Source organism: Leptothoe kymatousa TAU-MAC 1615, assembly GCF_018739865.1.
Lineage (GTDB): Bacteria > Cyanobacteriota > Cyanobacteriia > Phormidesmidales > Phormidesmidaceae > Leptothoe > Leptothoe kymatousa.
Genome location: NZ_JADOER010000006.1, coordinates 1 through 49711 on the forward strand (window position 1 = coordinate 1; position 49711 = coordinate 49711).

General features: G+C 49.2%; 44 protein-coding genes and 1 pseudogene. 21 read left to right on the top strand and 24 right to left on the bottom strand.

Translation table 11 applies throughout. From position 1 onward, the window contains the following. The first annotated feature begins 134 nt into the window (after positions 1-134). Together IXB28_RS08315 and IXB28_RS08320 are read left to right on the top strand one after the other, a co-directional pair. On the top strand, positions 135-1544 hold the full coding sequence (locus IXB28_RS08315; protein ID WP_246559699.1) for a multicopper oxidase family protein: 1410 nt from the start codon (positions 135-137) through the stop codon (positions 1542-1544). 416 nt (positions 1545-1960) lie between these two features. Continuing rightward, the gene (locus IXB28_RS08320) at positions 1961-2554 is read left to right on the top strand and encodes a TetR/AcrR family transcriptional regulator (protein ID WP_215618113.1); all 594 of its coding nucleotides are present in this window, start codon (positions 1961-1963) and stop codon (positions 2552-2554) included. 234 nt (positions 2555-2788) lie between these two features. Here IXB28_RS08320 and IXB28_RS08325 read toward each other — a convergent pair whose 3' ends face one another. Further along, on the bottom strand, positions 2789-3259 hold the full coding sequence (locus IXB28_RS08325; protein WP_215618114.1) for a nuclear transport factor 2 family protein: 471 nt from the start codon (positions 3257-3259) through the stop codon (positions 2789-2791). Positions 3260-3536: 277 nt separating this feature from the next. Between IXB28_RS08325 and IXB28_RS08330 the strand changes: the two genes are divergently transcribed. From IXB28_RS08330 to IXB28_RS08340, 3 genes are all read left to right on the top strand, one after another. Then, the gene (locus IXB28_RS08330; protein ID WP_215618115.1) at positions 3537-4079 is read left to right on the top strand and encodes an OsmC family protein; all 543 of its coding nucleotides are present in this window, start codon (positions 3537-3539) and stop codon (positions 4077-4079) included. 186 nt (positions 4080-4265) lie between these two features. After that, entirely contained in the window at positions 4266-5432 is a 1167-nt protein-coding gene (locus IXB28_RS08335) for an acyl-CoA dehydrogenase family protein (protein ID WP_215618116.1), read from the top strand. Positions 5433-5738: 306 nt separating this feature from the next. After that, on the top strand, positions 5739-7361 hold the full coding sequence (locus IXB28_RS08340; protein ID WP_215618117.1) for a CmpA/NrtA family ABC transporter substrate-binding protein: 1623 nt from the start codon (positions 5739-5741) through the stop codon (positions 7359-7361). A 452-nt stretch (positions 7362-7813) separates the two neighbouring features. On the opposite strand, the gene IXB28_RS08345 is transcribed toward IXB28_RS08340, so the two are convergent. Further along, positions 7814-9028 carry a PAS domain-containing sensor histidine kinase gene (locus IXB28_RS08345; protein ID WP_215618118.1) on the bottom strand — a complete coding sequence of 405 codons (1215 nt, stop codon included), beginning with the start codon at positions 9026-9028 and terminating at the stop codon, positions 7814-7816. A gap of 263 nt (positions 9029-9291) precedes the next feature. Between IXB28_RS08345 and IXB28_RS08350 the strand changes: the two genes are divergently transcribed. The 5 genes from IXB28_RS08350 (at position 9292) to cynS (ending at position 14249) form a co-directional block, all read left to right on the top strand. After that, on the top strand, positions 9292-10062 hold the full coding sequence (locus tag IXB28_RS08350) for a response regulator transcription factor (protein WP_215618119.1): 771 nt from the start codon (positions 9292-9294) through the stop codon (positions 10060-10062). A 182-nt stretch (positions 10063-10244) separates the two neighbouring features. Beyond that, complete coding sequence (locus IXB28_RS08355) at positions 10245-11882, top strand: CmpA/NrtA family ABC transporter substrate-binding protein (protein WP_215618120.1); 1638 nt, start codon at positions 10245-10247, stop codon at positions 11880-11882. Positions 11883-11922: 40 nt separating this feature from the next. After that, a complete protein-coding gene (gene ntrB / locus IXB28_RS08360) occupies positions 11923-12762 on the top strand; it encodes a nitrate ABC transporter permease (protein WP_215618121.1) in 840 nt (279 codons plus the stop codon). 2 nt (positions 12763-12764) lie between these two features. Continuing rightward, complete coding sequence (locus IXB28_RS08365) at positions 12765-13652, top strand: ABC transporter ATP-binding protein (RefSeq protein ID WP_407659183.1); 888 nt, start codon at positions 12765-12767, stop codon at positions 13650-13652. A 153-nt stretch (positions 13653-13805) separates the two neighbouring features. Further along, entirely contained in the window at positions 13806-14249 is a 444-nt protein-coding gene (gene cynS, locus IXB28_RS08370; RefSeq protein WP_215618122.1) for a cyanase, read from the top strand. Positions 14250-14361: 112 nt separating this feature from the next. Here the strand turns inward: cynS and IXB28_RS08375 are convergent, their stop codons facing one another. Both IXB28_RS08375 and IXB28_RS08380 read right to left on the bottom strand, forming a co-directional pair. Then, entirely contained in the window at positions 14362-15480 is a 1119-nt protein-coding gene (locus tag IXB28_RS08375) for a precorrin-8X methylmutase (RefSeq protein ID WP_215618123.1), read from the bottom strand. Positions 15481-15577: 97 nt separating this feature from the next. After that, on the bottom strand, positions 15578-16570 hold the full coding sequence (locus IXB28_RS08380) for a metal ABC transporter solute-binding protein, Zn/Mn family (RefSeq protein ID WP_215618124.1): 993 nt from the start codon (positions 16568-16570) through the stop codon (positions 15578-15580). A gap of 481 nt (positions 16571-17051) precedes the next feature. Between IXB28_RS08380 and IXB28_RS08385 the strand changes: the two genes are divergently transcribed. Continuing rightward, on the top strand, positions 17052-17771 hold the full coding sequence (locus IXB28_RS08385) for a metal ABC transporter ATP-binding protein (RefSeq protein WP_215618125.1): 720 nt from the start codon (positions 17052-17054) through the stop codon (positions 17769-17771). 34 nt (positions 17772-17805) lie between these two features. Further along, the gene (locus IXB28_RS08390) at positions 17806-18678 is read left to right on the top strand and encodes a metal ABC transporter permease (RefSeq protein WP_215618126.1); all 873 of its coding nucleotides are present in this window, start codon (positions 17806-17808) and stop codon (positions 18676-18678) included. 17 nt (positions 18679-18695) lie between these two features. On the opposite strand, the gene IXB28_RS08395 is transcribed toward IXB28_RS08390, so the two are convergent. The 8 genes from IXB28_RS08395 to IXB28_RS08430 form a co-directional block, all read right to left on the bottom strand. After that, complete coding sequence (locus tag IXB28_RS08395; RefSeq protein ID WP_215618127.1) at positions 18696-19622, bottom strand: LysR family transcriptional regulator; 927 nt, start codon at positions 19620-19622, stop codon at positions 18696-18698. A gap of 469 nt (positions 19623-20091) precedes the next feature. Further along, positions 20092-20382 (bottom strand): FmdB family zinc ribbon protein, encoded by a 291-nt coding sequence (locus IXB28_RS17035; RefSeq protein WP_215618128.1) that lies wholly within the window; start codon positions 20380-20382, stop codon positions 20092-20094. Positions 20383-20392: 10 nt separating this feature from the next. Continuing rightward, positions 20393-21598: a formamidase gene (fmdA, locus tag IXB28_RS08405; protein ID WP_215618129.1), complete on the bottom strand. Its 1206-nt coding sequence runs from the start codon at positions 21596-21598 to the stop codon at positions 20393-20395. 594 nt (positions 21599-22192) lie between these two features. Further along, the gene (urtE, locus tag IXB28_RS08410) at positions 22193-22903 is read right to left on the bottom strand and encodes an urea ABC transporter ATP-binding subunit UrtE (RefSeq protein ID WP_215618154.1); all 711 of its coding nucleotides are present in this window, start codon (positions 22901-22903) and stop codon (positions 22193-22195) included. Positions 22904-22916: 13 nt separating this feature from the next. Then, positions 22917-23672: an urea ABC transporter ATP-binding protein UrtD gene (gene urtD / locus IXB28_RS08415; protein WP_215618155.1), complete on the bottom strand. Its 756-nt coding sequence runs from the start codon at positions 23670-23672 to the stop codon at positions 22917-22919. Positions 23673-23737: 65 nt separating this feature from the next. Then, on the bottom strand, positions 23738-24844 hold the full coding sequence (gene urtC / locus IXB28_RS08420) for an urea ABC transporter permease subunit UrtC (RefSeq protein WP_215618130.1): 1107 nt from the start codon (positions 24842-24844) through the stop codon (positions 23738-23740). A 53-nt stretch (positions 24845-24897) separates the two neighbouring features. Continuing rightward, positions 24898-25875, bottom strand: a complete 978-nt coding sequence (urtB, locus tag IXB28_RS08425; protein ID WP_215618131.1) for an urea ABC transporter permease subunit UrtB — start codon at positions 25873-25875, stop codon at positions 24898-24900. 187 nt (positions 25876-26062) lie between these two features. Next, positions 26063-27421, bottom strand: a complete 1359-nt coding sequence (locus IXB28_RS08430) for an ABC transporter substrate-binding protein (RefSeq protein WP_215618132.1) — start codon at positions 27419-27421, stop codon at positions 26063-26065. Positions 27422-28186: 765 nt separating this feature from the next. Here IXB28_RS08430 and IXB28_RS08435 point away from each other — a divergent pair. The 7 genes and pseudogenes from IXB28_RS08435 to IXB28_RS08470 all read left to right on the top strand — a co-directional run bounded on the left by IXB28_RS08435 (position 28187) and on the right by IXB28_RS08470 (position 35229). Next, entirely contained in the window at positions 28187-29278 is a 1092-nt protein-coding gene (locus IXB28_RS08435) for an aliphatic amidase (RefSeq protein WP_215618133.1), read from the top strand. A gap of 546 nt (positions 29279-29824) precedes the next feature. Continuing rightward, positions 29825-30551 (top strand): annotated as a pseudogene (locus IXB28_RS17040) (urease subunit beta). A 5-nt stretch (positions 30552-30556) separates the two neighbouring features. Next, on the top strand, positions 30557-32263 hold the full coding sequence (ureC, locus tag IXB28_RS08450; protein ID WP_215618136.1) for an urease subunit alpha: 1707 nt from the start codon (positions 30557-30559) through the stop codon (positions 32261-32263). A gap of 93 nt (positions 32264-32356) precedes the next feature. Continuing rightward, on the top strand, positions 32357-33001 hold the full coding sequence (ureG, locus tag IXB28_RS08455) for an urease accessory protein UreG (protein WP_215618137.1): 645 nt from the start codon (positions 32357-32359) through the stop codon (positions 32999-33001). 2 nt (positions 33002-33003) lie between these two features. Continuing rightward, complete coding sequence (locus IXB28_RS08460) at positions 33004-33963, top strand: urease accessory protein UreD (RefSeq protein ID WP_215618138.1); 960 nt, start codon at positions 33004-33006, stop codon at positions 33961-33963. A gap of 4 nt (positions 33964-33967) precedes the next feature. Then, complete coding sequence (locus IXB28_RS08465; protein WP_215618139.1) at positions 33968-34483, top strand: urease accessory protein UreE; 516 nt, start codon at positions 33968-33970, stop codon at positions 34481-34483. Between the two features lie 44 nt (positions 34484-34527). After that, positions 34528-35229, top strand: coding sequence for an urease accessory protein UreF (locus tag IXB28_RS08470; protein WP_246559702.1), 702 nt, complete (start codon positions 34528-34530; stop codon positions 35227-35229). A gap of 665 nt (positions 35230-35894) precedes the next feature. On the opposite strand, the gene IXB28_RS08475 is transcribed toward IXB28_RS08470, so the two are convergent. The 7 genes from IXB28_RS08475 to IXB28_RS08505 all read right to left on the bottom strand — a co-directional run bounded on the left by IXB28_RS08475 (position 35895) and on the right by IXB28_RS08505 (position 41694). Further along, the gene (locus IXB28_RS08475; protein WP_215618140.1) at positions 35895-36251 is read right to left on the bottom strand and encodes a nitrile hydratase accessory protein; all 357 of its coding nucleotides are present in this window, start codon (positions 36249-36251) and stop codon (positions 35895-35897) included. A gap of 124 nt (positions 36252-36375) precedes the next feature. After that, positions 36376-36999, bottom strand: a complete 624-nt coding sequence (nthA, locus tag IXB28_RS08480) for a nitrile hydratase subunit alpha (protein ID WP_215618141.1) — start codon at positions 36997-36999, stop codon at positions 36376-36378. Between the two features lie 96 nt (positions 37000-37095). Next, a complete protein-coding gene (nthB, locus tag IXB28_RS08485) occupies positions 37096-37842 on the bottom strand; it encodes a nitrile hydratase subunit beta (RefSeq protein WP_215618142.1) in 747 nt (248 codons plus the stop codon). Between the two features lie 130 nt (positions 37843-37972). Further along, positions 37973-38956 (bottom strand): CobW family GTP-binding protein, encoded by a 984-nt coding sequence (locus tag IXB28_RS08490; protein WP_215618143.1) that lies wholly within the window; start codon positions 38954-38956, stop codon positions 37973-37975. 11 nt (positions 38957-38967) lie between these two features. Continuing rightward, the gene (locus IXB28_RS08495; RefSeq protein ID WP_215618144.1) at positions 38968-39927 is read right to left on the bottom strand and encodes a formylglycine-generating enzyme family protein; all 960 of its coding nucleotides are present in this window, start codon (positions 39925-39927) and stop codon (positions 38968-38970) included. A 288-nt stretch (positions 39928-40215) separates the two neighbouring features. Continuing rightward, the gene (locus IXB28_RS08500; protein WP_215618157.1) at positions 40216-40899 is read right to left on the bottom strand and encodes a nitrile hydratase subunit alpha; all 684 of its coding nucleotides are present in this window, start codon (positions 40897-40899) and stop codon (positions 40216-40218) included. Positions 40900-40983: 84 nt separating this feature from the next. Then, a complete protein-coding gene (locus tag IXB28_RS08505) occupies positions 40984-41694 on the bottom strand; it encodes an SH3-like domain-containing protein (RefSeq protein WP_215618145.1) in 711 nt (236 codons plus the stop codon). A 325-nt stretch (positions 41695-42019) separates the two neighbouring features. On the opposite strand from IXB28_RS08505, the gene IXB28_RS08510 reads away from it, so the two are divergent. Beyond that, the gene (locus tag IXB28_RS08510) at positions 42020-42364 is read left to right on the top strand and encodes an Lrp/AsnC family transcriptional regulator (RefSeq protein ID WP_326520988.1); all 345 of its coding nucleotides are present in this window, start codon (positions 42020-42022) and stop codon (positions 42362-42364) included. Positions 42365-42374: 10 nt separating this feature from the next. Here IXB28_RS08510 and IXB28_RS08515 read toward each other — a convergent pair whose 3' ends face one another. The 5 genes from IXB28_RS08515 to IXB28_RS08535 all read right to left on the bottom strand — a co-directional run bounded on the left by IXB28_RS08515 (position 42375) and on the right by IXB28_RS08535 (position 47691). Continuing rightward, on the bottom strand, positions 42375-43055 hold the full coding sequence (locus IXB28_RS08515) for a cysteine hydrolase family protein (RefSeq protein ID WP_215618146.1): 681 nt from the start codon (positions 43053-43055) through the stop codon (positions 42375-42377). Positions 43056-43290: 235 nt separating this feature from the next. Continuing rightward, the gene (locus tag IXB28_RS08520; RefSeq protein WP_215618147.1) at positions 43291-44595 is read right to left on the bottom strand and encodes a M20 family metallopeptidase; all 1305 of its coding nucleotides are present in this window, start codon (positions 44593-44595) and stop codon (positions 43291-43293) included. A 197-nt stretch (positions 44596-44792) separates the two neighbouring features. Further along, complete coding sequence (locus tag IXB28_RS08525) at positions 44793-45620, bottom strand: ABC transporter permease (protein ID WP_246559704.1); 828 nt, start codon at positions 45618-45620, stop codon at positions 44793-44795. Between the two features lie 131 nt (positions 45621-45751). After that, entirely contained in the window at positions 45752-46570 is an 819-nt protein-coding gene (locus IXB28_RS08530) for an ABC transporter ATP-binding protein (RefSeq protein ID WP_215618149.1), read from the bottom strand. 17 nt (positions 46571-46587) lie between these two features. Beyond that, positions 46588-47691, bottom strand: a complete 1104-nt coding sequence (locus tag IXB28_RS08535) for a taurine ABC transporter substrate-binding protein (protein ID WP_215618150.1) — start codon at positions 47689-47691, stop codon at positions 46588-46590. A 357-nt stretch (positions 47692-48048) separates the two neighbouring features. Between IXB28_RS08535 and atzF the strand changes: the two genes are divergently transcribed. Continuing rightward, a complete protein-coding gene (gene atzF / locus IXB28_RS08540; RefSeq protein WP_215618151.1) occupies positions 48049-49470 on the top strand; it encodes an allophanate hydrolase in 1422 nt (473 codons plus the stop codon). Positions 49471-49711 lie beyond the last annotated feature (241 nt).

Consider the following 49711-nt stretch of genomic DNA (forward strand, 5'->3'; position numbering starts at 1 on the left):
AAATCACACCCCAACTATTCAAGCCTTTGTGATTATGGGGTTCTAGTATCCTAATTCTGTCCGGAGTATTGTTCATAACGGATGCTTACATAAAAAGCGTGAACTATGGAAAATCTTACTCGCCATGTAACCGTATGTACCGTCGTCAATTTTTAGGCTGTTTGGCTGTCGCCGCAAGTGCGCCATTGGTTTCTCAATGTGCGCGCCGTCCCATCGTTAATCGTGTTTCTAGCCAGGATGGCCTACTAGAACTATCCTTAACAGCTCAAGCTGAGCGTCAAACGCTTGCCGGTCAACGATCTCGGGTGCTAGCGTACAACGGCCAGGTCCCAGGGCCGCTTCTAGAAGCCCGTGCTGGCGATACCGTTCGTTTAACCCTAATCAATCAGCTAGAGACGCCCACCAATCTTCACTACCACGGGTTACATCTTTCTCCCGAGACTGACAATGTATTTCGAGAGGTAGCCCCTGGTGAACGCTACACCTACGAATTTCAAATTCCATCTAATCATCCAGCCGTAACCGCCTGGTATCATCCCCACTATCACCTGGACGTCGCTCGACAAGTCTTTGGTGGGTTAGCAGGCCCAATCATTATTCGAGGTGATCTAGACGAGATTCCTGAACTGCAGCAAGCAGATGAAACCCTTTTGCTATTGCAGGACTTTGAACCTACACGTCAGCCAGCAGAACCCAGTTCTCTGGGCAAAAAATGGGGCCGAGAAGGGTCATCCCTACTAGCGAGTGGTCAGCATAATCCAGTCATCACGATGCCGCAGAATGGCTTGCTAAGATTGCGGTTAATCAATGCGTCAGCCTCTCGGATTTATCAACTACAGTTACAGAATCATCCCTGGTTTTTGATAGCAACGGATAGAGGTGCCATTTCAGCACCTACCCCACTGGAGACTCTGCGGTTATCGCCTGGTGAACGGGCAGACTTGTTAATTGCAGGACAACAAGCCCCTGGAGACTATCGGCTGATTAGCCTGCCCTATGACCGTGGCATGAGCGATATGGTGTCATCGTTAGGGACGGCTGTTGAACAAATGTCGGGGGTGGTTCAGCCAGTGGAAACTACATTGGCCACTCTCCGCTACCAATCAGGCACGTATGCTGAGCCCTTACCGTTACCCCAAAAGTTAATTTCTGTTGAACCACTGCCAGCACCGGATCATACTCGAGAATTTGTATTGAACCATGGCATTGGCGGAGGCATGAATGGGTTTATTATCAACGGTAAATCCTTTGACATGAACCGTGTAGATACAAAGGTGAAGCTTAATCAGGTGGAGGATTGGCAAATTGTTAATCAAGCCAGTATTGATCATCCATTTCATTTGCATACCAATCGCTTTCAGGTGATTGAACGCAATGGCCAGCCAGAAACTCTTCTATCTTGGAAAGATACGGTCAGTATCAAGGGGTACGAGACCGTCACTATTCGAGTGCGTTTTGAAGACTTTGTTGGGCGCACCGTTTATCATTGCCATATTCTTGACCATGAAGATCAAGGAATGATGGGCATTTTAGAGATTTCTTAGAGGTTGTTTTTGGAGTTGATAAAATTAGAGAATAACTAAAGGCAATTGAAATCAGTAGACGTAAAGTAAGTGGGTGAACTCAATCTTTTATAAGATACAAATAAGCAGTTTTACTTCGCAGATTTTGCCCCCAAACCCCCAATTCTGGGGGCTTTGAGTCTAGCTTCCCCCAGAATATAGCCCAAGGGGCATTCAAGAAAGGGAAGAGGGGGCCTCGATATCTGAAAACTAATTAGGATCACCACCTAGTTGATCAAACGTGTGATCTAAAACATCTACGAAGCAAGATTTACTATCCGGCTAGTTTATGTTTAAAGCATCGTCCTGATGCATAAAACCGTTCGACTTTGCTTAGGGCTACCAAAAATCCCAAGGCAGAAAGATATACTGGGTAAGCCTGTTACCCTGAAGCTGTCATGGCCAACCTCAAACGCACCCGTGAGGATATCTTAAAATCCGTGGTTACCACGGTCCATCGCCAGGGTCTGACAGCGACAGGATTAAGCAAACTATTTAAAGTTAGCGGGGCCTCGTCGGGGAGTTTTTACAACTATTTTCAATCAAAACATGAGCTGGGCCATGCCTTAATCGACTACGAATGGTCGCAGCTCCAGGCAAACGTGCTAGAGCCCGCCCTCTCCCAAAGTGATGACCCCATCGAGCAGATTTTTTGGATCTTAGATCGACTCGAAGCAAAGCAGCTCAAAGAACCGAAGTGCGGGGGCTGCTTACTCGGTAACTTAATTGTGGATCTCGTTGAACAGGACGACTCCTTTCGCGACCACCTAATGCAAATATTTAGCAAATGGGAGGGGGCTATTGCACAAACCCTACGGCAAGCAAAACCCCAACTACAAGATCACATAAACCCAGAGCACCTGGCCGAACAAATCATCACTGCCATCGAAGGGGCCATGCTCATGGGCAAACTACACCGCAGCGAGGCCCGAATGAAGCGTGGGTTTGACCTAGCGCGGCAGACATTAAAAAATGCGATGGTGCCCTCTTAGCCAAAGAAATGTAGGGCAATAAATGTAGAACTTAAGCCAGTTATAGATAACCAAATCCCCTCCTGGGAGGGGCTCCGGGGGGGGGGCGTTAGCGCTGGCGATCGATACCCACCCCGCCCTTTGGGCACCCCTCCCAAGAGGGGATGAAAGTCGGAATGCCTCCCATTAGGAGATTACTTGCTGGCTTTAATTCGCTGGATGGTGGGCCATACCCCTACACGGGATCTCACATCACTATTCAGGAGAATCAATCAGCCCTGGATCATCCTCAGGACGAGGCCCTGGCGCAGGCCAGAAAAACCGACGTTCCTCTTCCGTAATCGGCTTATCATTAATGCTCGCCTCCCGACGGCGCATCAAACCATCATCATCAAATTCCCAATTCTCATTGCCATAGGCCCGAAACCACTGGCCCGCATCATCGTGCCACTCATACTGAAACCGCACCGCAATGCGTCGCTCACTAAAGGCCCACATCTCCTTCGTTAACCGATAGTCCAGTTCCTTATCCCACTTACGGGTCAAAAACTCTCGAATCGCCGCCCGCCCCTGGAAAATCTCAGCCCGGTTCCGCCAGTGGCTATTTTCTGAATAGGCCATGGACACCCGCTGGGCATCGCGACTGTTCCAGGCATCTTCCGCCATCCGAACTTTCTTCATCGCGATCTCACGGGTAAATGGAGGAACCAGTTTTTGAGCTGCCATAGACTAAAACCCTAATAATCTGTCATGGGGTGGAATGCTTTACTTATACCTGGCAATGTTATGGGTTGCATGGGACGAACTTTTGGAAAACTAGGACTTTTTTGAGATACCCCATGCCTAATGCGAGATTTTGTAGATGCCCTTCGATATCTGGGACAGACGACCCGAATATTACAGGTCGGAAATGGGATTTCTTACCGTTCGGTAACATTAACCTTTCACCTCCTAGAAGTTTCTTGTATCTTAAATAGAGTGATCATTCTATTTGGATAGACCCATGGCCGAAGCAACTACCGTCAGCGCTGAGGTTACCGTACCCCTGACGCCCATTCCCCAAGATGGCCTGACCGAGTTGGCCGCTAAGAATAAAGCCAACCCCGCCGATAAAACGCTGAAAGTTAAGACCGTTTGTACTGGCAAGTTTCGCAGTGTGAACTATGCCCGTGACCTAGACCCATTTGTTATTGATGAACCCCCCGTTCTCCTGGGGGACAACACCGCCCCGAACCCATCGGAAATTGTGCTGGGTGCGCTGGGATCATGTTTAGTCGTAGGCATCCAGGCCAATGCAGCCGCTAAGGGTGTCAGCCTGACTAAGCTGGAAATTTTCTTGGAAGGGGACATTAATATTGTCAGCACCTGGGGCACTGGAGAATTGGAAAAGCCCCAAATTGGCTTTACCGATGTGCGGGTAAAGGTGGACATCGACGGTGACGCTGACAAGGCCGTCCTGGAAGAAATGGTGACCCACGCCAATACCTGGTCGCCTGTGTCCGCCACCTTGAGCAACCCCATGCCGGTATCCGTTTCGACGGTTTAGGTTGGGTTGTTACTTTAAGCTAGTTAAATAAACGGCTCCGCTTAATATCCGGGTTTCGACTCCGTTCAACCCTCAAGGCAGTTGAGCGGAGTCGAAATATAGCTGGTTAAGCGGAGCCGAAACCAGCGCCCCAGAGATCATCACGCCCAGCATTATCAAACCTCTTTTATAGTCATCAGCATCGCCATGCAAACCGTTTCAAAATCGTCAGATCGCCGGGCATCTTTAGGCACCTTGGAGCTAGATCCAGCCATTGCTAACCTGCGCACGGTTATCAACCAGGTGCTCACCCCCAAGGTGCAAGACATTGATCTCAAGGGAGAATTTCCAGAACAGATTATGCATCAGCTGGGGGAAGCTGGCGCATTTTCCCATGCGGTATCGACAGATTTTCAAGGCTCTGGCAAAGGTCTGAAGGCGGCGGTTCAAAGCATTGAAGAAATCTCTAAGGATTGTCTTTCCACTGGGTTTATTGCCTGGTGTCAGGTGGCCTGTACCTGGTACTTGGAAAATACTAACAATACGGCCCTAAAGGCTGACATGTTGCCGAAGGTGGCGACGGGGCAGGCCCTTGCGGGCACGGGCCTGTCTAACCCGATGAAACACTTTGCGGATATTGAGAAAATTGCCCTGAAGGCGCAGCGGGTGGATGGCGGCTATGTGGTCAATGGCATGTTGCCCTGGGTCTCGAATCTGGGTCCGGGCCACTACTTTGGTATTGCGGCTAAAATGGCGGACTCGGAAGAGTACATGATGGCCATTGTGTCCGATGATCTAGAAGGCATGTCGCTACGGCTGAATGCCCACTTTATTGCCCTGGAAGGCACTGGCACCTATAGCTGTGTGTTTCGCAATGCGTTTGTGCCCGATGAATGGGTGTTGGCGGCCCCCTGTGAAGACTATGTGGCCTGCATTCGCCCTGGATTTATGTTGACCCAGGTGGGCATGGGACTGGGTCTAACCGATAGCTGCATTGAGCTGATGCGGCGCTCCAACAAACGTCTGGGCCATGTGAACTGTTATTTGGATGACCAGGCAGAGGATATTAGCGCTGATTTAGAAATGGCACGCCAACGCACCTATCGTTTGGCGGATCAGCTAAATGCTTGCACTGGGGTGGCCGATCCTCAGCTAACCCGTGAGATTATTCAAGCGCGGGCAACCGCCTCAGAACTCTCGTTGCGGTCTTCCCAGGCGGCCATGCTCCATGCCGGAGCTAGGGCCTATGTCCATGGCAGTGCCCCGGAGCGCAAACTGCGGGAAGCATATTTTGTGGCCATTGTTACACCGGCGTTAAAACATCTTAAGAAAATGTTGGCGGATATGAAGGAAACCGCGTTGCCGGTGGCGTAAATACAGACGCCATTAATGTCGGTTGGGTTGCCCAAAATCGAGATATTTACGACCGAATTAATATCTCTGCAACCCAACCTATACGGTAGGCATGGGCGTTTGGCCAGGTTGGGCTGATTGAATATTGGCAAGGTGTGAGCAATGTTGAAATGGGATAACCCAACTTACATTAATAGCTTCCTGTAGTTTCTAAAAGATTGCTTACAACAGGAATTAAGCTCTGTTAAACGGTATTAGATTGCACAAAAATCTTTTGGAATAACCGTTCTAATAGTGGGCAGAAAAGCCCCTATCAAAAACGGCCCTATGGTATCGATTCCCAGTCAGTCTCGCCAGTGGAACAATCTTTCCTGTGAACAGGGAGATGCGAGGACTATCGCCACACGCTGCGTTATTTGCGGCAGCTTCCACTCTACCCAGGATCACTGGCGATTAATGGCTGACGCGGGCATGCCCCAAAGTCCGGCTGACCTGATCGACGATCTAGTCAAGATGCGGATGTATAAGCCTGAGGCCATTGAGACCGCCGATGCCATTAGCCAGGCCGAGCTGCGTACGGCGCTGTTTGTCTCCATGGTGGGTAAGGGGGAGCCCAGGCGAGAAAAGCTGGTGCGAGATTTAATTGGCCTGGCGGGTGGCCTTGACCAGGCCTTTAGTGCCGCCTTTGGGCCCAAGGCGGGAGAGTTTTTCACGGACGCTAAGCGGCTGAGCCAGGTAACACGGCGTAAGTTTTTGCAAAATATTGCGGTGGGTGCCGCATTGGTCACCCTCGCTAATTGTGGCTCCTCTCCTGATGTGGCAGAGACGCCCACTGAAGATGCACCAACAGATACCCCATCGACTGGAGACTTAGAAAAAACTAGTCTAAAGGTGGCGTTTCTCCCCATCACCTGTGCCACGCCCATTATTATGTCGAAGCCGTTGGGCATTTATGAGAAGTACGGCCTCGATGTAGAGCTGATGAAGTATGCGAGCTGGTCCGTGGTGAGGGATGCAGCCATTGCCGGGGAGCTGGACGCGTACCATATGCTCGCCCCCATGCCCATCGCCATGTCCCTGGGGCTGGGCTCCACCCCATTTTCTGTGAAGCTGGCCAGCATTGAGAACAACAACGGTCAGGGGATTGCCGTTGCGAAGAAGCACCTGGGCGCGGTGAATGGACCGGCTGACTTTAAGGGCATGACCATTGGTATCCCCTACGATTATTCTAACCACAACCTGTTGTTGCGCTACTACCTGGCCACGGGTGGTTTGGACCCTGACAATGATGTGAAGCTATTGATCTTGCCGCCGCCGGATGCGATCGCAAAAATGTCCACCGGCCAAATCGATGCCTTTATCCTGCCCGACAACTTTACCCAGCGCGTCGTTCAGGACGACATCGGCTTTATCCATCTGCTCACCAAGGACCTCTGGGCCGGCCACCCTTGCTGCGCCTTTGTCGCCGCCCAAAACTGGATCGATGAGAACCCCAACACCTTCCGCGCCCTGAACAAGGCCATCATCGATGGGGCCACCTACGCCAACAACCCCGCCAACCGCAAAGAAATTGCCGCCGCCATTGCCCCCCGGGAATACCTCAACCAGCCGTTACCCGTCTTAGAAGCGGTGATGACCGGCAAATTCGAAGATGGCCAAGGCAATACCCTAGATATTCCCGACCGCATTTACTTTGACCCCTATCCCTGGAAGAGTTTTGCCAGCTGGATTACCACCCAGCTAGTGCGCTGGGACTACACCTCCGCCGATCAGATAACCGGGGGTGGTCAGGATTTCTTCCTAACCGACCTGGCCCGAGAACTAGCCAATGAACTGGGCGTAGATGCCCCCGATGAAATCTCACGCATTGAGAAAATGCAATTCGGCGATTTCGATCCCAACAATGCAGACGAGTATTTAAAGGAGCAAATAGATAAATTTGGGGTGTAAAACCCAATCGTCCTTTTGGGAGAGGTTTCCCTCCCAAAAGGTAGGGCTGTTTTGTTGTTTGGACAGAAGCAAATCTGAAGGCATTGAAAGATTGTTTGAAGCATACTCTACTTGAAGGTAGGCTATGCCTAGTTTTCGGAATATCCTTATCAAATGTCGTGCCAAACAACAATGCGAAAACCTGATTAATCGACCCCGCCGTAACCCCTTTGTAGCCATTGGGCATAACCAAGTAGGCTGGATCCTAGGGCGGCCTTCCGGCCCTAGCCATGGGGAAACCCAGTGTGCCTAAGGAGATAACTTGACTACTTCCGGAAAAGGAACACGGAAGGACCCCAAGCAACCGGTTTTGGCTTCCTCCGATCAGCTCTCGATTCAGTTTATAAGCCTTCCCGATTTTATCTGGTGAACATGCAACGCTCCTGCCTGCCAAGATAGCCACCATCAAATCTTCAGGCGAGATGGGTCTCCCTCAACGCCAACGGCAACCTCACCTTAAACGTGGTTCCTTCCCCCAACTGACTTTTCACCTGAATATCTCCCTGCTGAAAGTCAACAAATTGCTTAACAATACTCAAGCCCAAACCAGTCCCTGGAATATTACTCACATTTTTTCCCCGATGAAAGGGTTCAAATAAATGGGGATAATCTTCCGGCGAAATCCCCAGACCATTATCTTTGACCACAAACACCGCCTGATCTCGATGGCGGAATAAAGATAAACAAACAGGCTGGCGATCCGGCGTATAACGAACCGCATTGGACAAAATGTTGGTCAAAATTGAACGCAAAAGTGTCTGATCGAGTTTGGCAATCAGGGGCTTATGCCGCCCCGTAAACTGTAGCTGTCCAGTTTCCGATGGCAGCTCTGACAGCAAATTGCGGCAAAAGTCCACCAGGTTCAAGGGTTCAGGATTCAAGGACAGACGTTTGGCCTCTAGCTTCCCCAGGACCAAAATGTCATCGATCATCTGGGTCATGCGCTCAACATTCTCTTTAATATCTAAAAGATATTGACTTTTCTGATCCTTTGATAGTTGCTCGTCATAGCGATTCAAAGACGATACCGACAGGGCAATATTGTTCATCGGGTTGCGAAACTCATGGCAAACCATGGATACAAACCTGGACTTTAGATTGCTCAGCTCTTGTAGTCGTTGGTTTGCGGTATAAAGCTCAGCGGTGCGTTCTTGCACCTTGAGTTCCAAGTCTTCATTGGTTTGTTGCAAGATGGCCTCAGCCCATTTGCGTTCGCTAACATCACGAAATGTAACAACTGCGCCAATCATGCGTCCAGCGTCATCCCACATGGGGGTGCTGATGTACTCGACCGGAAAACAGGTGCCATCTTTGCGCCAAAAAACTTCGTCGGTGACCCGTTGAGTATGGCCTTTTTGGAACACGTCATAAATCGGGCAATTTTCCCTAGGGTAAGGACTGCCATCGTCGTGGGAATGGTGCAGTACCCGATGCATCGACTGACCAATCAAGTCTTCCATCTCCCAGTCGATCATGGCGGCAGCGGCTGGATTTACAAATGTGACATTGCCGTATAAATCCAACCCATAAACCCCTTCTCCGACCGCATTCAGAATGAGCTGATGCTGTCGGCGTAAGGCCTCAAGGGCCTGATGATCGGAAAGGTTAGTGGAATCCTGTGATTTCATAAAGTTGTTCAAGACTGTAGTGCATTACACCACGGTGAATTCTTAAAACCCGTAAACCTCTAATAGGTGTCTATAAAATATGTTTCCTGGGAACGCTACTGCTTTTAGCTTTTTTTAAGGCTAAGGGCCTGTTAAAAAATAAAATTATGGTTTTATGCCTTGAAATCATGGATTAACAAGCCTTTTCGGATTAAACCGTGAAGTAGTTTTTTGCAAGCTCCTAAGGATTATTATCTTACTCTCCATCCTAGATGGTCAGGGCCATGGTTAAAACGATTCTTGTCATTGAAGACGAGGTCCAAACAAGGGAAATTTTTCTCCGATGTTTGAAATTTGAAAAGTTTGAGGGGATTGGCGCGGCTAATGGTTCAACAGGTATCAGACTGGCACGGCAACATCTGCCTGATTTAATAGTTTGTGACATTATGATGCCGGATGTGGATGGCTACGAGGTCTTGGCTCGCCTGAGACAAGATCCGACGACAGCCTCGATCCCGTTTATTTTCTTAACGGCTAAAGTGGCTATGAGCGATCTGCGTCAGGGCATGACCTTGGGCGCCGATGATTATTTGACTAAACCCTGCACGGTGGAAAATTTTCTGGATGCCATTGCCTCTCGCCTACAGCGCCATGAAACGCTGAAGCGTGGGCTACAGCATCTTTTGAACCAGGAACAAGACGGCATTATTCTGTCGGAAACGATTTTTCCTGACTGTCCTCGGCTGACGGCGGTGTTTGAATTTATTGAGGCCAATTACCAGCGCCCAATTAATCTCACGGATGTTGCCCAGGCGGTGGGTTATTCCCCTGCATATCTGACAAATTTAGCCCAGAGTCAGACGGGACGAACGGTGAAAGCGTGGATTATTGAACGGCGCATGGCCCAGGCCCGTCAATTGTTGCAGAATACGGCGGAATCGATTAAAAAAATTGCTGGCAGTATTGGCTATGCCGATGCCGGTTACTTTACTCGACAGTTCCGTAAACTCCATGGTGTCACTCCCCAGGTGTGGCGGAGTCAGCCCAATTCGTAACAACCGCGACAAAATAGCCCTCTAAACAACAAACGAACTTAAAAAGTCCTAGTTTTTCAAAAGATAATCCGATGTAATCTCGGATAGGGATTGGTATAAATTACATTATCGAATCCCGTGAATATCATTAGGCACTCAGCAATCGATAGTCTCGGCCAACGTTAGTTAAGGTGAGGATTTCTATGGTTTTACCCTCTACACAAACCGATCAGAAATGGGATAATCTGAATTGCGATCGCGGCAATCTCACCGATTTTCAGATGGCTTGCATCATCTGTGGTGGGGCTCACCTAACAATGTCCCACTGGGAATTTCTCCAGACAATGCCCCAGGATCCGGTGGATATGGTGGGCGACGTCGTCAAGATGGGGCTCTACAAAGATGAGCAGCTGCGGGCCGCAGATACCGTCAACGCCTATGAGCTTCGCAAAACATTGTTGCTCAGAGCAGCGGGGCGGGGCGATCCAAAACGAGAAAAATTGGTACTTGCCTTAGCTGAGCAAGCCGGTGGCATTGAAAACGCATTTTCCGCTGCCTTTGGTCCCCAGGCCGGCATGTTCTTTACCGATGCCATTCGCAACAGTGAGTTTACTCGACGAGAGTTTTTGAAGAATTTGGCCATTGGTGCGGCCCTAGTGACCCTCAGCAACTGTGGCGGCAAGCCAGAAGAAGCTGCCGTTGAAGATGCGGCGGCCCCGGTGGATACCTCTGGTTTAGAGAAAACAAATCTCAGAATCGGCTTTATTCCCATTACCTGCGCCACTCCGATTATTATGTCGGAGCCCTTGGGTTTCTACTCCAAGTATGGCTTTAACGCGGAAGTGGTGAAGATGCCTAGCTGGGGTGCGGTGCGTGACTCAGCCATTGCAGGAGAGCTGGATGCCTATCACATGCTGGCCCCCATGCCCATTGCCATGACCCTAGGTCTGGGCTCTGCTTCCTTTGGGGTGAAGCTAGCCAGCATTGAAAATATTAACGGACAGGCGATTACCGTCGCCGAGAAATATAAGGGCAAGATCAATGGCCCCGCCGACTTTAAGGGCTTTACCATCGGTGTGCCGTTCCCCTACTCCATGCACAATCTGTTGCTGCGCTACTACCTAGCCACCGGCGGCATCGATCCAGATGTGGATGTGAAGATTCGCCCGGTTCCCCCACCGGATAGTATTGCCCAGCTCGTGGCTGGAGATATCGATGCCTATCTCATGCCCGATCCCTTTAATCAGCGGGCCGTATATGAAGGGGCAGGCTTTATCTTCAAGCTCACGAAAGATCTGTGGCCCGGTCACCCCTGCTGTGCCTTTGCCGCCAGCGATCAGTGGATTGATGCCAATCCCAACACCTTTAGGGCCCTAAACAAGTCCATCATCGAGGCCGCTGGCTACGCCAGAGACCCGGCTAACCGTCCTGAAATTGCTAAGGCAATCTCTGAGAGAGCGTTCCTTAACCAGCCCGTTGAGGTTGTTGAAGCGGTGCTCACGGGTAACTTTGATGATGGCCAGGGCAATACCCTAAATGTGCCCGATCGAATCGACTTTGATCCCTATCCCTGGCAGAGTTTTGCCAACTGGATTTCTTCCCAGTTAGTGCGTTGGGATCTCCAAGGGGATGGTAAGGCCGCCCAGGTGATTACCTCCGACACCTATGACCAGGTGGGTAAGGATATCTTCCTGACCGACTTGGCAAGGGAACTTTCCGAGGAAGTTGGTTTGAATCCTCCTGGTGATATTTACCGGACGGAAACCCTCGAATTTGATAGCTTTGACCCTGCTGATCCAGCAGCCTATGTTAAAGAACAAATCGATAAAAATGGTGTTTAACCGTGGCTAAATAGTTGCAAAGCTTGGAGGCATAAACTGCATGGCCGTGAGTCAGCCAACATTGACTAAAACAAAGGGTGCTAATGGTAGCGCCCCATGGCTTAACGAAAATGTTAAGGCGTTGGGTCTATTCATTATTTCGCTGGTGCTGTTTCTCTTGTTTTGGGAGATTGGTGCCAACCTAAAGTTGTTTGCTAAGGGGATGCCCACAGCGTCTAAGACATTGCAAGAGCTTTGGTGGTGGAGCACCCATCCATTTTTTGATAATGGACCCAATGATCTTGGGATTGGATGGAATCTGTTGATTAGTCTCCGGCGGGTGGCCATTGGTTACTTCTTGGCATCTGCGATCGCAGTACCCCTGGGTATTCTCATCGGGATTTCACCCATCGCCTACAAGGCGTTCAATCCCTACGTGCAGTTGCTAAAGCCCGTATCGCCGTTGGCTTGGCTGCCTCTGGGTTTGTACATCTTTCGGGATTCAGAAAAAACTGGCATCTTTATTATTTTGATTTCTAGCATCTGGCCCACATTGATCAACACCGCCTTTGGTGTGGCCAATGTGAATCCCGAATATCTCGATGTCTCTAAGACCCTGGGTGCCTCTAGGATACGCACTATTTTCAAGGTGATTATTCCCGCTGCTTTACCCAATATTGTGTCCGGTTTAAGGATCAGTATGGGGATCTCATGGCTAGTGATTGTGGCCGCTGAGATGTTGTTGGGAACGGGTCTGGGCTACTTTATCTGGAATGAGTGGAACAACCTCTATATTCCCAATATCCTGGTAGCTATTTTTATCATCGGTCTGGTGGGGCTAATTTTGGATAACATTTTTGGTGCCCTGGAAAAATTTGTTGCATTTGGTCGTAAAGCGTGAGCATTGCTTCCGTCAATTATTCCTCTAATGGTGCCGTGTCTCCTGAACCTGAGTTTCCGTCAGCCCAGCTTTCCATTCGCAACGTCACCAAGGTGTTTGCGGGTAAGCGAGATATCTTTAGTAAGCTATCGGGCAAAACAAGTCGAGACTTTGTGGCCATTGAGGACATTAGTTTAGACATTGAGCCCAATACGTTTGTTTCGATTATTGGGCCGTCGGGCTGTGGTAAATCCACATTGCTCAATATGGTGGCTGGGTTGTCTCCCGTTTCCCAAGGGGAGATCCTTCTAAACGGTTCTCCGATTACGGGACCAGGGCCAGATCGAGGCATGGTATTCCAAAACTATGCCCTGATGCCGTGGATGACGGTGGAAGAAAATATCCGCTTTGCGGTGGAGACCGTATTTTCTAAGCTGTCTCCTAAGCAAATCAATCGGGCCATTAAGGAACAGATTCAGCTAGTCGGTTTGGAAGGTGCAGAGAAAAAGCATCCCCACGAACTGTCGGGCGGTATGCGTCAGCGGGTGGGCATTGCCCGAGCGTTGGCGATTAATCCCCAGATTTTGCTGATGGATGAACCTTTCGGTGCCCTAGATGCCTTGACCCGTGGCTTTTTGCAAAGCGAAGTCGAGCGCATTTGGGAGCAGCAGCGCAAAACGGTAATTATGATTACCCACAGCATTGAAGAAGCGCTGTTGTTGTCTGACCGCATTGTGATGATGACCCGAGGTCCCGCTGCCCGCGTCGACGAAATCCTGGAAGTTCCATTTCCCCGTCCGCGCGATCGCAACACCATCGATCAGCATCCGGCATATCACGATCTGAAGGCTGAAATGGAAAGTCATCTGTTCCGTGAGACCCGGGCCGTAGAAGAGTCGCGTATACGATAGCGATTGTCCAGTAAGCGTTTGGGCTTGTTAAAAATTAAAATCATGGTCTTGTTCCTTGAATTCATGGCTTAACAAGCCTTCTAGGATTAACTCGTGAAGTAGTTTCTTAACAGCTCGTTTTCCTTTTTAATTGTTGAAGTCAAGAGGTAATTTATGACTATTCCCGAAATTTCTGCAAAATTTCTTGCCGCAAAGAAAGAGAAAGGTCTGACATTTGCTGATCTTGAGTCTAAGCTAGGCTATGACGAAGTCTGGATCGCCTCAGTCCTTTACCGTCAGGCCAGCGCCTCTGAAGAAGAAGCCACGAAAATTGTTGAAGCCCTGGGCATGGGGCCAGAATTTGTTGAGTATTTGACCGAATGCCCCATGAAGGGCGGTCTGGATCCCCTAGTGCCCACCGATCCGCTGATCTATCGCTTCTATGAGATCATGCAAGTCTATGGCGTGCCTGTAAAGGCTGTTGTCCATGAGCAGTTTGGCGACGGCATCATGAGTGCCATTGATTTCTCCATTGATGTGGAGAAGGAAGAAGATCCTAAGGGCGATAGAGTCAAGATCATCATGTGCGGTAAGTTCTTGCCTTATAAGAAGTGGTAACTGCTCTTCTTTAGAAGTTTTCCCGTTTAGACTCTCACTCTTACAATTTTGAGGTGACTCCCACCTTAAAGCAGCAGCGTCTTTAGTATATCTAAGGACGCTATTTTTTTTGTCAATGGAGACCCTTGAGATAGCAGTGGCAATCGGGCTTTTCAATCAATGTTGCCACCAGGGAATTAAGCGCTACGGCTGCTAATAAGCCCCCACCCTGGGTGCCTTCCGTGGTGATAAACGGTATGCCACTGTGCTGCAAACGCCGCTTCGCTCCAGGGGCATGGCTAAACCCGATGGGTAGACCAATCACGAGCGCTGGCTTTAATTGCTGTGTTTCAATCGCCTCACAAACAGCGATCAACACAGAGGGGGCGTAGCCAATGACCAAGACACACCTGGCTGGCAAATCAGATAGCCTGGAACGCCATTGGTCTTGTTGCCAAAATGTTTGTTCTGCCTCGGCCGCGCTGTTGATGTGGGGGTTATCGATTAGCGTTTGCACAGAACAGCCTAAATGGGCTAACCGAGTTTGGTCGAGGGCGGTCACGACTGCTGGGATATCGCCCACCACAGTGCAGCCTTGCTTTAAGGTGTCACGGGCCGCCTTCAGCGCATCAAAACTCAGACGCACAAAGGGCACCAAACTCACATCACCACAGGCTAAAACCATTTGGGTGAGCAAATCGACCTCAATTTCCGATCGTTCTGAGAGATCGGGCAACAGGTGTGTTAGCGCCTGTTGAAAGTTTTCGGGATGATTGTGGGCCGCACAGTCGAGCTCGTCCCAAACCCGATGGGTGGCTAGCTCGTTGGCTTCAACTTCTAAAATCCGCAGCTGTGCTAAAGCTTTGGTCTGGACGGTTTGGCAACCCTGGTCCCGGCCTAAAATGCCTTCCACGGCCATGGCGGTTTGTCGCAACTGGACGAGCTGTCGCATCAACGTTTGGTAATGTTGTTGCAACTGCTCCATTACGGCCGTCGAATTCGTTGGCTCTTCCCGCTTGGCGGTGAGCAATTGCTGAATGTGACTAAGCTGGAACCCTTGCTGCTTCAGGACCATAATCCGCCGCAACCGTTGCACATCGGCATCATCATAAAGCCGGTAATTGCCGCGCGATCGCTTAGGTTGGGGCAGTAACCCTAACTGATGGTAGTGGCGTACCATCCGTGGTGTAACTTTACCGCCAACGGTTTCAGTCAACTCTTTGATGGTCAATTGCGGCTTGGTCTGGGTCATGGAAAAACAACCTTAACATTTACAGGAATGTTAAGGTTGACTCTAGCACTTTTTGTTCGTTGTGGCTGTTGTCATATCGCACAGAATAGAAAACCCTTTAGGGCGTCGGTGCACATTTTCCCCCTAGCCCTTCCACAATGGTGCAAGTGTTATAAACCAACATCCCGGTATAGGTCCCCTGGGGAGTGCCTGCTGGGCCTAAGCCATCCGCTAGTAAGACTTTTTCTGAAATAGAGACGCCGGCCTCGCCTGCTACGGTTTTTAGTACGCGGTCGTCAGCGGTGAGTTCTGCGAAAATGGTGGGAATGGCTTTGTCGCGAATTGATTTGGCTAAAACGTTAACCTGGGTGGCGGTGGGTTGCTCTTCCGTTGACATCCCCAGCAATGTTCCTTCGACGGTCAAGCCATAGGCCTGGGCGTAGTATCCCATGGCGTCATGGGTGGTAATTAAGCGCCGTTGGGATGCTGGAATGGTGGCAATTTGTTCTGGAATCCAGGCATCTAAGGTTTGTAACTCATCCGCCAGTTGTTCAGCGTTTTGGCTATACGCATCAGCATTGTCAGGGTCAACGGCTACCAGGTTATCCCGGATTATGTTGACCATGGCTAATCCGTTCTCGATGTCATGCCAGATATGGGGATCAGGACTAACCTCACCATCGTCAACCACTTCAATCAGTTGTTGCACCGCTTCATCGTGCAAGGCGATTTTAGGGGCTTCCGAATCAGACGCTGTGGCCATATCAATAATCGCCGGCTCAAAGTTTAGACCTGCATAAAAGACTAAATCAGCCGTGTCGATTGCCTCGCGGTCGGAGGGTTTCGCTTGATAGGTGTGGGGATCTTGATCGGAGGGAATTAAACAGTTTAGCTGGGCGGCATCCGCAACAATTTGAGCGGCAATGTCGCAAATAACGCTGTAGGAGGCAATCACATCGACTTGGGACGCATCGACCACCCCATCCTTGGGAGCTGTTGCGGCCTCCGGTTGGTTGGTTGTGGGGGCGGAACCAGTACAACCTGCCAGGCCAATTAGCAGGGCCAGCGCGCCTGAAACAACTCCGTGGCCTTGTGAAAAATATTGCTCCATGGCGGTGCCTCTATGGGGGATTTTCTACCAAAAACAGTCGAAAGCGTGGGGGAAAGCAACCGCCCACCTGCGACTGTGCAGTCGGCTCAACAATTTTTTAAGACTCCCCTGAAAAGATTGATGAAATTTAATACGGGGGAGTCTTTTTTCGTACGCTTTTATACGTTGAAAACGTCGATATTGCCATAAGCTCAGCCTGCGTAGGGACAGAACTGTTCAAAACACAACATCAAACGTAAACATTTTACCTAGACATTTATATAGCTAACCTATACACTGGTGTCAACCTTCAATCTTGCTTATCAGATTTATCGCATTTAGGTCTTAGCCACAACATTCACACCATAGATTTTTTAAGCAAATAGTTAGGTCACTTATTGCCAAGTTGTCGCGGTTTATCCCCTCTCATTTAAGCGCGCACCCCCCCTGCAAAATAGTTGAGAGATTGCCTTGTGCTCACCCCTACCCATGGTTTAGGCCGATGCTAGAAATTCAGAATTTATCGATCGACTACCGAGGCACCCTTGCCCTTCACAACGTCAGCTTTTTTGTCCCCGCAGGTCAGCTGGTGGGCATTATTGGCCCCAATGGTGCAGGTAAAAGTACTTTGGTCGAAGCTATTTTGAATTTAGTGCCTGTCACTCAAGGGGTGATTCGTTTTAAGGGCATATCTCTCAAGCGTCAGCTGCTTAAAACCGCCTATGTGCCCCAGCGTTCTTACATCGATTGGGATTATCCGGTAACAGTGTGGAATGTGGTGATGATGGCCCAGACTGTTCAGACTGGACTCTTTAACAAGTTTAGTCGTCAGGCCAAACATCTGGCCCGCACTGCGCTCGAACGGGTGGGGATGTATGAATTGCGCCATCGCCCCATTGGTGAATTATCGGGGGGGCAACAACAGCGCGTTTTTTTAGCCCGGGCATTAGCCAAAGAAGCTGAGCTTTTAATTTTTGATGAGCCGTTTACGGCGGTTGATCGCAAGACCGAAGACATTATTTTTGATGTCTTTCAGGAGCTACGAGCTGCGGGTAAAACATTGCTAGTTATTAACCACGACTTAGGGGACTCCCTAGCTATTTATGATCAGCTGCTGCTGCTCAATAAGCGTTTGATTGCCCAAGGAACGCGCCATGAAGTTGTCACCTCCGACAATTTAGAGCGGGCTTATGGTCGGGGACTCACCCGAGTTTTTGCTTAGGCTATTTCAACCTTAAGAGGATACAAACCGCTCCATGTTGGACTGGATCATTCAGCCGTTGTCATTGACCTTTATGCAACGTGCATTAATGCTGGGTATTTTGCTCGGCATTCTCTGTGCGGTTGTGGGTAGCTACATGATTGTGCAGCAGATGGGCATGTTGGCCCATGCCATTTCCCACTCGGTGATGGCTGGTTTGCCCATTGCCTACGTGGTTGGTATCGCCTTATCATTTGGGGCCTTGATTGCCGGGGTGATTAGTGCCTTGATGCTCTATTTGATCGAATCGCGATCGCGGGTGAAAACGGATGCCGCCATGGCTTTAATTTTGACCTCATTTGTTGCCATTGGTGTGACACTGGTCAGTATCATTCCAGGCGCGAATCGCATCGACCTTTTGCATGTGCTGTTCGGCAATATTCTCGGGGTGACCATGAAAGAGGTGTGGTGGACCCTAGCCGTGACGGTGGTTGCCATTACCTTGATGCGGTTGTTTTTTAAGGAACTATTATTTTATACCTTTGACCCAAAAGGGGCCCAGGCCAGCGGCATGCCGGTGCATTTTTATAATGCATCGCTAATTATTGCCATGACTGTGACAATTGTTGTGTGTTTACCCACGGTGGGTGCGCTGCTGGTGGTGGCTTTACTGGTGGCCCCAGCGGTGACTGCCTATCTGCTGGTCAAAGAGTTGCACCAAATGATGTGGGTGGGTTCCATCATCGGGTCGCTGTCCAGTGTGATTGGCATGTACCTCAGCTATTACTTGGATGCGCCATCTGGAGCCACGATTGTCCTCGTTGCCTTTTGCTTTTTCTGTTTAGCCTTTCTCTTCAGTCCGTCCGAAGGTTTACTGGTGAGCTTTTGGCGAAAACACATGCGATCGCGCCTATCGATGCCTAGCTAATGACAACTTGCAAATAGTTAGTGGCCATGGGTTTGAATAACTATTTGCATTGTCTCTATCAGATTTTTTGCCGCAGGGCTAAGGGGATATCTGGGGTCGGTTGCGAGCACGACCCTATGGGTCAAAGAAAGCTCCGGCAGTTGCTTAACCACCATCGAACCATTTTCCAAATCCTTCTGCACTTGGGACAGGGGAAGGAACGCCAACCCACTGTTAGATAATAAAAACTGGTGTAGTGACTGGCACCCACTGACTTCAATAAAATTTCCCATCTTAATTTGATGGGTCCGATATAGTTTTTCAATAATGTTGCGAATACCAAAATCAGTCTCCTGCCGAGGCACAATGAGAGCCTGACCATGCATATCTTGCCAGGTAATTTTTTTGGCAGACGCTAAGGGATGGGTTGAGGCCACAACTAACAATAGAGGTTCTTCGTACAGATCTTCAAACTGAAACAGCTTGGCTGGGACCGGCAACGAAAAAATAGCCAGATCTATCGTTTGATTTTGTAGTCCTCGGATCAGATCATCCGTAGAATACTCAATGATATCTACACTAATATTGGGATTTCGCTGATGGGATAGCTTTAAAATTTCCGATAGGTAGCGCTGGGTATTAAAACAAGTCAAGCCAAGTGTCACCTTGACCACCAACGTTTGTGACGACTGAACCGCTAAGGACATGCCTGTTTCGATGTTCCTTAGCGCTGTTTGGCAATAGGAGATAAAGGCTTCACCCGCCTGGGTCAAATAGACTTTATTGGAGCGACGATGCAACAATTTGATGCCAACGATTTGCTCTAGGCGCTTAATCTGTTGACTTACTGTTGGTTGAGATAAGTTAAGCGCTGCAGCGGCGTTGGTAAAACTGCCTCGTTCTGCAACTTCAATAAAGGCAATTAATGCGGACGTTTCAATATGGCTGAGCTTAGACCTATCCATCAAAAAGCAAGGGCTCAAATATAATGCTCAATCGCCACCCAATTTACCTAAATCCCCATGCAATAAACCCGATTCAAAATGGAAAATTCTACCCGGTGTAATCCCCCATGGATGCCCTGGGATATCGGGCGCTGTCAGTTAGGATCTGGTGAAAATAGAAGATTAGGTTTTTTGTCTTCCTTGGATAAGGTCTCAGCCCCAGAGCTTGAGGATAAGCTAAAAAAATGGACTGGGAAGATTAATAAGAGCGCAGAATAAAAGTGACTGTTTACCACCACTGATTCTGCGCTCTTTATACCATGGGTCAATATATTAGGGGCTGTTAGGAAACTAATTCACGGCTTAATCCCCAAAGGCTTTTAAGTCACGCTTTCAAGCAAAAAGGCCATGATTTTAATTTTTAACAAGCCCTTAGGCTGGGAAAATCATTAGACTTTTGTTGCCTTGTACAGGCTATCAAAATCACCCATCATAACCTTTCCTGTGCATGGCCAAGCATCCACGGTCTACCCCCTGGCACCGTTTGATTTTTACGGGGAGACGGTGCAGCATCTTGACGACGTTGCACTAAACGAGGTTCAGAGCTCCCCTTTATCCTTGACGTTAAACTAGCACTGTTGAGGCTAATGTTAGGTGCGGTAAAAATGCGCTTAGCAACAGTGTCACATTTGGGGCAGGGCATGGGGTTGCTAACCTCTGCCATTTTTCTCCACACTTCAAAATCTCCGCAGTCGGAGCAGGTGTAATCATACAAAGGCATCACTATCACCTCAAGTAGGTAAAATATTTTGGTCAAAAATTTCGGTGGGCAGTGCTAAGGTACAACAGGCATTGGGAATGTCCACAATGCCACTCACACGGCCTTCTACGGGCGCACAGCTCAGCAATAGATACGCTTGTTCTCCAGTAAATCCGAAGTTCTTCAGATACTCAATGGCATTTAGACAGGCTTGCCTATAGGCGATGTGGACGTCCATATAATACTGCTTGCCAGTAAACTCATCTACGGAAATGCCTTCAAAGACAAGATATTCCGAATAGTGAGGCTCCACAGGACCTGGCTTGAAAATGGGATTGACCATATTATATTTGTCCACACCGCCTTTAATGATGTCTACGTGTAGGTCAATATAGCCAGACATCTCAATGGCGCCGCAGAAGGAAATCTCACCATCCCCTTGGGAGAAGTGAATGTCCCCCATGGATAGCTTGGCCCCTTCCACATAAACGGGGAAATAGATCCGAGTTCCTCTGGACAGGTTCTTGATATCGCAGTTGCCGCCATGTTCTCTGGGCGGGACTGTTCTTGCCGCTTCAGCGGCTACCCGATCATAGTCAGCGGTGGGCAATGTACCCAAAATAGCGTTAGTTGGATTGGGTAACGCCGCCAGTACGGGGTCATTGCCCGATAGCCCCGCACCATAGGTGCGTAGGTCAGGGGCAGTATTGACTAATTCTGTTTCGCGCTTGTTCCACTTGGCTAGCAGTTCATGGGAGGGGGCACAGCCAATGAGACCAGGGTGGGTAATCCCAGCAAACTTAACACCGGGAATATGTCGTGAAGAGGTATAAATCCCTTGGAGATCCCAGATGGCCTTGGCCGATTCAGGGTAGTGATCGGTTAAAAAGCCACCCCCATTTTTCTTATCAAATATGCCGGTGAAGCCCCATTCATCCCCCTGCAGGGCGCCAATATCCACCAGGTCAACCACCAGGATATCTCCCGGCTCAGCTCCATTTACCCAAATCGGCCCACTCAGGACATGGACAACCGTTAGATCGACATCCCGAATATCGTCGGGACTATCATCATTTTTTATCTGACCATCGGTCCAGTCTTTACACTCAATGCGAAAAACATCTCCTGGATTTACGGAGACTACTGCCGGAATTTCAGGATGCCACCGATTATGACCAGGCAACTCTTGCTCCGACATGGATTTCGTTAGATCCACTTTAAATAGAGTCTCAGGCACAGTGTTATCTCCTTGACCAGCTAAGGTGTTTACGTTAAATCGAACCAGGCATTAAATGCTCTAAAATGCCGACTATTGAAGACACTTCAAAGAATTTGCAAACGCTTAAACCATGTCCAAGTTGGAAACAGTAATTTCTCTACTGAAAAAACTCTAGTTTGAAACATAGAGATGGTTTATTCGGTTTGAACAATATCTGTGACAAACTACAAAATCAGAACAAGTTGTTCCAGTCCCACCTTGACAGGTAACAGAAGTTGGCACTGGCCCCAAGCCCATAGGAACTTTCATAGGTATATAGAAAACCCTAACTGTTGCGAAACAGTTAACGACTTCTATACTTGGGTAAACTCTTCATTCGATTGGATAATAGGTCTATTTAGAGACAATATATGTAACAACAGCTACTAGGGAAATAATTTATCCGTAAGAATACCGAAAATCTAGCTAACCTAAGCTTTAAACACGAAAAAGTCTCCTTAGTAAAACTAAAGGAGACTTTGACCAGGAAATGAAGTGAACTCATCCTAGCCGGAGACGCTTGATGGATAAATTAGCTCTAATGCAATAGTTGCAAACTTAAAAAAGTGAGATTTAGACCGCTAAATAACGATGGAGCAAGTCATCGGTTAACTGCTCAGTTGTTCCTTTCTGAACAATGGCTCCTTTTTCCATGATGAAAAATTTCTGGGCTAGCTTGCGAGCAAATTCAATTTTTTGCTCCACCACAATAATGGTGATGCCCTTTTCCTGGTTAATCCGTTTGAGCGTTTCTTCGATTTCTTGCACAATGGAGGGCTGAATCCCTTCAGTTGGCTCATCTAGCAGCATGATTTTTGGATTGCACATGACCCCGCGTGCGATCGCAAGCTGCTGCTGCTGACCACCACTGAGTAATCCTCCCTGACGATTGAGATGTTCTTTCAGCATGGGAAAGAAATCAAAAATCTCACTGGGAATGCGATTGCCCTTTTTCCCACTGGCACTAAAGCCCATCTTTAAATTATCTAGTACCGATAAATAAGGGATAATCTCACGACCCTGGGGAATATAGGCAATGCCCTTCCTAGCGCGTTTAAACGTTGGAACTTTGCTGATGTCAGTCTCATCAAAGGAGATACTGCCCTTGGTCAGTGGATTTAGGCCAATGATGCTGCGCAAAAGTGTCGTTTTACCCACACCATTACGACCCAATAAACAAACAATTTCCCCTTGGTTGACCGACATATTCACATCAAAGAGGACGGGCGTTTGCCCATATCCAGCCGTGACGTTAACCATGTCGAGCAATGTTTTAGTCGTCATTACATTACCGATTTCAGGCAGTGGCTTTAATTGTCTCATGGCCTAAATAAACCTCTATCACCTTAGGATTGCTTTGAACTTCTTCTACAGACCCTTCTGCTAAAACCTGGCCTTGATGGAGCACAACGATCCGTTCCGCAATTTGCTTAACGAATTCCATATCATGTTCAATCACCACGACGGAGTGAGATTTAGAAATACTCTTGATGATTTCACCCGTCATGTAGGTTTCATCCGCCGTCATCCCTGCCGTGGGCTCATCTAACAACACAATCGATGGATCTTGCGCCAACACCATGGCAATCTCAACCCACTGCTTTTGGCCGTGGGACAGGGACGATACCAGTTCAAATGCCTGGTCTACTAGGCCTGTTCTAGATAAAACATCAAAAATCTTACCCTTTTTTTCCTTCGTTAATTTGGCCGTAATGGAGGCCCAAATGCCGTGGGTACCCTTCAGGGCCAACAAAATGTTGTCAAAAACGCTTAACTCGTTATAGACATTAGGATTCTGAAACTTGCGCCCAATGCCCATGCGGGCAATATCATGGGGGCTGTTATTGGTAATATCTTTGCCCTGATAGTAAATATGGCCTGAAAAAACAGGAGATTTACTCACAATGGCATCCAGCAATGTGCTTTTACCTGCGCCATTGGGGCCAATAATGGTGACAATTTCACCATCATAAACATCCAGACTGACGCCACTTAACGCTTTAAAGCCTGAAAAAACAACATTTAAGTCCTTGATAGATAAAACCGATTCCATCTTTCCATCCATCTTTGTATCTCTAACGGATAAAACTGCTTCCATGACATGCTCCTCCTAGGGAACTAGTTTTTGACTGCATCGGGAGTTTTCAGCAGTTTGGGCTTGGACAAATTGGCCAAGCTCAGCTGCTTCGGCAATAAGCTCATCAAGCCATTGGGAATAAACAAAACCACCACCAACAGCAAAATACCGATGACCAGCTGCCAGTCTTGGGTTACTTTTTCTGCATAGTTCTGGACCTGCCCCAAAAGAATGGCAGCGAGCAGCGGCCCAACCAATGTGCCTCGGCCCCCAATGGCCACCCAAATCACCACCTGGGTACCAAAGGCAACGGCCAGATATACGGGCGAAATAAACTGGTTTAAGGGGACGAAAAGACCACCGGCCATGCCTGCCAAGGCTGCCGATAGAGTCCAAATAAAGATCTTAAATTGGGCAACATCGTAGCCAAGAAACGCAATGCGTTTCTCATTCTCATTGATGGACCGTAAAATCAGCCCCAGGTTAGACTGGGTCAGCCACCAGCTCAAGGCCAGCACAAAGACCGTAAAGGCTAAAATTAGAAAATAAAGACCAATGGGGGGAATGGGAGAGCCTAAGAAGCTTAATTTACTGACGTCCGTAATCCCATTGGTGCCCCCTGTGTAGGCCTGCTGACTAACAAAAAACGTGGTCAGTGCCGAAGAAATCGCCAGGGTAATAATGGTGATATAAACGCCGCTCACTTTGGAGCGAAAAATGAAATATCCCAAGATATAGGCGAATAATGCAGGGACTGCCACCGTTGCCACCAGGGCAATGGGGAAATACTTGAGGGGGGCAATAAACCAGGGAAGGGTTTCCAACCCATTCCAGACCATAAAGTCAGGCAGTTCGCCACCGTAGGTGTTGGAAGCCGCCGAAAGATTGAGCTTTAGGTAATAGGCCGACGCATACCCACCCAGGGTAAAAAACACCCCGTGGGCAAAACTTAAAATGCCTGTAAATCCCCACACCAGGTCCAGGGAAATGCCCAAAGAGCCAAACAACAACAGCTTAGACATCAACGAAAGCTGGAAATCCCCAAATACAAAGGGCAAGATAATAAATATAAGTAGTGCAATCCCACTGATGGCAGCCAACTTTGTTGGAAACGATGACTGTTTATATCCCATGACTGCATTTGCCATGACCGTACCTCCTAATAACGTGTTAAACCAATACGTGCCTTTCTAACGGGAGGCTATGAGCGTTTTTGAATCGTAAATAAGCCTTCGGGGCGATATCGAATTAAGACAATCACTGCGGCTAGAACAATGACCCGAGCAGTGGGGTCGTTGAGGATAAAGGCAATGACAGCATTGGCTTCACCAATTAAAAGAGAGCCTGCCAACACCCCAATCAGTTTATCCACACCGCCTGTCACCACCACCATCCAGGCATCGACTAAATAATCTTGACCCATGGGCGGGGCGACGGTTTTGAGGGCAGAAATAACCGCACCGGCCACCCCCGCTAACCCACAGCCATAGGCAAAGGTACCCATGTCAACTAGCTTTGTATTAACCCCCAGACATTTAGCCATGTCACGATTTTGGGTAACCGCTCTGATCTGTCGTCCCCAGGAGGTTTTATAAAACAAATACATAGTTACCCCCAGCAGCGCTAAGGCCACTACGATAATAAACATCCGGTAGTAGGAGATAGAAATCAGAGCGCCACCGCTATCGTCAGAGAGCAATGGCAAGTTACCAGATAAATAAGGCGGAGCTTTTACATATTTGAGCTGGGCGGTAAAAATTAATTTGACCACACCTTGTAGAACAATACTGAGTCCCCAGGTGGCTAACAGCGTTTCTAGGGGATTGCCATAGAGTCGACGAATAATGGTCAATTCCACCACCGCTCCAATTATGGCCGTGACCAAAAAGGCAAAGGGAATTGTCATCAACAAATCCATGCCAAAGGCATCTTGAAACACGAAGGTTACATAGGCCCCCAGCATAATGAATTCACCATGGGCCAGGTTGATGATGCGCATGACCCCAAAGGTAATGGCCAACCCTAGGCCTGTTAGCAACAAAATGCCAACAATACCAACGCCGTTGAGGGCCTGGTTCAGTAGGGTGACAATATCGAGTCCGCCAGTTGCAGCTTCAGCTTCTTCCTGGGCTAGCAAAAGGTTAGATAGAAAAACTGAAGATGGATCAAAGGCTAGCATGGGAAAACAGTAGGGTAAAAGAAAGCCAATAAAATCGGCAATTTCAATAGCTATAAAAGAAATTTGCTAGCCAATAAATCTTGCTTACGTCTATAAGATAATTCTCACGGCAAACACCGGGATTAGAATTCTTAATGTGTAGTCAATCAATATCAGCTAGCAGTTGAGAGGGTTTGTCTGCAAACAGTTACAAGAAAACGGGTTCTAGATCCTTGCCAGTTTCCTTGGTTGGGTCGCTGCGGTCATCCGGTGTTGTATGCTCACACACGCGACCTTTATACAGCGTCTGACTCCAGGCAATCGGCTTAACGGCGGCATCTGTTGCAAACACAATTTCAGCCTGGCCATCTTCCTTCCACTTACCAATACGGGAATAGAGGTAGGTATGGTAGTTGTCCGGGTCAATTTTGACCTTACCCTGGGGGGCGTCAAACTCCTGACCTCGGGTGGCCTCTCGAATATTGCCGGGGGTTAGTTCACCACCTTCTTCTAGAACCTGCTTCATTGCCTGGGCCATAAAGAAGGTTTGGAGATAGGCGGCTTCCATTACACCGTTGGTAACGCGACCCTTACCAAACATCGCTTGGAACTGTTCCACAAAGGCTTTGTTTTCCGGCGTGTCCACCGTCTGGAAATAGTTAAAGCTGGTGAAGTGGCCGGTGGAATATTCAGGACCCATGGCCTGAATTTCTTCTTCAGTGGTGGGGTAGGCCATGATGGGAATATCGTCGGACGTAATACCCGCGTCCTTAAACTGACGATAGAAGGCGGGAATACTGTCACCCACCAGGTTGCTTAAGACAAAGTCAGGCTTGGCTGCTTTGATCTTGTTAATGATGGTAATAAATTCGGTGGTACCTAGGGCCGCATATTCGTCACCGACGACGGTGCCGCCAGCTTTCTCCAATTCAGCCTTTGCGATGCGGTTACTTTCCTTGGGATAAATATAGTCAGAGCCAATGAAGAATCCCTTGGGGCCAAAGTTTTCGTAGCAATAGGGGATGGAGTCAGTAATTTGTTGGTTAGGTGCTGCCCCAGTGTAGAAGACGTTGGAACTACATTCATTCCCTTCGTAATAGACGGGATAGTAGAGGATGGCGTCTTTTTCTTCAAAAACAGGAAGTACCGACTTACGACTGGCAGAGGTGTAGCAGCCAAGGACGCAAACCACCTGATCTTCATCAATCAGTCGCTTCGACATCTGGTTGTACAGATCCCAGTTAGAGTCAGGGTTTACGACAACCTTTTCTATTTTCTTACCCGCAATACCGGCACCATTGGCTTCCCATGGCCCAGTACCCGTATTGATCTGCTCAATTGCCAAGAATGTTGCATCCTGGAGGGACTTTTCAACAATTGCAATTGTCCCTGTCGTGGAGTACATCACACCAACCTTGATGGGATCTTCCCCCAGGTCAGTCGATTCAGACGGTCCACTACCTCCACCCGTACAGGCAGCAACAATGCTACTACCCACAGCTAGAGAACCATACTGAATAAACTTTCGACGATTCAGATTTGTATCGGAAACGTGGGGCTTTGCCATAACTCTTATCTACCTAATCACAAGTTCAAACAAGGAAACCAGATCTCTCTATAGTTGCCCTACAGCTACGGTCGTTTTGTAGCCACCTTTCAATCACTGAAAATTTTCTAATAAGAAAGAAAACAATTTATCTGAATATTTGAATTCAAATACTTCAGAGAATGAAATGCTGATCGACGCAAGGTACCTTGAAAAAGGTATCAAACTGCCTGATTTTTATGCTATTAGTGCCGTAAAAAAGCTTATTCAGCCTTCCATGGAATAACAGCAAAAAAACTGGGAACACTACCTTGCGTCTTGTCATTAAGAGAATAGAACAGTCTCAGATGACTTTTGTCGTGTTAGATACGGAAAGTGTTCCCCAAAAAGAAAATGTCATGGCTTTTGGTTATTGAAAGCTGTTTTAAGATTTTATTCGCTTCAATATATAAACGGTGTCGGCGTGGGAATTACGCTGTTAAGCCTTGCTTCTAATAGCTTTTGACTTTTGGGTTCAATGTAAGCCGGTGACTGTCATTGTCTTTGTTAATAGCATTATTGTTTTTTGCAATAATGCTATTGCCGTTGCATTTGAATTGCAATATATGCTTTGAGTAACCAAGGTATCTTTCCATATGACGCGGTGATCGAAGCCAGAATTGTGGCTGGTTTAGGAAATAGTGATAGTCAGTATTCGCAACGCCAATTACTAGGTTCATTCAGGTGTGTTGAGGCTGTTGCTAGAACATTTTTTAGCTAACAAAATTCGAAAAGTGGGAGCTTTTTATGGCAATTCATGGTGATATCTCCTCTAGTAACGACTCCGTAGGGGTGGCTGTCGTTAATTACAAAATGCCTCGATTACATACTCGAGAAGAGGTGCTAGCAAATTGCAATAAGATTGCAGAGATGATTGATGGCATGAAAGTGGGTTTGCCAGGGATGGATCTTGTGATTTTCCCTGAGTATTCCACCCATGGCATTATGTATGATTCTGAGGAAATGATGGAGACAGCCTCCAGCATTCCCGGTCCTGAGACAGAAATTTTTGCAGAGGCCTGTATTCGCAATCGAGTTTGGGGTGTTTTTTCATTGACGGGGGAACGTCACGAAGCGCACCCCGAGAAAGTGCCGTACAATACGCTGATCCTGATGAACGATCAGGGTGAGATTGTGCAGAAGTATCGCAAAATTATGCCCTGGACGCCCATTGAAGGGTGGTATCCAGGCAACTGCACCTATGTGACCGAAGGTCCGAAGGGATTAAAGATTAGTCTGATTATCTGTGACGATGGCAATTATCCCGAAATTTGGCGTGACTGTGTGATGAAGGGCGCTGAATTGGTGATTCGCTGTCAGGGGTATATGTATCCGGCCAAGGAACAGCAAATTATTGTTTCTAAGGCCATGGCCTGGATGAATAATACCTACGTTGCCGTGGCCAATGCTGCTGGCTTTGATGGTGTTTATAGCTACTTTGGTCACTCTGCCATTGTTGGGTTTGATGGCCGTACCCTAGGGGAGTGTGGCGAGGAGGAAAATGGTATTCAGTATGCGGCCCTATCTAAGTTTGCCATCCGTGACTTTCGCCAGCATGCCCAGTCCCAGAATCACCTCTTTAAGCTCTTGCACCGTGGCTACACCGGGATGATTAATTCCGGTGATGGTAATGAGGGGATGATGGAATGTCCCTATGAATTTTACCGTGAATGGATTTTAGATCCCCAGAAAACGAAGGAGAAAGTTGAAGCCTTAACTCGTTCTACGGTTGGGACTGAGGAATGTCCCATTGAGGGCATTCCGAATAAAAACTCGCAAGTGCCGGTGGTGCCTGCGAAGAAATCGACGCCGGTTACGGTGACCCAGCCTGTATCGTAGGCGGCTTAAACAGTGGCCTATGGAGCAGCTCAAAACCGTGATAGATGTTGAGCTGCTGTGCTGTCGAGAATACGTATTTGTCTGAAACTGGACCTACTATTTAGGTGGGTTCAGTTTTGTTTATTAATACTTGAACGATATTCAGGCTTGTGGTTTTGACTTGTAGAAAAATGTAAGCCTGGAAGCGGAATTATATTGTTGTCTATTCATAACAGGAAAAATAACATTTTTAGAGAGTTTAGGGTATATTGTTGCTATAACGATTCACAGGCCTGTGCTTTGCACGGGCTTTTTATTTTTTAAATCGAGAAATCGAGAAGTTAAGAATTGAAGTTAAGTCGATTCTGTAAACGTATTTCCTTTTGGGCAAAAGAGGCTTAATTAAAGAGGCTATTGCTAAAGCTTTGAGTTTTTATAACCTTTATGGGTGGAAAAAGTAGTAACGATAACAATTTTGTGGGGCAAGTCCCTTGATCATAACGGGTGATATTGTTGCCAGCTTCAGCGCTGGCTCACTCAAGAGAATTCCCACCTAAGGGGCACTCCATGTATCTCACTCCCAAAGAGTTTGAACGACTCACCATATTTACTGCTGCAGAAATTGCTCGTCGCCGCCGGGAGCGTGGCATTAAGCTAAATGTGCCAGAGGCGATCGCATATATTACTGACTACGTCATCGAAGGGGCACGGGAAGATAAATCGGTGGCGGAACTGATGTCGGAAGGGGCCATGTTATTGACCACCGAGGATGTGCTACCCAATGTGGCAGGCTTGATTCCGTTGATTCAGGTGGAAGCCCACTTTCTTGATGGCACTAAGTTGGTGAGTATCCATAATCCTATTCGTCCAATTGTTCAGGAAGACGCGGCCCAAGGGGAAACTGCCAATGTCTAATCATATTGATCTGTCGCCCGGTGGGGTGAGTTGCCCGGAAGGGATGCTGTCGCTCAATGCCAATCGGGAGACAAAGACGATTACCGTGGCCAATGGGGGAGATCGCCCCATCCAGGTGGGGTCCCATTATCACTTTTTTGAGGTGAATCGTGCCCTGCGGTTTGATCGCGCAGAGTCCTTTGGTTTTCGTTTGGATATTCCTGCCGGTACGGCGGTGCGGTTTGAACCAGGGGATACCAAGTCCATAACGCTGGTGGCGTTGGGGGGAACTCGCCAGGTGCGGGGGCTGAACAGTCTGGTGAATGGCGCGCTGGACGATGCCGGCTGTAAACAAGCTGCCTTAGACCGATTGCGTACTACTGGATTTGAGAGTGAATAGGGTCTATGGAAATTAGTCGAGAACGGTATGCCGAATTATTTGGGCCGACGGTGGGCGATCTCATTCGTCTAGGAGATACCTCTCTAGTTGTCGAAGTGGAGCGGGACACCACCGTCTATGGGGACGAATGTGTGTTTGGTGGGGGTAAAACCCTGCGGGACGGACTGGGGATGGCGGCTGAGGCCACGGCGGCGGCGGGTGCCCTGGATATGGTGATTACCAATGTGGTGCTGATCGACCCCATCCAGGGCGTTGTGAAAACAGATATCGGCATTAAGGATGGCAAAATTGTTGGCATCGGCAAGGCGGGGAATCCCGGCATTATGGACGGGGTGTTGCCCAATTTGTTGATTGGGGCCAATACCGATGTGCGGGCCGGGGAAGGGTTGATTGCCACACCGGGGGGGCTGGACTGCCACGTCCACTTTGACAGTGCGGGGCTGTGTGCGGAAGCGTTATCCAGCGGTCTTACCACCATGTTGGGTGGGGGCTTAGGGCCGGTGACCGTGGGCATTTGCACCAGCGGGGTGCATAACCTGGGGATTATGTTGCAGGCAGCAGAAGCGTTTCCGATTAATTTTGGCTTTTTGGGCAAGGGCAGTTCCAGTTTGCCAGAGAGTTTGATTGAACAGGTGGAAAATGGGGCCTACGGTCTTAAAATCCATGAGGATTGGGGGGCGATGCCGGCCCTGATCGATACCTGTTTGTCGGTGGCCGATAACTACGATTTTCAGGTGCAGATCCACACCGATACTCTGAACGAGTCGGGGTATGTGGAGGATACGATGGCTGCGATCGCAGGTCGCACCATCCACATGTACCACACGGAAGGGGCGGGCGGTGGCCATGCCCCGGATATCATCAAAGTGGCGGCCTACAACCACTGTTTGCCCTCATCCACCAATCCCACCAATCCCTATACCGTCAACACCTTTGACGAACACCTGGACATGGTGATGGTGTGTCACCACCTGAACCCGAAGGTGCCCGAAGATGTGGCCTTTGCCGAGTCTCGCATTCGGGCGGAAACCATCGCCGCAGAAGATATTCTCCATGACATGGGGGCCATCAGCATGTTGGGCTCCGACAGCCAGGGCATGGGCCGCATTGGGGAGGTGATTTGTCGCACCTGGCAGCTGGCGTCGAAGATGAAGGATCAGCGGGGGGCACTGCCGGAGGATAGCGATCGCAACGACAACCATCGGGTGCTGCGCTACCTGGCCAAATACACCATTAATGTCGCCAAAACCGGGGGCATTTCCGCCTATGTGGGCTCCATCGAGCCCGGCAAACTGGCGGATATTGTTCTATGGAAACCCGGCTTCTTTGGCATCAAGCCAGAGGTGGTGTTTAAGGGGGGCTTTATCGCCTGGGCCGCCATGGGAGAATCCAATGCCTCTCTGATGACGTGCGAACCAATTTTGTATCGTCCCCAGTGGAGTAGTTTTGGCACCGCCCCCCAGGCCACATCCGTAGGGTTTGTGACCCAAGCGGCTTTGGACAAGGGTCTGCCGGATCGGCTGGGACTGAAAAAAGAACTGTTGCCGGTGCAGGATACGCGATCGGTCTCCAAGGCGGACATGGTGCACAATGACGCCTGCCCTGAAATAGAGGTGGACCCGGACACATTCCAGGTGAGAGTCAATGGGGACTTGGCCACCTGTGATCCGGTGAAGGAAGTGCCCTTGGGGCGGCTTTATATGTTTCGGTAACACCGAATATTGGAGCCAGAGGCTCCTGTGGGGGTTCTCAGTCAGAGACCGAGAACCAGGAGAAATAAAGTCCAGATTTCCCAGGAGAATCCGATGAAACAAGCAGCGCGTGTCGGCATTGGTGGCCCCGTTGGTAGCGGTAAAACAGCCCTCTTAGAATGTTTGGTGCCGCGTTTGATGGCACGGGGCATTGAGGTGGCCGTTGTCACCAACGATCTGCTTACCAAGGAGGATGCGGAACGGATTAAACGCAAGGGCTTTCTGCCGACAGAACGCATTATCGGGGTGGAAACCGGCAGCTGCCCCCATACGGCCATACGGGAAGACCCCACCATGAACCTGCTGGCCGTCCAGGATTTAGAACAACAATTTCCCGGTTTAGACATTGTCTTTATCGAAAGCGGCGGCGACAATCTGGCCTCCACCTTTAGCTATGACCTGGTGGACTCCTATCTGTTTGTGATTGATGTGGGGGCGGGGGACGATATTCCCCGCAAAAATGGACCGGGGTTTATGCAGGCGGATTTAGCCGTTATCAACAAAATTGACATCGCCCCCTATGTGGGGGCCAACCTGGACGTAATTCGTCAGGATGCGGCTGAACGGCGGGGACAAAAAGCCATTGCCTATACCAACTGCAAAACAGGGACTGGCCTGGATGAGGTGGTGAACTTTATCGAGGAAACGGTGTTATTTCAAACGACTTCTCCTAACCATGCCGTTCTCTCAGAGGTGTGACTATGACATCAACGCTGCTAGCAACGCCCACCAATCAACAATCTGGCCAAGGGATTGAAAACAGTACAACAAATCCGCCTGGAACGAGGGCTAACACGTTGGATTTTTATGCTCGGGTGGGATGCGCTAGCGCCAGCGCTGACTTGACAGTTCGCAGCGGTCAAACCTTTGTGGCGCAACAATATACCGCCTATCCCTTTCGGCTATCGCGCACCTTTCGCCTAGACCCAGGTGATAATCGACGTGCCTATCTCTATTTGATGAACTCAGCCCCTGGGATTTTTGGGGGCGATCGCCTCACCCTGGGGCTCACCGCAGAGGCCAATACCCGTCTCTACCTGACGGATCAGGCGGCCACAAAAGTCCATAAAATGCCCGTCACCGATGCCACCGTCGCCCGTGCCCAACTAGCGTGGCAAATTACCGTGGGGGCTGGCGCTAGCCTGGAGTTTGTTCCGGAGCCGTTGATGCTCTATGCCGATGCCCAGCTTTACCAGAGCACAACCATCACCCTCCATCCCAGCAGTCGTCTTTTCCTCAGCGAAATTATTGTGCCGGGTCGTCTGGCCCGGGCAGAATATTATCAATTTCGAGAATATCAAAACCGTCTCCAGGTTTTAGCGCCCGACGGCACCTTGTTATTTGGCGATGCGATGCGTCTCACCGGCCAATCTAATGCCTTTAAGGACAGCTTTTTCTTTGCCAAATATCCATTAATTTCTAATATTTTTATTGTTTTACCTAATATTGACTTAGACACAATCAGCCATGAATTAGCCACAAATCCCCAATTAAACTCACCCCATCTCCTCACGGGGGCCTCTCCACTGCCTAACTGTAATGGACTATTGATCAAAGTCATGGGAGAGCGGGTTGATCATATTCAAACCTACATTAGCCAAGTCTTAGCCTGTGTAAGAACCATTAGCAACGAACCCGATTTGCCCCATATTCCTAAATGAGCAAATGATCAGTATTGACTGTACTCAAAATTTTCTCGGCAACTCTTTGGCCATCCCAAAACTACAACAAGATTTAGACCAAGCCCGCTCCAACCATCGACTAATGGAAGTGGAGTTGGCCCAGGCGGATCAAAAGAAGAGCCGGATTTATGCCAAGACGGCCTCTGGAGAAGCCATTGGGTTACTCAAAACAAGGGACTGGCAATTAACTAACGGGGACGTGTTTCAACTGGAGCATGATGGTTTTCTCTTAATTTACTTAAAGACTCAGCCCCTCATGACCTTGAGTTTCGATACGCCCTCAGTGGAGGCTCTAAAGCTGATCCACCTGGGTCACACCTTGGGGAATCACCATCATCCCATCGTGGTCACCCCTGAGAAGATTTATATTCAACTCAACGAAAATAGGGATAGGCTCGAATCGGCGATTAAGACCTTCGACATTGCCGGATTAAAGATTGACTATGAAACCCTGTCCCCTGACCAAACGCTAACGTTTGCATCCCATCAACACGGGTAGGGCATGGCCGGTAATGCCCCCCATGAAAATCTTCCTTCTTTCCTATGAATACTCCTATGTTTGCCGACCAACGATGGTCCCTAATGCAACTATCGGATTCATTTTTCCCAAGCGGTAGTTTTACCTTATCCCATGGTTTAGAAAGCCTGATCCAATCTCAAGAAATTCGTTCCACCCAAGATTTACGCGATTTTTTAGAGCTAATTCTCCACAATAAGATCGGTTCAATGGATGTGGTTGCTTTGCGCCAGGCCCATCGTGCTAGTGCCAACAATGATAATCGAGAAATTCAAGCGATTGATGCATTGTTATTTGCCAGAACGCTGTTGCAACCCAATCGAGATAGCCAATGCAAAAGTGGTCGTGCCCTTTTAATGGTTTCCCGTTCCACCTGGAATAGTCCCAAGCTGGATGCGATTCATACCTGTATTCAGATCGGTAAAATGCATGGTTTACATCCAATTATTTTTGCAGTGGTGGGACAATCCATCGGGCTAGATGAAGATAATACGATTTTTGCCTTTCTCCATGGTTTTCTCACTGGAGTATGTGGGGCTGCCTTACGGTTAGGGCTGATTGGCCATATTAATGCTCAAATTTTGCTAAAAGAGATGGCGCCCCAGCTTGAAATGATTACCCAAAAGACCATCGGCATGGATCTTGATGATATGTGGTCCTGCACGCCTTTAATTGATATTGCCCAAATGACCCATGGAGCTTTGCCCCAACACCTGTTTTTGAATTAGATTTGTTGGGTGGCAAATCTGCTTAGGGATACGCATAAAAAATAAAATACGGCTGTAAGTCTAGGCGATAACCTGGCTTCCCTGCGTGAGGCTACGGTGTACACACAAGTCATCGAAACATCGCTTAGTTGCATTGGCTTTAGTCCGAGATGTGTATACACGGCAGCCTTCGTAAGGGGAGGACGTTGCTTAACTCAGATCTTGCACCAAGTCGGTTTTGAGCCTTAAACCCACCTTGGATTCAAAATCCAACGCTAATTGAGGGCTGTCCACTAAAGGGGCAAGATTGGATTAAAAGCTCTAAATATAGAGCTTTCAGGGATCCTCTAACCCCTTTTAGTGGGTTTTCATTCGATTAGCCTTGGCACTTTTAGTCCAAGGTGGGCCGTGCTTCATCACCAGGTGCAAGATTTAAGTTAACGGAATTTTGTCTGGAAATTTATACCTGTGTATACGCCTTAGGGATTGCAGATGACACAAAAAAATACCCTGGAAGTGAGACCAGGGTATCTGAAGCACGGATGGAACGCTGTTATGGAACGCTTTTAGGGACTTTCGCCTGACAACTACCAAAGAAGTAAGAAATGTGGCGTCCGTACCACAAACAAATAGACCGGCATACCGTATCCATTAAGGTAGCTGGGAAGCCGGACGGTAAATCAGTGTCAAGCTGTTGTTGCTTTACAGTTCAAAAGCTGAGACAGCTGGGACTCTAATTCACCCGGTTTTAGTACGCCTGCCGCAACGACCAATTTCTCTAGGGCTGTTAGCCAACATTGGTAATAGTCCCATTCTGGATCGTCTAGCTCGTGGGTGGCCTCCCACTCGCCAATGGTTGCAATTAGGGTTTGGCGGAATTCTTCCCACTCGTAATAGCCCTGCTTGGAGAGGGCAATGGCCACACCAAAGGCCATCTTTTCCCAATCGCGATCAAACTGGAGATGGCCATCTTTACGGGGGGGAGCTTCTTCTGGCGAGCCCATTAGGCTAGTCGCGGCAAAGTGTTCGAACTGTGTAAACATATCAAGGAACCTGGGGGAGGTTTAGAAGTTGGAAGTTGGAATTCGGAATGGGAAAAAGCAGGATTTCAGCGTAAGGGCCGATACTTTATCCCATCCTCGGAGGGGCAACGGGGTGGGTTAAGGCTTACACCGAGACCGTGGCAACACCCATCATGGCTTCGGGGGTGAGTAGGGAAGCCAGTTCTGTTTCGCTCATGCCCTCTGTGCCCGCAGGACGCATGGGGAGTACCCACCAACGAATCTGGGCGCTGCTGTCCCAAACCTTAACGGTTACGGACTCGTCTAGTTCGACGCCAAACTCCGATAGCACCACCCGTGGCTCTCGGACGACCCTGGCCCTAAAGGTGGGATCTTTAAACCAGTAGGGGGGCAACCCTAGGGTGGGCCAGGGATAACAGGAACATAGGGTACACACAATTACGTTGTGCACCTCTGGGGTATTTTCCACAATGCGCATATGTTCGCCCTCTGCCCCAGACATGCCCTCGGGAAAGTCCATGGCCTCACAGGCGGCATTGCAGTCCTCTAGCAGCAGCTTCTTAAATGCTGGATCAACCCATGCTTTGGCCACCACTTTGGCCCCATTAAAGGGACCCATTTCGGTTTCGAAATAGCCGAGAATGGTATCTACCGTTTTTCCGGTAATCACTCCCTTTTCGATCAAAAGAGATTCTAGGGCTTTGACCTTGGCGGCGCTAAACGTTTCTCGATCAGCACCGTATCTAAATCCTGGATAGTTACTGGGCATAATGGATTCCTGTTATCACCTCTTGCTTCAATCTTTGCCATGTCCAGAACGTTGTTTTTCTGGAGAGCAACCAACTGGCTGGCACTGGGATGTGGTTTAGGCAGCTTCTATATACACTTCAAAAATATCGTTGTAGTAAACCGAATCGGGTTCAATCAACGATTCATCCCACAGGTCTTCTGGTTGAAAAGCCAGACTGTACACCGGCATGGGCACACCAATGCCATCTGCCGTTGGAAAGAAGTAGGTGAAGGCCCCTTCATACACCTTGACTACCGTGGCCACCCGACCTTGCAAATTTCCGGGCAAACGACTGTGGGCACCTGGGGAGACTATTTTGATCTTTACCTGTTCACCCAGACTAAATTTGGGTGGAGCCTCCAGGGGACGCATGGGGGAATCCCCCTCCTTTAGGTATTTCACCACCTGGTCATCAATGGCTGGTGCACCACCACTGGGAAGAGGAGCCGCGGCAGCGGTGCTGTCTTCTAAAAATTCAGCGGTGCGGGCATCTAGTTCTTCTTGGGTGATGTAGCCTTCACTGACAAAAAAGCCAGAAATGCCCCCTAGCCACTTTTCGTAATATCGTAGCCGAAAGTACTCAAAGGGATGCATGCCCTCTGCGCCCTGGCGTAAATGACCCCAGGTCCAAAAACTCTTAAATGTGGTAGGCACATCATCAATGGCATAGTCCGGGATGGAGGTATCCAGATGATTGCTCAGGGCCATCATCGCTGTGTGGATGCCAAAGATACGCTTTTCCCAGGGTTCAACAAATACCTCTATTTCTGGGGTAATTGTGTCTAGTCCTTCTAGCCCTCCAAGGGCGTGCTGTAGTTTCATAGCTTTATCTTGTTCTCAATGGGATGAAATAAATCGAAAAAAAAGATTTAGTAAAAATGCAATACTCAACACAAGAGTCGATGCCCTATCCCCTCCCAAGAGGGGACTTAGAATACGCGACTTCTTACCGTTAAACAGAATGGGCATAGGCTTTTGCAAAACAGTCTTCAAACCCTGCCCGGAGCTCTGCCTCATCAAGATTTCGGCCAATAAAGACCAGTTCGTTTCGGCGCGTTTCCCCTGGTCGCCAGGGCTTACCGGGTCGACCATCCAGGGTCATGTGTACGCCTTGAAATACAAAGCGTCGCTCGGTGTCCTCCACATTTAGAATCCCCTTCATGCGAAAGATGTCAGGGCCTTTGGCTTGCACCAACTGGTAGAGCCAGCGGTTCAGCTTAGTGATATCAATGGCCTCTGTGTTTTTGATGGCAACAGACGATACGGAGTTGTCATGCTCGTGGGCATCTTCGTCTAAAAAGGCAGGGTCGATGCTGAGGGCATTTTTGAGGTCAAAGGCTTGTACACCGAGCAAAGCGCTAAGGTCGATGTCACAGTTTTGGGTGGTGTGGATTTTTGCGATCGCATTCATCCCCCGCACTTTTTTCAGTAACGCAGCCAAAATCTCAGCCGACACCAGATCGGTCTTGTTGAGCAAAATCACATCGGCAAAGGCAATCTGTTCCTGGGCTTCGCTACTGTCCCAGTGGTCCCAAATATGCTTCGCATCCACAACGGTCACCACCGCATCCAGCTGGGTTTGGCGCAGCATCACCTCGTCCACAAAGAACGACTGAATCACCGGGGCCGGGTCCGCCAGGCCGGTGGTTTCAATCACTAAATGATCAAAGCGATCGCGGCGGGTCATCAGATCATTAATAATCCGAATCAAATCTCCCCTAACGGTGCAACAAATGCAGCCATTATTCATCTCAAAAATTTCTTCATCGGCATCCATCACCAGCTGATGGTCAATACCCACTTCACCAAATTCATTGACAATAACCGCCACCCGCTGATTGTGTTCTTCGGTGAGAATGCGATTAAGTAATGTGGTTTTGCCAGCCCCCAGATAGCCCGTCAATACGGTAACGGGGACTTTTTCAATCAATGCCATACACCTTCTCCCTATGCCATCATTACGCGAAAGCCGATGGTGCGATTTAACGCAGTCTCAGCATAGCCAGACCGGCTGGCGGACCGCACTTTATCTGGCGCATCCAGCCAACTACCGCCACGAATTGTGCGCAAATGGGCCAAACTGCCCGCGGCGGGTCTGCGCCCCCTGCCATTGTTGACGGAGATACTGCGATAGTTTTGGTGCCAGCCATCGACACACCATTCCCACACGTTGCCGTGCATATCATGCAGCCCAAACCCATTGGGTGAGAACTTGCCCACCGGCATGGTTGTTTGTCGATACTCCCCAGGTGCTTCCGCCTTGTAGGTGGCATTGGCGCGATAATCCGCCAGCTGGCTGACAATGGTTTCTCCCGTACTAAAGGGGCTCTTGGTGCCAGCCCGACAGGCATATTCCCACTGGGTCTCGCTCGGAAGTGCGTAATGACGCCCCGTATGCTGACTCAGACGCTGACAAAACTCAGTCGCCTCTAACCAGGAAACACTCTCCACAGGCCGATTTCCACCTTGAAAATGAGACGGGTCAATGGATAACTCTCGATGCACCTTAGGCAATGCAGCCACAGCCGCCCACTGGGCTTGGGTAATGGGATATTTACTTAAGAAGAAAGACGATAGTTTTGCCCGATGGCGAGGAAATTCGCTTCCCTTCGCCTGGGCTTCCGAACGTGAAGACCCCATCCAGAACTTACCGGGGGTAATCTCCACCATGTCCAGTCGTTCAACACTATTGAGCGACTCAGGAAAATACTTTGCTGTGTGGGTTTGAGGCTGCTGTAGTTTCCCGGCTTTATTCACCGTAGTCACTTCAAAGGAAAATGTTTCTAACCCTGGCCTATGGGAATCCATGGGGTTAGACAGCACCGACGCGATCGCACTGTTGCGGCTTGCTAGGACCAGACTCAAACCGCCTAAACCGGTGTATTGAAAAAATCTTCGTCGTTTCATCACCCCATCTCATCCTTAGTAAACGTTGTCCACGTCCAGACTGGATTTTCCGCAGCAGAGCCTACAGGTTTCACCTTGGTCGTGGTTTGTATGGGCATCAGAAAACAATCTTCAGGAAATCGCAACCACATAACCTGAAAACACTAAACTCGCAAACTCTAGAGCCAAGACTCTGACGATTTAGCCAAACAGTTGATCTGTTGCTTACCTGATCAGTAAATTAGATATATTCACGTAGAGTTGTGTCAATGGTTACAACAACCATTGGTGTAATGAAACGAAATATTATTATGATATCTTGTTGCACTTTGTCGCATTGTCAGGAATTTCTGCAAAAGAAACGCCGATCATACTGTCGCGGGTCACCAGGGGAATTAACGCGGCTTCATCCCAGCCATCAGTCCCTGCGGGTCTCACAGGAATCACTAAATAGCGGGTGTCGGCGGTACTGTCCATCACGCGCACTTCAATATCGTCTGGAAGCATAGTGCCAAATTCTTCCCCAAGGACGCCCCGCGGATCGACGACAACGCGATGGCGATAGGCCGTGCTCTTGTACCAGGAGGGGGGATGGTAGCCCAAAATGGCCCTGGGGTAGCAAGAGCACAGGGTACACACAACAACGTGATGAACCGATGGGGTATTTTCGACCACCTCCAGGCGATTGATCTCAACCGTATCAATGTCCATTTCCTGACAAGCGGCTTTACCATCGGCCAGCAATCGGGCCTTAAATTGAGCATCCACCCAGGCACGGGCCACCAGGCGAGCCCCCAGCATGGGCGTGATAGTATCTTCCCGTTCAATTTCCCGTCGGACCTCAGCGGCGGTAAAGAATCCTTTCTCTTCTAATAGCGTTTGGATTACCCTGGTGCGTTGGGTCCAGTAGGCTTTATCATCGTTGATGTGAGCGTGGTCTGCGGAAGTGTCTTGGGTCAAGGGGAATGGATTCTGGGCTTGCGGGTCTGACATGGCTGTGAGGTTTCTGAAAGGGGAATTGTTGCGGTAGGTGCCTTGCATGTAAGGCACCTACTGGGTCCCAGATTCATTTTGAGGTTACAACGGAATTAGCCACGGCTCATAGATTTCCACCCGCAGTTTATCCTTAAGACTTCTTTTTTTGGGACATTGTTCGCCCCAAACTTCCACCATGTCAAACTCGACGAGGTAGAGGGGTAAATGCACAACTTTGGATTTGAAGTGGGCTAAATCTTCTGGGTTGGCAAACAGTCCTTGGAGATTGGCTATTTTGCCTTTTTTGCCGAATAGATAGACGGGGGTTCTGATATGGCCTGGTTTTGGCTGGTCTATCACCTGAACTAAGTCTCCCGTGTGATAACGGGGTTCTCCATAGGTTTCGGTGTCGATCTCGGGGGCATAGTCATCCTGGACTATCGGTTCAGGAGCATCTGGGGCGCTGCCTGCAACGCCCTGTCTTAGTTCTTCTCGGGTCAGGTAGCCCAGTTCGCAGAGGACGGTTTCTACGGCGAGGATGCGACGTTCTCCGTATTCGGGCAGTCGATTTTTTAAGAATTCTGGAATGTCTGCGGAGAAATTTCTGGCGGTGAAGCGACCGTCGATTTCTTCTGCGGCCCGGCGTACGGCGTCAAAGCTGGGTAGCTGCTTTTTGGCCCGCATTAGGTTGTGGAGTGAGGTGATTTGTTTTTCGAAGAAGCTGATGGGGTGATCGTGGGTATTGAGGGGCGTGGTGTCGGTTAGATCGTGGGGGATGGGTTGGTGGTAGTTTTTGGGGGGGACTTCCTTCATGGAGTCTGAGGTGTAGAGTTTTGGCTACTGGAAAAACTGACAGGGAACTAATAAGGTATCATGCATAGTCTCAAGCCATTACTGATCTGCAATCCAGTCTTGACATATTGAACAAAAAACTACGTCCTCTTTTTCAGAATCCAAAAGAGTTTTTAATTCAGTATGCTCAGACGAATTATCGCCCTTTTCCCATTCACCTAAATATTCTATATAAGTTTCCTCGCATTTTGCACATGTATGTCCTTTATTAATCGCCTGATTGCTTCAGAACAATTAACTGTATATCCATCTTTGCGATTTCTATAGATAAGGGTTTCATTAAATAGTGGTTAGCAATGACTTATTACCGCAGACAATTAGTGGCTATGAGATCGATCAGCTAGACCTAAATATTATTAAACTACTGCAACACAATGGCCGCATCGCCTATAGTGACATTGCCCGCTCCATAGATGCCCCCGAAGCAACGATTCGCTATCGGGTTAAACGCCTGATCGATGAAAAAATTATTTCCATCAGCGCCTTTATCAATACAGGCAAAGTAAAATACGAAAACGTTGCCTACATTGAATTAAAAACCGAGCCTGATTTCTTAGACGAAGATCTCGATCAGCTAGTGGTGATGGAAAACATTAGCTACGTGGCAGGGGATTTGGACCCCCATTCCTAAATGCCAAAAATTACGTAAGACTTGATTCTATTGCTGTCAACAATTGTTCCGACGTTGTCACCCAGCCAAAAATTAACTGAGCCATCTCCACCGATATCCGATGAAACTCCGGGACCAAGGACGCGCAACAATCCTCTAGCAATAAACATTCATAGCCTAAATCATTCGCTGTGCGCAGTGTCGTATGCACGCAGCATTCTGTCGTAACCCCCGTCAACAATAAATTCTGAATTCTTCGCTGCCGTAGAATCAAGTCCAGATCCGTGGCGACAAATGCACCTTTTCCAGGTTTATCTAATACAATTTCCCCGGCTATTGGCTGCAGCTCATCGACAAAATTATGGCTCTTAGACCCGCGAGTTAGCAATCGTCCCATTTTCCCTTCGCTACCAATCTCCGCATTCTGATTTTTGGAACGGGCCAGCTTGTGGGGTGGGCAATCACTAAGGTCTGGTCGATGCCCTTCCCGCGTGTGGATAACGGTAACTGGGGTTTGACGCAACACCGATAATAGCTGCTTTAATGGCTCAATCGGTTGCTGGGTGAGAGTGACATCAAACCCTTTTCGATCGGCCCAACCGTCCGGTGTACAAAAGTCATTTTGCATATCAATCACCAGTAACGCCGTATGGGATAAATCGAGCGTGATTGGATACGGTTTTGCTGGAACTGTAGTTTGGTGAGGATACATAGGAATACTAAATTCTAGTCTGTGGGCCCCGATTAAAAGAGGATCAGCTTATGGGGATAGGGCTTGGGGTTGCCATTCAATGTTGGGAGCAATAAGGGGGGCATATCATAAAAAATACCCCAGCAAAGCTAGGGCGTGTGTGAGATCCGTTGGTTTTTAAGGGCTGCACCTTGTGTCTTTGTCGAAGTGAACAAGGCGCAGCCCTAGGAGAAAGAACTGCTAGCAGGTATACCTTTTACCCCTCTTCTACTTTGAAGAAGTCTAATAAAAACAAGGTGTAGATTTTTGTTGCCGCTACCACCTTATCCATATCGATAAACTCATTTACGGGGGGCCAACCGTCTTCGCCGGGGCCAAAGGTAATGGATGGAATGCCACTGTGGGAGAAGCGCAGGGTGTCGCAGTAAGCGTTTTTGCGATAGAGCACCGGATCTTTGCCTAGGATCTGTTGATACGCCCTCGATAGTGCCTGGACATGGTCCGCATCTTCAGCCACTTCGATGGAAGCAGGGACAAAAGTCTCTCCATCTACTTGGGTGATCGTTGCCTGGAAGGTGGGATCTGCCGCCTGAAGTTCAGCGATTACTTTCTCCATATCCTGCACAATTGACCCATAGGTCATACCCGGCACTAGGCCAATGACCCAGACCCTGGCCTTACAGGATGGCGGTGTAAACTGTCCTTCACCAATTTGCCCCGCTTCAATTTTGACCGGGCAAATGCTGGGCTGGGTGGGGCCATAGATTTGGGGCGCTTCGTGGGTAAAGGTTGTGTTGCGCAGGGCCTCGATGAGCTGGGCCATGTGTAATACAGGATTGACGCCTTCATCGGGTCGCCAGATGTGCGATCGCACCCCTGTAGTTTCAATATCCACCAAGCATAGTCCCGAATGGGCGAGGGCAATGCCAATGCCCCAGTCGTCTCCCTCGGTCCAGGAGGTGGGCTCTGCCGTAATCTCATAGTCGGCAGTAAGGCCATACTCATTCAGTAGGTGCAGTGCCCCGGCCCTACCATGGCGTTCTTCGTCAACGGTGTAGGCGCAGATGAGCTCACCATTAATTTTCACCCCGGCCTGGCGCAACATTTCAATGGCAATGAGCTGGCAGGTCATATTGCCCCGGGTATCAGAGGTGCCACGACCGTAGAGATATTTGCCCTGTAGCGTGGCGTTGTAGGGGTTGTGGCCCGACATGTCCCACTCGGCTGGATCACAGGAGGGATAGGTATCTAGGTGATCGTTAAAGATGAGGGATGGCCCAGGCAAGCCATCATTCCAGCGACCGACCACATTGGGGCGGCCTTCAATGGCGGACACCCATTCCACATCGAGGCCCAGGGACTGCAAATGTTGGCCCACCTGTTTGGAAATGTCTTCTTCATGGGCCATGGGAAACTCTGGATCGATGGAGTTTCCACAGCCTGGTTGGCCAGTGGGCACCAGGTCTTTGATGAGCTGAACACATTTTTCTTGGGTAATACCCGCTAAGACTTGTTGTTGTAGCTCAGTTAATTCTGATTGATCTGTGAGGGTCTCTAACATTGAATGCACTCCTAAAATAAATGATTCGCATTACAAGCGGCACAAGGTTAACTAGAAAAGAGTTTTGTGGAAGTCGAATTACATCCCCTCTTGGGAGGGGTGCCGATTAGGCGGGGTGGGTTTCCCCTCTCAGAACGGGAAAGGCGATCGGTTTTTCGCATGATTCTTTCCTCTTTGACTCCTCACGGCCTAATGCGCTACCCCTGCCAATGAACAACCCGTGAAGCAATGATTCTGAGTAGGAAGTCGGACATGACGCCGAAAAAGCCAATCATAAGAATGCCGACAAATAGGCCTTCCACATTAAAAAATGTGCTGGCATCCTGGATGATGTAGCCAATGCCCAAGTCTCCGGCCAATAATTCTGCCGCCACTAGAATGCCAAAGTCTACGGATAGGGCCACTCGCATGCCGGTAAAGATGCTCGGTAGCGCCGCTGGCAAAATTACATATAGGAAAATGGCCAGGTCGTTGGCGCCTAAGGTTTGGGCGGCGAGAATTTTGTCCTTGGGACAAGATTGAACACCTGCCATTGTATTTAGCATAACGATTAGGGCTCCAGCATAAAGAATGATTAATACTTTGGAGACTTCGCCAATGCCAAACCAGAGGATAAACAGGGTGATGAAGGCCAGGGGCGGAATAGGCCGCAACAGTTCGGTAACAACGTAAAAGGCGGCGCGTACATATTTGTAGTAGCCCATGAGCAACCCTAGGAGCAGGCCTACGAGGGTGCCAACGGTAAAGGCCGTAAACACTCGCCGAAGACTGCCGAGGACATGGCTGAGCAGGGGAGTGCCCGCATAGCCTTTTCGGGTCATGGCGAAGAACTCGTTGACAATGCCCGATAAACTGGGGAGAAAGAGTTCATCCACCCAGCCCATGCGGGTGGTCATTTCCCAGAGAATGAGGATAAGGGAGGGAATTGCGATCGCAACACAAAACAACATTGCTTTCTCTCGCAATGCCTGGGTTTGGAGGTCCTGTCCCTCAAAGGCAGTCATCTTGTCGGAGGATTTCGACATTTTTAATTGCATCAGGCGTTTATCCCTTGCTTATCAATCACCATGACCGTTATCGATGGCCCCCTGTCCGGTGGGCGCCGCCCAACCTTGGGTAGTGCCACTAGCCGGTTATTTGTTGGGCGCTGCCCAACCTACTCGATGGCTTTCATTTTTAAATACAGATCGGTGCGGTATTGGTTAAAGGCATCCGAAACTCGGTTCATGGCGGTATAGCGAGGCTCGGGCAAGTGAATCTTGATATCGTGGGCAATGCCCCCCAGGTTGCGGTCCAAAATCACGATGCGATCGCTTAAAAACACAGCCTCCTCAATACTGTGGGTGACAAACAAAATCGCCCCCGATACCTGTTCATGCAGCTTTAGCAATTCTTCCTGCAGACCCTCACGGGTTTGCACATCAACCGCAGCAAAGGGTTCATCCATAAGCAAAATCTCTGGCTGCACCACCATGGACCGAGCCACCGCCACCCGCTGCCGCATGCCCCCGGAAAGCTGATATGGATATTTGCGCTCGTTGCCTCGCAAGCCCACCAGCGCAATAATGGTCTCCACACGTTTTTTCCGTTCGTGCTTAGAAACTGCCTGAAATCGAAAGCCAAAACCAACGTTCTGTTCAACGGTCATCCAATCAAACAGGGCATTGCTTTGAAACACAACTCCCCGTCTGGCCGAGGGGCCTTTAATGTCTTCCCCTCCATGGGTAACCCTACCCAGGAGAGGTTTATAAAACCCAGCGATTAGATTTAAAATCGTTGACTTACCACATCCGGAAGGGCCCAATAAGGTCAAAAACTCTCCCTGTTTAATTTCTAAATCTAGGTCTTGTAGAACTAACCGTTTGTGACTGTAGCCAAAGGAGACCCGATCTAGGGAAATAAGCTGAGCTGGAGAGTTTTCCAGCTCAGACTGACGATCTAGGGAACTTACCGGATGGATAGGAGATTTGGACATGGAGTAACAATTGGCTACTATTTTGACTCAAGATAGTCCGCTACGTAGGAAGAATTAATTAGCGGAGCTAAGTCTTCGGGGACGCTATCCAAACGGCCTTGATCCACAAGGAACGCGCCGTATTCTTCATAGGCTTTGTACAAATTGGTGGATTGTGGTTGCCCCGGTGCCCCTAACCATTCATCGGTCAACTGATTTTCCATTAACACGACGGTCGAGCCCTGCCGACCCACCATGGCACCAAACTCTTCAGGGGTCAGGTTAAGCCGCTCGGCCTCCCATTTCTGACCGGACTTAGGATCGGCTAGATAATCTTGCTGCGCCATATCCCAGGCTTCCATAAACTTGGTCATCACCTCAGGATTGGCCTCGGCAAATTCCTTACGCACGGCCCAAAGTGCCACAGCATAGGCCCCGATGGATTTGGCCGTGGCAATGTCTTTTCCACCTAGCTCGTTGAGCTTACCGGCGGCGGGTTCCCAGGTCCAAGCCGCGTCAATTTTCCCAGCCGCGAAGGCCGCTGCCATCTCTGAGGGATTGAGATTCACCAGATTGACATCATTTTGAGAGATGCCGGCCTGGTCGATGGCCGCCAGCAAAGAATGATGCCCGGAGGTGCCGATGGTAACGCCGATGGTCTTTCCATTTAGGCTGGCCACATCTGGTGCGGCTTCCCCAGCAATCAGGCGTTCTGCCGTTAGCGGTGCATGGTCTAATAGCACCACTTCAATATCAATACCGGTGGCAAAGGCGGTTAAGGAGGGGAAGGGGAAGAACCACGTAATATCCACTTCCCCTGCAGCTAGGGCCGGTACCATGGCCCCCCCTGAGGAGTAAGGGGCGAGTTCCACATCTAGGCCAACTTTCTCAAAATATCCTTCCTTGGCGGCAACCATGGTGATGTTGTTGATATCACCGGTCTGGAAGCCCACCCGTACCTTGGGCATATCTGCGGCCGGTGCTGCAGCGACTTCGGTCACGGCTTCTGTTGTTGTTTCAACAGCATCAGTAACCTTCTCTGTTGGTGCACATCCAATGGCAAAGGCCAAGGAACAAGCCGTTAGACTACCTAATGCAAAAAACTTACGTCGGCTGAAAAAATGCTTAACTGATCGCTGCATAATTGCCTCCAAATAAATGCCGATATCTGAAAGTAATACCTCGCACGTAAACCTAATGTGACAGGTGCAAAAATATAAAGCGTATCTAGCATCACAAATTCTTCTTTGCCATGGCGTTTATCGATAACTAAAATCTATGGACCCATAGAAACCATCTTTTGAACCTGGTAAAACCCTTGAAAATCATGGGCTATTGTTAGACTACCGTCACATTCACTCTGGCCATATCGTTCCATGGGGCTGCTACTGAAGTGCAATGTTGTAGCTAGGCTGGCGGCCATAGCGGAAATGAAAAATTAGGCATGATCAAACCAAACAACTATGTCGAAAGTAAGTCAGACCATTAATGAAAAGATAATGGCTCAACAAATTGGGTTAGACATTCCTTTAGCTATTTCCTCGCTTCGCAACGCCTATGCCCAGGGAACGCTGACGCCCATCCATGTGGTTAAAACTATTCTCACGGCCCTAGAAAAGCGTGGAGATGATGGTATTTGGATCTACACCACCCCTGGGGACAGCCTAATGGACCGGGCCATGGCTCTGGCGGATATGTCAGCCAGCCAGCGATCGCAGCTGCCCCTATGGGGTATTCCCTTTAGCATCAAAGACTGTATCGATGTGGCCGGTCAGCCCACGTCGGCTGGGTGCCCGGGCTTTACCTATACTGCGGAACACACGAATCCAGCGGTGCAGAAACTGTTGGATGCAGGGGCCATCCTCATTGGTAAAACCAACCTAGATCAGTTTGCCACCGGGTTAGTGGGGGTGCGCACCGGCTATCGAGTGCCCCACAATGCATTTTCCCCAGACTATGTGCCAGGCGGGTCTAGTTCAGGGGCCGCCCTCTCTGTTGCGGCAGGCTTGGTGTCCTTTGCCATGGGTACCGATACGGGGGGCTCGGGCCGTGTCCCCGCCGGGTACAACAACGTTGTCGGTCTAAAACCCACTAAGGGATTGTTGAGCACCCGCCATATGGTCGCCGCTTGTCGTACCCTAGACTGTCTGTCTGTGTTTGCCCTTACGGCCATGGATGCCGAACAGGTTTTTCAGGTGGCCCAAGGCTTTGACCAGGAAGATCCTTATGCTCGACTAGACCAAGGTGGGACAGGCCCCCTTAAAACCTATGCCCCTGGGCAATCGTTTCGGTTTGGCGTACCTAGATCCGATCAGCGGGCATTTTTTGGTAACACAGCCGTTCAAGCACAGTATGCCCAGGCGATTAAAACTCTCATGGGTTTAGGGGGCACCTGTGTTGATATTGATTACGAGCCTTTTTTGGAGGCCAATGAGTTGTTATTTCATGGACCTTGGGTCGCTGAGCGTTATGCCTCAGTGGGAGAGTTTGTCGAAAAAGAGCCAAATTCTGTTTTTCCGGTTGTGCGCGATATTGTTCTTAAGGCTAAAACCCTGACCGCCGCTGACGCCTTTGCAGGGCTGTACAGCCTAGAGCGCCTAAAGCGCTTGGTGCACCCCATTTGGGATGAGATTGATTGCCTAGTGGTGCCCACGACCGGCACCACCTATCGCCTCGATGATGTGGCCGCGGCTCCGCTGAAACGCAATAGCGATATGGGTTACTACACTAACTTTGTTAATTTGTTGGACTTGAGTGCGATCGCAGTTCCCAACGAATTCCAACCCAACGGCATTCCCACGGGCATCACATTAATTGCCCCTCCCCATTGCGAGCACTATTTAGTTGGTTTGGGCGATAGCTTCCACCGCACCAAAAATACGCAACTGGGAGCCACAGCCTTTACCCTGGGGGAGACTTAATCGCCAGCCACCCCATAACCAAATTTTTCTCCCCACCGAGTTAAACGCGCTCAGAAACGCGCTCTGTGCTCTCTGGGTATGGATTAAACACCCATGGCTGCCCTCGATTTCATAATGAATAAAAGAAATCTATGGATCTAATCAGAATCATTATCCAAGCATGCGGCAGATCTGGAGTTTAGACAAATAATCTCATCAAGAGCGATCTGCCATTGAGACAGATCACTCCATGGGCGACTCT

Excerpts from the sequence above, each read along its gene's own strand:
- IXB28_RS08495 (WP_215618144.1), bottom strand. The coding sequence starts at position 39,927 with ATGAAACGACGAAGATTTTTTCAATACACCGGTTTAGGCGGTTTGAGT.
- ureC (WP_215618136.1), top strand. The coding sequence starts at position 30,557 with ATGGAAATTAGTCGAGAACGGTATGCCGAATTATTTGGGCCGACGGTG.
- IXB28_RS08355 (WP_215618120.1), top strand. The coding sequence starts at position 10,245 with ATGGTTTTACCCTCTACACAAACCGATCAGAAATGGGATAATCTGAAT.
- IXB28_RS08345 (WP_215618118.1), bottom strand. The coding sequence starts at position 9,028 with ATGAAATCACAGGATTCCACTAACCTTTCCGATCATCAGGCCCTTGAG.
- IXB28_RS08350 (WP_215618119.1), top strand. The coding sequence starts at position 9,292 with ATGGTTAAAACGATTCTTGTCATTGAAGACGAGGTCCAAACAAGGGAA.
- IXB28_RS08330 (WP_215618115.1), top strand. The coding sequence starts at position 3,537 with ATGGCCGAAGCAACTACCGTCAGCGCTGAGGTTACCGTACCCCTGACG.
- IXB28_RS08385 (WP_215618125.1), top strand. The coding sequence starts at position 17,052 with ATGCTAGAAATTCAGAATTTATCGATCGACTACCGAGGCACCCTTGCC.
- IXB28_RS08475 (WP_215618140.1), bottom strand. The coding sequence starts at position 36,251 with ATGTTTACACAGTTCGAACACTTTGCCGCGACTAGCCTAATGGGCTCG.
- urtD (WP_215618155.1), bottom strand. The coding sequence starts at position 23,672 with ATGGAATCGGTTTTATCTATCAAGGACTTAAATGTTGTTTTTTCAGGC.
- IXB28_RS08320 (WP_215618113.1), top strand. The coding sequence starts at position 1,961 with ATGGCCAACCTCAAACGCACCCGTGAGGATATCTTAAAATCCGTGGTT.
- IXB28_RS08530 (WP_215618149.1), bottom strand. The coding sequence starts at position 46,570 with ATGTCCAAATCTCCTATCCATCCGGTAAGTTCCCTAGATCGTCAGTCT.
- IXB28_RS08470 (WP_246559702.1), top strand. The coding sequence starts at position 34,528 with ATGAATACTCCTATGTTTGCCGACCAACGATGGTCCCTAATGCAACTA.
- IXB28_RS08460 (WP_215618138.1), top strand. The coding sequence starts at position 33,004 with ATGACATCAACGCTGCTAGCAACGCCCACCAATCAACAATCTGGCCAA.
- IXB28_RS08390 (WP_215618126.1), top strand. The coding sequence starts at position 17,806 with ATGTTGGACTGGATCATTCAGCCGTTGTCATTGACCTTTATGCAACGT.
- atzF (WP_215618151.1), top strand. The coding sequence starts at position 48,049 with ATGGCTCAACAAATTGGGTTAGACATTCCTTTAGCTATTTCCTCGCTT.
- urtC (WP_215618130.1), bottom strand. The coding sequence starts at position 24,844 with ATGGCAAATGCAGTCATGGGATATAAACAGTCATCGTTTCCAACAAAG.
- IXB28_RS08505 (WP_215618145.1), bottom strand. The coding sequence starts at position 41,694 with ATGAAGGAAGTCCCCCCCAAAAACTACCACCAACCCATCCCCCACGAT.
- IXB28_RS08515 (WP_215618146.1), bottom strand. The coding sequence starts at position 43,055 with ATGTATCCTCACCAAACTACAGTTCCAGCAAAACCGTATCCAATCACG.
- urtE (WP_215618154.1), bottom strand. The coding sequence starts at position 22,903 with ATGACGACTAAAACATTGCTCGACATGGTTAACGTCACGGCTGGATAT.
- nthA (WP_215618141.1), bottom strand. The coding sequence starts at position 36,999 with ATGCCCAGTAACTATCCAGGATTTAGATACGGTGCTGATCGAGAAACG.
- IXB28_RS08430 (WP_215618132.1), bottom strand. The coding sequence starts at position 27,421 with ATGGCAAAGCCCCACGTTTCCGATACAAATCTGAATCGTCGAAAGTTT.
- IXB28_RS08380 (WP_215618124.1), bottom strand. The coding sequence starts at position 16,570 with ATGGAGCAATATTTTTCACAAGGCCACGGAGTTGTTTCAGGCGCGCTG.
- IXB28_RS08520 (WP_215618147.1), bottom strand. The coding sequence starts at position 44,595 with ATGTTAGAGACCCTCACAGATCAATCAGAATTAACTGAGCTACAACAA.
- IXB28_RS08315 (WP_246559699.1), top strand. The coding sequence starts at position 135 with ATGTACCGTCGTCAATTTTTAGGCTGTTTGGCTGTCGCCGCAAGTGCG.
- nthB (WP_215618142.1), bottom strand. The coding sequence starts at position 37,842 with ATGAAACTACAGCACGCCCTTGGAGGGCTAGAAGGACTAGACACAATT.
- ntrB (WP_215618121.1), top strand. The coding sequence starts at position 11,923 with ATGGCCGTGAGTCAGCCAACATTGACTAAAACAAAGGGTGCTAATGGT.
- cynS (WP_215618122.1), top strand. The coding sequence starts at position 13,806 with ATGACTATTCCCGAAATTTCTGCAAAATTTCTTGCCGCAAAGAAAGAG.
- IXB28_RS08490 (WP_215618143.1), bottom strand. The coding sequence starts at position 38,956 with ATGGCATTGATTGAAAAAGTCCCCGTTACCGTATTGACGGGCTATCTG.
- ureG (WP_215618137.1), top strand. The coding sequence starts at position 32,357 with ATGAAACAAGCAGCGCGTGTCGGCATTGGTGGCCCCGTTGGTAGCGGT.
- IXB28_RS17035 (WP_215618128.1), bottom strand. The coding sequence starts at position 20,382 with ATGCCTTTGTATGATTACACCTGCTCCGACTGCGGAGATTTTGAAGTG.
- IXB28_RS08395 (WP_215618127.1), bottom strand. The coding sequence starts at position 19,622 with ATGGATAGGTCTAAGCTCAGCCATATTGAAACGTCCGCATTAATTGCC.
- IXB28_RS08465 (WP_215618139.1), top strand. The coding sequence starts at position 33,968 with ATGATCAGTATTGACTGTACTCAAAATTTTCTCGGCAACTCTTTGGCC.
- urtB (WP_215618131.1), bottom strand. The coding sequence starts at position 25,875 with ATGCTAGCCTTTGATCCATCTTCAGTTTTTCTATCTAACCTTTTGCTA.
- IXB28_RS08435 (WP_215618133.1), top strand. The coding sequence starts at position 28,187 with ATGGCAATTCATGGTGATATCTCCTCTAGTAACGACTCCGTAGGGGTG.
- IXB28_RS08340 (WP_215618117.1), top strand. The coding sequence starts at position 5,739 with ATGGTATCGATTCCCAGTCAGTCTCGCCAGTGGAACAATCTTTCCTGT.
- IXB28_RS08500 (WP_215618157.1), bottom strand. The coding sequence starts at position 40,899 with ATGTCAGACCCGCAAGCCCAGAATCCATTCCCCTTGACCCAAGACACT.
- IXB28_RS08535 (WP_215618150.1), bottom strand. The coding sequence starts at position 47,691 with ATGCAGCGATCAGTTAAGCATTTTTTCAGCCGACGTAAGTTTTTTGCA.
- IXB28_RS08335 (WP_215618116.1), top strand. The coding sequence starts at position 4,266 with ATGCAAACCGTTTCAAAATCGTCAGATCGCCGGGCATCTTTAGGCACC.
- IXB28_RS08525 (WP_246559704.1), bottom strand. The coding sequence starts at position 45,620 with ATGTCGAAATCCTCCGACAAGATGACTGCCTTTGAGGGACAGGACCTC.
- IXB28_RS08325 (WP_215618114.1), bottom strand. The coding sequence starts at position 3,259 with ATGGCAGCTCAAAAACTGGTTCCTCCATTTACCCGTGAGATCGCGATG.
- IXB28_RS08375 (WP_215618123.1), bottom strand. The coding sequence starts at position 15,480 with ATGACCCAGACCAAGCCGCAATTGACCATCAAAGAGTTGACTGAAACC.